The sequence below is a fragment of the Nostoc sp. CmiVER01 genome, assembly GCF_034531135.2.
Taxonomy (GTDB): Bacteria; Cyanobacteriota; Cyanobacteriia; order Cyanobacteriales; family Nostocaceae; genus Nostoc.
In genome coordinates, this window is the sequence record NZ_JAVRBU020000017.1 from 1 (window position 1) to 57,671 (window position 57,671).

The 57,671-nt window shown below is 40.8% G+C and carries 52 protein-coding genes, 1 other RNA gene and 3 pseudogenes (1 of these 56 running past the window's edge); 25 read left to right on the forward strand and 31 right to left on the reverse strand.

Annotated elements, in window-relative coordinates:
* Positions 1-711 precede the first annotated feature (711 nt).
* Positions 712-1,164, reverse strand: coding sequence for an Hsp20/alpha crystallin family protein (locus RMZ43_RS26740; protein ID WP_322654362.1), 453 nt, complete (start codon positions 1,162-1,164; stop codon positions 712-714).
* Positions 1,165-1,738: 574 nt separating this feature from the next.
* Here RMZ43_RS26740 and RMZ43_RS26745 point away from each other — a divergent pair.
* Together RMZ43_RS26745 and RMZ43_RS26750 are read left to right on the forward strand one after the other, a co-directional pair.
* Positions 1,739-2,134 carry a hypothetical protein gene (locus RMZ43_RS26745; RefSeq protein WP_322654361.1) on the forward strand — a complete coding sequence of 132 codons (396 nt, stop codon included), beginning with the start codon at positions 1,739-1,741 and terminating at the stop codon, positions 2,132-2,134.
* A 523-nt stretch (positions 2,135-2,657) separates the two neighbouring features.
* Positions 2,658-3,386, forward strand: a complete 729-nt coding sequence (locus tag RMZ43_RS26750) for a hypothetical protein (protein WP_322648802.1) — start codon at positions 2,658-2,660, stop codon at positions 3,384-3,386.
* A 58-nt stretch (positions 3,387-3,444) separates the two neighbouring features.
* Here the strand turns inward: RMZ43_RS26750 and RMZ43_RS26755 are convergent, their stop codons facing one another.
* The 4 genes from RMZ43_RS26755 to surE all read right to left on the reverse strand — a co-directional run bounded on the left by RMZ43_RS26755 (position 3,445) and on the right by surE (position 6,414).
* Positions 3,445-4,221: an MGMT family protein gene (locus RMZ43_RS26755; RefSeq protein ID WP_322654360.1), complete on the reverse strand. Its 777-nt coding sequence runs from the start codon at positions 4,219-4,221 to the stop codon at positions 3,445-3,447.
* Positions 4,222-4,251: 30 nt separating this feature from the next.
* Positions 4,252-4,893 (reverse strand): PAP/fibrillin family protein, encoded by a 642-nt coding sequence (locus tag RMZ43_RS26760; protein ID WP_322648800.1) that lies wholly within the window; start codon positions 4,891-4,893, stop codon positions 4,252-4,254.
* 88 nt (positions 4,894-4,981) lie between these two features.
* Entirely contained in the window at positions 4,982-5,605 is a 624-nt protein-coding gene (locus RMZ43_RS26765) for a hypothetical protein (protein ID WP_322648799.1), read from the reverse strand.
* A gap of 128 nt (positions 5,606-5,733) precedes the next feature.
* Positions 5,734-6,414: a 5'/3'-nucleotidase SurE gene (gene surE, locus RMZ43_RS26770; RefSeq protein WP_322648798.1), complete on the reverse strand. Its 681-nt coding sequence runs from the start codon at positions 6,412-6,414 to the stop codon at positions 5,734-5,736.
* Between the two features lie 377 nt (positions 6,415-6,791).
* On the opposite strand from surE, the gene psb32 reads away from it, so the two are divergent.
* A complete protein-coding gene (psb32, locus tag RMZ43_RS26775) occupies positions 6,792-7,529 on the forward strand; it encodes a photosystem II repair protein Psb32 (protein WP_322654359.1) in 738 nt (245 codons plus the stop codon).
* Between the two features lie 52 nt (positions 7,530-7,581).
* On the opposite strand, the gene RMZ43_RS26780 is transcribed toward psb32, so the two are convergent.
* The 3 genes from RMZ43_RS26780 to RMZ43_RS26790 form a co-directional block, all read right to left on the reverse strand.
* On the reverse strand, positions 7,582-7,965 hold the full coding sequence (locus RMZ43_RS26780; RefSeq protein ID WP_322654358.1) for a DUF4346 domain-containing protein: 384 nt from the start codon (positions 7,963-7,965) through the stop codon (positions 7,582-7,584).
* Positions 7,966-8,054: 89 nt separating this feature from the next.
* On the reverse strand, positions 8,055-9,236 hold the full coding sequence (locus RMZ43_RS26785; protein ID WP_322654357.1) for a GNAT family N-acetyltransferase: 1,182 nt from the start codon (positions 9,234-9,236) through the stop codon (positions 8,055-8,057).
* A 134-nt stretch (positions 9,237-9,370) separates the two neighbouring features.
* Complete coding sequence (locus tag RMZ43_RS26790) at positions 9,371-10,108, reverse strand: RibD family protein (RefSeq protein ID WP_322654356.1); 738 nt, start codon at positions 10,106-10,108, stop codon at positions 9,371-9,373.
* A gap of 294 nt (positions 10,109-10,402) precedes the next feature.
* Between RMZ43_RS26790 and RMZ43_RS26795 the strand changes: the two genes are divergently transcribed.
* Entirely contained in the window at positions 10,403-12,532 is a 2,130-nt protein-coding gene (locus RMZ43_RS26795) for an ATP-binding protein (RefSeq protein WP_322654355.1), read from the forward strand.
* A 24-nt stretch (positions 12,533-12,556) separates the two neighbouring features.
* On the opposite strand, the gene RMZ43_RS26800 is transcribed toward RMZ43_RS26795, so the two are convergent.
* The 7 genes from RMZ43_RS26800 to groL all read right to left on the reverse strand — a co-directional run bounded on the left by RMZ43_RS26800 (position 12,557) and on the right by groL (position 20,263).
* Complete coding sequence (locus RMZ43_RS26800) at positions 12,557-13,387, reverse strand: class I SAM-dependent methyltransferase (protein WP_322654354.1); 831 nt, start codon at positions 13,385-13,387, stop codon at positions 12,557-12,559.
* A 3-nt stretch (positions 13,388-13,390) separates the two neighbouring features.
* Entirely contained in the window at positions 13,391-14,452 is a 1,062-nt protein-coding gene (locus tag RMZ43_RS26805) for a Gfo/Idh/MocA family protein (protein WP_322654353.1), read from the reverse strand.
* A 103-nt stretch (positions 14,453-14,555) separates the two neighbouring features.
* Positions 14,556-15,275: a ribonuclease III gene (rnc, locus tag RMZ43_RS26810; protein ID WP_322654352.1), complete on the reverse strand. Its 720-nt coding sequence runs from the start codon at positions 15,273-15,275 to the stop codon at positions 14,556-14,558.
* Between the two features lie 101 nt (positions 15,276-15,376).
* Positions 15,377-15,831: RNase P RNA component class A (rnpB, locus tag RMZ43_RS26815), an RNA gene on the reverse strand.
* 44 nt (positions 15,832-15,875) lie between these two features.
* The gene (locus RMZ43_RS26820) at positions 15,876-16,571 is read right to left on the reverse strand and encodes a hypothetical protein (RefSeq protein WP_322648789.1); all 696 of its coding nucleotides are present in this window, start codon (positions 16,569-16,571) and stop codon (positions 15,876-15,878) included.
* Between the two features lie 64 nt (positions 16,572-16,635).
* A complete protein-coding gene (corA, locus tag RMZ43_RS26825) occupies positions 16,636-17,778 on the reverse strand; it encodes a magnesium/cobalt transporter CorA (RefSeq protein WP_322654351.1) in 1,143 nt (380 codons plus the stop codon).
* Between the two features lie 811 nt (positions 17,779-18,589).
* A complete protein-coding gene (groL, locus tag RMZ43_RS26830; protein ID WP_322654350.1) occupies positions 18,590-20,263 on the reverse strand; it encodes a chaperonin GroEL in 1,674 nt (557 codons plus the stop codon).
* A gap of 157 nt (positions 20,264-20,420) precedes the next feature.
* On the opposite strand from groL, the gene RMZ43_RS26835 reads away from it, so the two are divergent.
* A complete protein-coding gene (locus tag RMZ43_RS26835; RefSeq protein WP_322654349.1) occupies positions 20,421-21,503 on the forward strand; it encodes an MraY family glycosyltransferase in 1,083 nt (360 codons plus the stop codon).
* Positions 21,504-22,279: 776 nt separating this feature from the next.
* Positions 22,280-22,642 carry a hypothetical protein gene (locus RMZ43_RS26840; protein ID WP_322648785.1) on the forward strand — a complete coding sequence of 121 codons (363 nt, stop codon included), beginning with the start codon at positions 22,280-22,282 and terminating at the stop codon, positions 22,640-22,642.
* 257 nt (positions 22,643-22,899) lie between these two features.
* Here the strand turns inward: RMZ43_RS26840 and fabG are convergent, their stop codons facing one another.
* Positions 22,900-23,646 carry a 3-oxoacyl-[acyl-carrier-protein] reductase gene (fabG, locus tag RMZ43_RS26845; RefSeq protein WP_322654348.1) on the reverse strand — a complete coding sequence of 249 codons (747 nt, stop codon included), beginning with the start codon at positions 23,644-23,646 and terminating at the stop codon, positions 22,900-22,902.
* A 577-nt stretch (positions 23,647-24,223) separates the two neighbouring features.
* On the opposite strand from fabG, the gene trxA reads away from it, so the two are divergent.
* Both trxA and RMZ43_RS26855 read left to right on the forward strand, forming a co-directional pair.
* Positions 24,224-24,541: a thioredoxin gene (gene trxA, locus RMZ43_RS26850; RefSeq protein WP_322654347.1), complete on the forward strand. Its 318-nt coding sequence runs from the start codon at positions 24,224-24,226 to the stop codon at positions 24,539-24,541.
* Between the two features lie 214 nt (positions 24,542-24,755).
* Positions 24,756-24,920, forward strand: coding sequence for a hypothetical protein (locus tag RMZ43_RS26855; RefSeq protein ID WP_322648783.1), 165 nt, complete (start codon positions 24,756-24,758; stop codon positions 24,918-24,920).
* 1,154 nt (positions 24,921-26,074) lie between these two features.
* On the opposite strand, the gene infC is transcribed toward RMZ43_RS26855, so the two are convergent.
* Positions 26,075-26,563: a translation initiation factor IF-3 gene (gene infC / locus RMZ43_RS26860; protein WP_428850932.1), complete on the reverse strand. Its 489-nt coding sequence runs from the start codon at positions 26,561-26,563 to the stop codon at positions 26,075-26,077.
* A 237-nt stretch (positions 26,564-26,800) separates the two neighbouring features.
* On the opposite strand from infC, the gene RMZ43_RS26865 reads away from it, so the two are divergent.
* Positions 26,801-28,144 (forward strand): DEAD/DEAH box helicase, encoded by a 1,344-nt coding sequence (locus tag RMZ43_RS26865; protein ID WP_322654345.1) that lies wholly within the window; start codon positions 26,801-26,803, stop codon positions 28,142-28,144.
* Positions 28,145-28,181: 37 nt separating this feature from the next.
* Positions 28,182-28,787, forward strand: a complete 606-nt coding sequence (locus tag RMZ43_RS26870; RefSeq protein WP_322654344.1) for a YdcF family protein — start codon at positions 28,182-28,184, stop codon at positions 28,785-28,787.
* A gap of 125 nt (positions 28,788-28,912) precedes the next feature.
* Here the strand turns inward: RMZ43_RS26870 and dnaG are convergent, their stop codons facing one another.
* On the reverse strand, positions 28,913-30,889 hold the full coding sequence (gene dnaG, locus RMZ43_RS26875) for a DNA primase (RefSeq protein ID WP_322654371.1): 1,977 nt from the start codon (positions 30,887-30,889) through the stop codon (positions 28,913-28,915).
* 297 nt (positions 30,890-31,186) lie between these two features.
* Between dnaG and tftA the strand changes: the two genes are divergently transcribed.
* The 3 genes from tftA to RMZ43_RS26890 are packed head-to-tail and all read left to right on the forward strand — an operon-like array spanning position 31,187 to position 35,374.
* On the forward strand, positions 31,187-32,539 hold the full coding sequence (gene tftA, locus RMZ43_RS26880; RefSeq protein WP_322654343.1) for a hormogonium tapered terminus morphoprotein TftA: 1,353 nt from the start codon (positions 31,187-31,189) through the stop codon (positions 32,537-32,539).
* A 30-nt stretch (positions 32,540-32,569) separates the two neighbouring features.
* Positions 32,570-32,746 (forward strand): hypothetical protein, encoded by a 177-nt coding sequence (locus RMZ43_RS26885; protein WP_322648779.1) that lies wholly within the window; start codon positions 32,570-32,572, stop codon positions 32,744-32,746.
* Between the two features lie 27 nt (positions 32,747-32,773).
* Entirely contained in the window at positions 32,774-35,374 is a 2,601-nt protein-coding gene (locus RMZ43_RS26890) for a BsuBI/PstI family type II restriction endonuclease (RefSeq protein ID WP_322648778.1), read from the forward strand.
* A gap of 106 nt (positions 35,375-35,480) precedes the next feature.
* Here RMZ43_RS26890 and RMZ43_RS26895 read toward each other — a convergent pair whose 3' ends face one another.
* On the reverse strand, positions 35,481-37,325 hold the full coding sequence (locus RMZ43_RS26895) for a tetratricopeptide repeat protein (protein WP_322654342.1): 1,845 nt from the start codon (positions 37,323-37,325) through the stop codon (positions 35,481-35,483).
* Positions 37,326-37,493: 168 nt separating this feature from the next.
* Here RMZ43_RS26895 and RMZ43_RS26900 point away from each other — a divergent pair, with 168 nt between their 5' ends.
* From RMZ43_RS26900 to RMZ43_RS26910, 3 genes are all read left to right on the forward strand, one after another.
* Complete coding sequence (locus RMZ43_RS26900; protein ID WP_322654341.1) at positions 37,494-38,234, forward strand: RNA methyltransferase; 741 nt, start codon at positions 37,494-37,496, stop codon at positions 38,232-38,234.
* Between the two features lie 175 nt (positions 38,235-38,409).
* Positions 38,410-39,972 carry a serine hydrolase gene (locus RMZ43_RS26905; RefSeq protein WP_322654340.1) on the forward strand — a complete coding sequence of 521 codons (1,563 nt, stop codon included), beginning with the start codon at positions 38,410-38,412 and terminating at the stop codon, positions 39,970-39,972.
* Between the two features lie 5 nt (positions 39,973-39,977).
* Positions 39,978-40,112 (forward strand): hypothetical protein, encoded by a 135-nt coding sequence (locus tag RMZ43_RS26910; RefSeq protein ID WP_322654339.1) that lies wholly within the window; start codon positions 39,978-39,980, stop codon positions 40,110-40,112.
* A 109-nt stretch (positions 40,113-40,221) separates the two neighbouring features.
* Here the strand turns inward: RMZ43_RS26910 and dprA are convergent, their stop codons facing one another.
* Positions 40,222-41,337 carry a DNA-processing protein DprA gene (dprA, locus tag RMZ43_RS26915; RefSeq protein ID WP_322648774.1) on the reverse strand — a complete coding sequence of 372 codons (1,116 nt, stop codon included), beginning with the start codon at positions 41,335-41,337 and terminating at the stop codon, positions 40,222-40,224.
* A 226-nt stretch (positions 41,338-41,563) separates the two neighbouring features.
* Here dprA and RMZ43_RS26920 point away from each other — a divergent pair, with 226 nt between their 5' ends.
* On the forward strand, positions 41,564-42,643 hold the full coding sequence (locus tag RMZ43_RS26920) for an alpha/beta hydrolase (RefSeq protein ID WP_322654338.1): 1,080 nt from the start codon (positions 41,564-41,566) through the stop codon (positions 42,641-42,643).
* A 218-nt stretch (positions 42,644-42,861) separates the two neighbouring features.
* On the opposite strand, the gene RMZ43_RS26925 is transcribed toward RMZ43_RS26920, so the two are convergent.
* Both RMZ43_RS26925 and RMZ43_RS26930 read right to left on the reverse strand, forming a co-directional pair.
* Entirely contained in the window at positions 42,862-43,551 is a 690-nt protein-coding gene (locus tag RMZ43_RS26925; protein ID WP_322654337.1) for an ElyC/SanA/YdcF family protein, read from the reverse strand.
* Positions 43,551-44,207: a DUF2301 domain-containing membrane protein gene (locus RMZ43_RS26930; protein WP_322654336.1), complete on the reverse strand. Its 657-nt coding sequence runs from the start codon at positions 44,205-44,207 to the stop codon at positions 43,551-43,553. Before RMZ43_RS26930 ends, RMZ43_RS26925 begins: the two co-directional genes overlap by 1 nt.
* Positions 44,208-44,909: 702 nt before the next feature.
* On the opposite strand from RMZ43_RS26930, the gene RMZ43_RS26935 reads away from it, so the two are divergent.
* Both RMZ43_RS26935 and RMZ43_RS26940 read left to right on the forward strand, forming a co-directional pair.
* A complete protein-coding gene (locus RMZ43_RS26935) occupies positions 44,910-45,146 on the forward strand; it encodes a hypothetical protein (RefSeq protein WP_322654335.1) in 237 nt (78 codons plus the stop codon).
* Positions 45,147-45,296: 150 nt separating this feature from the next.
* The gene (locus tag RMZ43_RS26940; RefSeq protein WP_322654334.1) at positions 45,297-45,599 is read left to right on the forward strand and encodes a hypothetical protein; all 303 of its coding nucleotides are present in this window, start codon (positions 45,297-45,299) and stop codon (positions 45,597-45,599) included.
* A 5-nt stretch (positions 45,600-45,604) separates the two neighbouring features.
* On the opposite strand, the gene RMZ43_RS26945 is transcribed toward RMZ43_RS26940, so the two are convergent.
* From RMZ43_RS26945 to RMZ43_RS26965, 5 genes are all read right to left on the reverse strand, one after another.
* Positions 45,605-45,733: a hypothetical protein gene (locus RMZ43_RS26945; RefSeq protein WP_322648767.1), complete on the reverse strand. Its 129-nt coding sequence runs from the start codon at positions 45,731-45,733 to the stop codon at positions 45,605-45,607.
* A gap of 177 nt (positions 45,734-45,910) precedes the next feature.
* Positions 45,911-48,304 (reverse strand): tetratricopeptide repeat protein, encoded by a 2,394-nt coding sequence (locus RMZ43_RS26950; protein WP_322654333.1) that lies wholly within the window; start codon positions 48,302-48,304, stop codon positions 45,911-45,913.
* 120 nt (positions 48,305-48,424) lie between these two features.
* Positions 48,425-48,592 carry a hypothetical protein gene (locus tag RMZ43_RS26955; RefSeq protein WP_322654332.1) on the reverse strand — a complete coding sequence of 56 codons (168 nt, stop codon included), beginning with the start codon at positions 48,590-48,592 and terminating at the stop codon, positions 48,425-48,427.
* A gap of 3 nt (positions 48,593-48,595) precedes the next feature.
* Positions 48,596-48,850 carry a type II toxin-antitoxin system VapC family toxin gene (locus tag RMZ43_RS26960; RefSeq protein WP_322654331.1) on the reverse strand — a complete coding sequence of 85 codons (255 nt, stop codon included), beginning with the start codon at positions 48,848-48,850 and terminating at the stop codon, positions 48,596-48,598.
* The gene (locus RMZ43_RS26965; protein ID WP_322648765.1) at positions 48,837-49,100 is read right to left on the reverse strand and encodes a CopG family transcriptional regulator; all 264 of its coding nucleotides are present in this window, start codon (positions 49,098-49,100) and stop codon (positions 48,837-48,839) included. Before RMZ43_RS26965 ends, RMZ43_RS26960 begins: the two co-directional genes overlap by 14 nt.
* A 94-nt stretch (positions 49,101-49,194) precedes the next feature.
* Here RMZ43_RS26965 and RMZ43_RS26970 point away from each other — a divergent pair.
* Positions 49,195-49,919 (forward strand): annotated as a pseudogene (locus RMZ43_RS26970) (Uma2 family endonuclease).
* Positions 49,920-50,013: 94 nt separating this feature from the next.
* On the opposite strand, the gene RMZ43_RS26975 reads toward RMZ43_RS26970, so the two are convergent.
* The 3 genes from RMZ43_RS26975 to RMZ43_RS26985 form a co-directional block, all read right to left on the reverse strand.
* Positions 50,014-50,154: a hypothetical protein gene (locus RMZ43_RS26975; RefSeq protein ID WP_322654330.1), complete on the reverse strand. Its 141-nt coding sequence runs from the start codon at positions 50,152-50,154 to the stop codon at positions 50,014-50,016.
* Between the two features lie 359 nt (positions 50,155-50,513).
* Positions 50,514-50,927: a putative toxin-antitoxin system toxin component, PIN family gene (locus RMZ43_RS26980; RefSeq protein WP_322654329.1), complete on the reverse strand. Its 414-nt coding sequence runs from the start codon at positions 50,925-50,927 to the stop codon at positions 50,514-50,516.
* The gene (locus tag RMZ43_RS26985; RefSeq protein ID WP_322648763.1) at positions 50,924-51,163 is read right to left on the reverse strand and encodes a hypothetical protein; all 240 of its coding nucleotides are present in this window, start codon (positions 51,161-51,163) and stop codon (positions 50,924-50,926) included. The genes RMZ43_RS26980 and RMZ43_RS26985 overlap by 4 nt, the downstream gene beginning before the upstream one ends.
* A 251-nt stretch (positions 51,164-51,414) precedes the next feature.
* On the opposite strand from RMZ43_RS26985, the pseudogene RMZ43_RS26990 reads away from it, so the two are divergent.
* The 4 genes and pseudogenes from RMZ43_RS26990 (at position 51,415) to RMZ43_RS27005 (ending at position 56,418) form a co-directional block, all read left to right on the forward strand.
* Positions 51,415-52,374, forward strand: a pseudogene (locus tag RMZ43_RS26990) (ferritin-like domain-containing protein).
* 23 nt (positions 52,375-52,397) lie between these two features.
* Positions 52,398-53,177: pseudogene (locus RMZ43_RS26995) on the forward strand (isoprenyl transferase).
* A gap of 205 nt (positions 53,178-53,382) precedes the next feature.
* Positions 53,383-53,925 carry a hypothetical protein gene (locus RMZ43_RS27000; RefSeq protein WP_322648761.1) on the forward strand — a complete coding sequence of 181 codons (543 nt, stop codon included), beginning with the start codon at positions 53,383-53,385 and terminating at the stop codon, positions 53,923-53,925.
* A gap of 567 nt (positions 53,926-54,492) precedes the next feature.
* Positions 54,493-56,418: an iron uptake porin gene (locus tag RMZ43_RS27005; RefSeq protein ID WP_322654370.1), complete on the forward strand. Its 1,926-nt coding sequence runs from the start codon at positions 54,493-54,495 to the stop codon at positions 56,416-56,418.
* A 200-nt stretch (positions 56,419-56,618) separates the two neighbouring features.
* Here RMZ43_RS27005 and RMZ43_RS27010 read toward each other — a convergent pair whose 3' ends face one another.
* Positions 56,619-56,762: a helix-turn-helix domain-containing protein gene (locus RMZ43_RS27010; RefSeq protein WP_109007878.1), complete on the reverse strand. Its 144-nt coding sequence runs from the start codon at positions 56,760-56,762 to the stop codon at positions 56,619-56,621.
* A 748-nt stretch (positions 56,763-57,510) separates the two neighbouring features.
* Here RMZ43_RS27010 and RMZ43_RS27015 point away from each other — a divergent pair.
* Positions 57,511-57,671 carry the 5' end (the start) of a PAS domain-containing protein gene (locus RMZ43_RS27015; RefSeq protein WP_322654328.1) on the forward strand. Its footprint extends 463 nt past the window's final position, so 161 of the gene's 624 nt are visible here — the first part of the coding sequence; it begins with the start codon at positions 57,511-57,513; its stop codon lies beyond the right edge, outside the window.

Below are 57,671 nucleotides of genomic sequence, written 5' to 3' on the forward strand. Positions count from 1 at the left end.
ATGCTTTACATTTTTTAATCAAGTTTTATTACTTCAGTAAACCTGATATACGTTATTAGCTTTACTTATTTAAAGGTCAGAAGTTAGGTAGATGTAGCCCAGCACCCTTGAGTTCTGTTACCCATGCACACCATCTATATATAGAACTAATGTTTGATTTCTGAAAAAGATCAGTACAGATCAAAAAGCCTAATTCCTTATTCCCTACTCCCCACTCCCCAGCCACGTAGATAATTTCAAAAATCAAATACTAATCCTATATACCTATATATATAACCTGAGTTTGGGTTAAGCCAGAAGCTGAAAAGCTTATTCTGTCAGGATTGAATAAAGCTGGAAGTGATGAAAGCAAGAATAAAAGTGGAATCATTTTGTCAATAAGGTTCATAAATGAAACTAATCTCAACAATATGTATTATTGACAATAAATAAAAACAGAGCTTTAGACCGAACAACGATAAGTCAAGGCTTTTGAGGATTTCTTATCCCGAACTCAGGTTATATAAGAAAATTCCTTTACAAACTTTAAAAGCAAGGGCAATGTCTACGACGGGTTGCGCTATCCTTTCGAGTTCTCTCAGAGAATTCATGCACACAGGACTTACTCGCCTATTCCAAAAAATTGTTACAAAAAAGCCTGGTTACTTGCGTAACCAAGCTCTTAGCTATCTCAATCAATCAAGGGAGGTAAAGTTATCTGATCACAACCTATTAGTTAGCATGTTGTTCCAAATTAACTTTGACAACTTTATTCTTTTCTTGCTCACTTTTAGGTAGTGTCAGATTCAATATGCCGTCTTTATAATCTGCCGTAACGTTAGTATTTTGAATCCGAGCAGATAGAGGGATTACGCGTTGAAATTTTCCGTAATGAAACTCACTTCTAGTAACACCTTTTTCTTCAGTTTTAGTTTCAGACTTCCGCTCACCGCTAACGTAAACAGCGTTTTCTGTGACTTGCACATCCAGGTCTTTAGCTTCTATTCCTGGTAGTTCTAGCTTCAGATGAATAGCATTTTCAGTTTCTTGTATTTCAGCAGCAGGAACTTTGCTCAAGCCTCCGTCCAAGAAGGCAGATGGTACTCTGGTGTCTTCAAATATATTATTGAGTTGACGTTGTAGAGTGTCAATTTCTCTCCAAGGGTTCCAACTAACTAGTGTCATAGCTCTTCCTCGCATCAATTAGCTTTTGTTTAATCAGCTTCGCACTTCAATTGGTGCTTACATATTTATATTATGCAGAGTTAGACCTGCTGTAAATTCGGTTATTAACACCAATTAATTGATGATTACCGTCCTAAATTAGACATGAAATAAGTTACGGTTTACCCTAATTTTTATGTTCGGTAAATTTGAATATACAAATAGATTGAATCATAATTAACCGATAAAGCTGCTATTGAAGGATATAGTACAGAAATACAATGCCTGGGTTGGACTCCCCTGCTTCCCCTGCCTCCCATACTTCCCCTACTTTACTTGTTACCCCTACAACTGAGTAACGGCAATTGCATAAATTTTTAGATTGCCTCAGTTAAATATATATCTGTTCAAGTTTGTCTTGAACTTTACTCTCGATTTATTTTTTTAGTTCTTGCGCTCAATGAGTTCACCCGAATGGGTGAGGAATAAACCAACCGCTCAGGTGACCTGAGTGCAGGAAGTTGAGACTGATAAAAAATAAGACTCTATTACTCAATAACACTAATTGCACTTTACTCTAGCTAAGGATAACCCTATGAAATTCTCCACCTTGATTGATTCTATGCTCATTGTTGGTTCAATTGCTTTATTACCCGGAATCGGTGGCGCTCAAATAGGTAGTAACAATAGTGGGGAACCTATAGCTATCAATTCTAATAATTTACTTACTCATTTTACGAACGTCAGTTACCTCAAACCCTTTGATGCTGCATTTCTAGCTTATCAAGGTAACTTGAAAGCACAGGGTATTCCTAGTGGTAGTGCTTTGGTTTCTCAATACCAAACAGGAAACTTGACTGCACTAGATGTGGTTAAGGCTGCTGTCAACGCTAAAAAGTTACCAGTACAAGCTTTGAATGATACAGGTTATCTAAATGCCGTTGAGTGGAAGCTGACATCATTCAGTAATACTAGTAGTTTATCTTACTAAGTACAGCCTTGCAGAGGTTTGTAAGGAATTTATAAAATGCTGTACTATCATCTCGTTGCTTTGATAAAAAAATGCTTAACACACAAAGGAGGAAAACTTGCTGTCTTCCCCTAATCAGCATCTTATTACCAAAATTTACTTTAACCCCTTCAATCTTGGAGGGGTTTTTAGTTGGTGCTACGCTTGCTCTAGCGTCGCTTTCTTTGCCCAACGCACCTTTTCATGTTTGACGCGATCGCCTCTCGCCCCGCTTTGCACAGTGCGTTCAAGCCTAGCGGTTACTTCTGGAATGCTTGTATAGCAATAGTTTTATGACGAACCATTAGATTATCCTGTGCGTAGGCGTAGCCCGTTGAAAACATCGCTTGTACACTCGTACACCACATTACACAGATGAAAAAATGGTTGAGTAATAAATTATTTACTGTTCTATCGAATTAACGTTGTTAAGTTACTCAACAGGTGTAGTTCTCACCTCCAAGCTGTGTTAGATATTGTGACGCGAAACAGGAGTATAGATACGTTGCTAAAGCTTTCTCCAGAATCTCCTCTATTTATTGTATTAATTATTATTAGTTTCCTAGTAGTAACTTTGTCAACTTGGCTCTCGTCTAAACCATTCGTTTTAAAACCATTTGGGCTTAATGATATTATCCAGTTACTCACCTTACAATTATTTATTTCTTTATTGTTAGAGCGTTCTTTAGAAGTTTTTATAACTACTTGGCGCGGCCCATTTGTTGAACAATTAGATATTACTATTCAACAAAAAAAGGCTTTACTATCGGAAAAGATCAGACTTACGGAAGTGCAACAGAACCAATTCCCTTCTTTAGAATCCAATCAAATCAGTGGACTTCCACCTGAAGGAATGAGTTTAGAACAGCAAATCATCCAAAATTTTACACAAAATCAACAAGAACCGTTAAAAATATTTAAGCCACAAATTGATGATATAAATGAAAAAGAACAGCAAAAAACAGCATATAAATCCGATACACGAATAATTGCTCTATGGACATCCCTTTTATTTGGTCTTTTAATGAGTGCAATAGGTATTCGCTCAATCGAGCCACTTGTAGTTGTTGATTTAGATAATCCAATGCAAGTAGTTATTTTCCGTTGTTTAGATGCATTGCTAACAGGAGGTTTAATTGCAGGAGGTAGCGAGGGAATTCATAAGATCATAAAAGTTTTTATCGATTTTATGGAAGCTACATCTAAACAAATAAAAAATCAGGGATCATCTTGATTAAATAAAGCATTTTTTTAAAGATTTTAACTACTATTTATGAAAATAATAGAAATTTTTATACTAAATAAATAGTGTTATCTTCCCATAGATAATCTTTAATATTTACAGAAATTTTATTTAAATTACTTAATAAATTTGTTTCAGATACGACTTTAACTCCTTCAGCTTCCAACTTATCTTTTTGCTGGGCAACATAATCTATCAAATGACCTTTAGAGTTTAATATTCTATGTACTGGATAATCAGCAGGCGAGGTTTTTTTCAGGTATGTAGGAATAGCTCTTAAATAACTATTATCTACTCCTATACCTTTGATGATCTGTTTATATGTAACTACTTTCCCAGTTGGAATTTTGATGATAAAATTTAGGAATCGTTGATATGGATTTTCAGATAATGCTGGAAATTTATTAGCTTGCACCTGAAAATTACTACTAACCTGAATTTTACCTGATTTAATAACTACGCCTAAAATTCCTCTTTTTACTTGGATGCTTTTTAATGATTCTACCAAGTAGGCTATTCGCTTACAGGGTTCGCAGTGAAAAGTTAGACGAATCGCTGCACCACTTTCAAAGGTTAGCAGAGAGCCAGGGATAAAATTATCAAATTCTATACCTGTAACTACAATATTTTCTCGTAATTCTCCTGGTTTAATTGATAAATCTAAAATATCTTCATCCCTAACAATTAAAACTTGTCTAGGACTGATAGGATCGGCATTAATATCTCCTTCTATACCATGACCTACTTTTAAATTTAATGTTTTAAGCTCTACCATCGCAGAACCTGGTTTTGTTTTGGTGAAAAGATGCGTTATTGAGAGTGCCATATTAATTCGGTGGCGCGATCAATTTAAAATTTAGCTGAAGTTAGGTAAATCAGGAGACTTACTAAGAATGAATAAACTTCCATCTCCTCCACGTCCAATTCTTAAGGTTTCATCCAAATAAGTAATATCTAGTGTCGCAGTTCTGCTAGTAGGATTATTCGCTGGGATAACCTTAAATGGGTTGAGTTTAGGGGTATTAATGCCAACAATTTTCTCAATCGATAGGTAGCGTTTCTCAAAATAAACGTTAATACGTTTGTTCGCTAAAGGCGCTAAATCTTCTTTGGCTGGCTCAAAGCTAGCTGTCACTTTGACATATCCTGATACTAGCCCCAGAGAATGTTTAACTTTCGCTAGATTGAAAAACAATTTATTTGCAACATCAATCACTTGATAAACTTTACCAAGCTTTAATCCTAACGGGAGAGAAGCTAAAGAACGGATTTCTCTTGCAGTAGAGTATTGCAGTTGCCAAGTTCCATTCAGCAAATAAGTAGCATAGAGAAGAGGATTAGGATTGGGATTGACACTCTCTAGTTCTGTTGTCAATTGTTCAATTTCTTCGGCTAAGGTTTTGTCTAGCTGCAAATCAGTAATAGGAGCATCGCTATTGGGTTGAATGTTCTCAAGCGTGGCTTGTAATTTTTCCTTAATTAAAAGTTGATTGTTCAATGGTTGTAGATTTTTCTTTTACATATCTTATTAATTTAATTCAACTTTTATGCAGGAATTACATAAAAGTTGAATTATCTAGATGATATTAGTCAATGAGTTGTGGGGTAGGAATTTGCGTATCAATATCGGCTTGAGAGAAATTGGGAAGTAACCAGCTGCTCTCACCCGCCTTGAATACTTTGGCAGGTTCTACATTCAATTCAATTGCACCAGTGACTGGATTGGTTCTTGCAATAGACTGTGTGCCGTCCACAAACTTAACAGCGATTGGTTGGGCTAGTTGTTGTGGTTGAGCGTTCGGGCCTAGAACCACTTGAGAACCTGCGGGTAAGTAAATGCCATCGCAATCCCAATCGTCATCTGTGATTGTTCCTGCGCCCAGGAAGTAGAGTTGGGTTGGAGATTTTTTCGGTTTATTGGCATAGACAGCCAACGTTTTTCCTGTTTCATTGCGGCACTGCGCCCGCTTTCTAGCTGTTTCTATAACATTTTTCTGAAGCTGCAATTGTGCCAGTCGCTTCTGGAATTGCTCAGGTGTATAACCAGCTTGCTCAGGTGTATCTTTTACAGTTAGAAGTTGATTGAGCGCCTGAGTTACCTCAGCATAGTCTGCCCCCTTAGTAAAATCCTTGCCTGCCCAAGAGGGTTGAGCAATTACTAGGTTTACCATCAACACGAGAGCGACAAGAACAATTTTGAGAAACTGCATATTTTTCTGCTTTTTTTGAAATTAGTGTTCAGTGCTACTGAAACTTTACCAGATTTCAAAATTTTGAAATATGTCCTTAATTCAAGCGTTAGATGATTAATACCAATTTTGGATTCTGGATTCAATGATCAAACCCTTAACTGAGTTACCGCAATATTGCCGGAAAAACATACATCTACATCGCTACCAGGAGTGCGATCGCGTTTGCCATATTCGCCTGCATAATAAAAATTATCGCCTTCAATTCGATAGTTTACTGGCAAAGGTCTGTTGCAGGGTTGGCAAAACACTATCTCAGGATGCGGTTCTCCTGGTAGCAGATTCGGCAAGTTCACATTCCAAAAGCTTCCCGGTTCTAAGGGACGCTTGAGTAAGTCGGCTAAAACTTCAGCTGTCAATTTGGCAGCCAGATCCCAATCAAAATTTTGCTTGGCTTTGCGATAGTGGGAAATAGCAATTCCGGGAATACCGTGCATTGCGGCTTCCCGCACAGCAGCTACTGTGCCAGAAATGTAGACATCGACTCCTAAGTTACCTCCAGCGTTGATACCTGAAAGCACAAACTTGACATTTGCGTTAATTTGCGTTATGGCAATTCTTATACAATCGGCGGGAGTGCCTGCGATCGCATACTCAGTCTCAGAACGTCGCTGGAGGTTGATGGCACGAGTGGTAGTAACTTGATGTCCACAGCCAGACTGATGATCAGCAGGAGCAGCGATAATAGCATTTTTGCCGTTTACAGCTTTGAGCAGCGCTCGGATGCCGGGGGCATCAATACCGTCGTCGTTAGTTAAAATTATGGTCATGTATTGATATAAATTTTGGCTAAAATTTCCGAAAAATGCAGATATCAACCAATCAATGGGTAGAGTAGGAAAAGCTACTTGCAGATATGAAAAAATGTGCTTATTTCTACCAAAAATATTGATTGTACGATATTATTTCTAGATGGTTTGCAAATTCCGCCCTAAGTTTTTGGGTTAATCCCCAAAATGGGCGGTATTTCTTGTCAACTTAATGCTTGCAACCGCCCTCAGAACAAGTTTGTGCAATCAAAAAATCCTGTAAAATATACATCTGCTGGCAATAGCAGAAATTTAATACTTGAGAAAACTGGGAACGAGAAGATTTTGGCAGTAGTTCTGTAGTATTTTTGATGCAAGTCTGTCTTAGGGATCACACGATGAAACAGCTCCTCAAACAAGTATTTAGCAGTCAAAAACACCTCATCCGGCTAATTCTGCCTTTGGTGACAGTTATTTTAGCAGCCTCGCTGTTTGCCGTACCTGCTTTTGCCACAGGTGTGAATCAAATACCCAACCTCACAGCAGGGAATAACTCCTGGGTTGTAGATCAAGGTGAAGTCATCAGCCGTCTTAATGAAGGTAAGATTAACAGCGCTTTCGAGGATTTGGCAAAGCAAACAGGTAAGGAAGTTAGAATCGTTACTGTTCGTCGCCTCGATTACGGTGAAACACCAGAAAGCTTCACCAAAGAACTGTTTGAAAAATGGTTTCCGACAAAAGAAGCCCAAGCTAATGAAACCTTATTGGTTATTGACACAGTTACCAATGGTACTGCCATTATTACAGGAGATGAAGTCAAGCCATTGCTCACCGACTCTATTGCCGAGAGTATAGCTACGGAAACAGTAAGTGTACCGTTACGCGATGGTAACAAATACAATCAGGCATTTCTAGATGCAAGCGATCGCCTTGTGGCTGTCCTCTCCGGCAAACCCGATCCAGGCCCACCTCAAATCGCTGAAACTGTACAGGTAGAAGGAACGTTCAAGAAAGCAGGCGAAACTGACCAAGGTAACGCTACTGCTTGGGTAGTAGGATTGTTAATTGCCGCTACTGTTATTCCAATGGCGACTTACTATATTTATCAGATAAATCAGCCATCATCTAATGGGTAATGGGAGAGTTAGGAGTTATGAATTTTTAACTCTTAACTTGTCACTCCTAACTTTAATCCTGAACATACTCTTGCTCTTTGACTAAAGCTATCTCAGCCCGAACAAATTCTCGACCCAAATAAGCTGCATGATTTAATTGAGTTACAGGAGAGGGCTGAGTTTCCTCAAATATTTTCACGCACAGTTCTTTCGCCGTCCTCCCGCTAAAAAGCGTCGTGTGGGTTCGTTCTACCTTTCCTCTAGCTGGAATTACCTTTCCCGTTTCGGGATCGACAGCTAAACCGCGATCGTCAATCACATTTGTAAAATGCTTGGCATTAATTAACCCGGCATCTCGATCTAAGTAAATAATGAAATATCCACCGGGATCAAGATCAATATGACGCTGGGAAAGTTTATCATCAATTGCGGCTAAATTTTCAACTATCAAATCCATAAGCACTATAAAAAGAAATTTCTTTCTTGAGGGTTTTTTCACTCTATATCAAGTGTAATTCGTCGTTCACCCTCTGCCTTGGCAAACTTTTAAGAATCTCGGTTACTAAATGGCAACTCTGCATTAATCGCCTCAATCTGCTGTTGTTCGAGTTGATTCACTTCTTTAATGTAGGGACGTAAAATTTGTCCTAAACGATTATTGTAAAAGCGGTGCAAACTATGATTGGGCATAGCGGGGAAACCACGGCGTTTTTTGTGGCGTCCACCCGCGCCAGGATCAAAAATTTGGATATTGTTAGCGATCGCCCACTCAATCGGCGCATAATAGCAAGCATCAAAATGTAAGCAATCTATTTCTTGAAAACTTCCCCAATAGCGTCCATAGAGTTTGTCACCTTTAAACAAACAAAAAGACATTCCTAAAGGATGAGAGTTATCTTCCTCGCTATATGCAGCAATAAACAAGACTCGATGGCGATAATCGGCGTGTAGCTGCTCAAAAAACCTCCGTGTGAGATACTTGCTACCCCACCAGCCAAACTTATCACAGGTGTCAGCATAGAACTGGTACATCAAGGGAAACAAAGACTGAGGAATTTGATCCCCACTCAGAGGTTGTAATCGTAAACCGGCTTTTTCCACAGCTTTGCGTTCTCGCTTGATATTGCGGCGCTGATTGGCGTTGAAAACCTTCAAGTAGTCATCAAAAGTTTCAAACCCAGCATTTTCCCAAACGTAGCTGTGGTGCAGCCAAGTTGTAAAACCATGCCGTTCCAGCATCGGCCGCCATTGGGGATCAACATAGAGAAAATGACACCCAGAAATTCGATTTTTGGCGCAAAAAGTGTCAATTTCATGCACCATAATCGCGGTGATTTCGTCCTCATCTTCTCCTGGGGCAATTAAGAAGCGATAGCCTTCTGCTGGGGTAAATGGTGTCATTCCCAGCAATTTTGGGTAATATTGAACTCCGATGCGATCGGCTAACTCTGCCCATTGGTGATCGAAAACAAATTCGCCAGAACTATGTCCTTTAAGATAAAGTGGCGCAGCAGCAATCAGCGTTCTATCTCGCCACAATGTTAAGTGATTAGGCAACCAACCAGTTTTAGCCGTAGCACTATGGGAGGTTTCAATATTGTTTAGCCACTCCCATTCTAAAAACGGTGTTTTGAGTGGCATTGCCAAAGCATTCCAGGCACTTTGGGGTACTTCAGCAATTTTGTTCGTCCAAACGACAGAATAGCGAGGCTTAAGTTGTTCCACCATTGTCTGGGTTTTTTAAGGGAGTAGGGAGTGGGGGAAAGAGGCAGGGGGAGCAGGGGAAGAAGAACTATTGATTGATTCTTAAGCAATACCCAATGCCCAATGCCAAATGCCCCAATAACTTTACTTAGCGTAATCTAATCTGCTGGTAGTTGCAGGCGATAGTGCAAAAACACTTCTTGCTCAACTGTATGAACTTCTAGTAGTTGTAGTTTGGGAGCTAAATCGGGTAAAAATCCTTTCCCATCTACAGGAGTGGGTGCGGTATTACTACCTAAAATCAAGGGACAGACGGTTAGCCATAATTCATCAATTAAATCTAATTCCAGCAAGGAAGCGACTAATTCACCTCCACCCAAAACCGCCAAGCGTGTTATATGTAGAGTGGCTAGATGCTTTAAAGCTGCGGAAATGTCTATTTCTTGCGTTGGTGTTTCAAAAACTAGAATTTGCTCAAATTCTGGAGGGCATTCCTTTGATCTGGCTACCATTGAGGGAGGCGTCCTTAAACGTTCTTTCCATGAAACTGCCCCTGTTGTTGTCGTGAGTAGCCAGCGTCTAACTGGTTGCTTAAAAAATTTAATTTCCGGATTGAGGTTTGCAGAGTGTGAAGTCACTATATAAACTGGCTGCGGAGGCTTCCCATCTTGCGCCCGAAGTTGCACTAGAGTTGGATCTGATATAGTAAGTGTTGTTCCGTAGGCGCGGAGAGTGCCAGCACCGAATAAAACCGCATCACAGGCAGCGATTTGTTTTTCTAAGTGTGCTTTATCAACCCTTGAACCAAACCGAGCAGGCGATCGCCTAAAATCTCCTATTTTACCATCTGCACTCATTGCTAAAACAACTGTAGTGTGAGGACGATGTTGCAACATTAAATTGATTTTAGATTTTGAATATTTTCTTTGCTAGTGTGTAGATTTCCAAAAAAATCCATGCGTGCAAATTACTCTTTTAAAACTTCACCACTGTATTTATATGCAACCCAAACAGCTTCTCAATATAGCATATCTTAATTTTGGTATACCACGTTTCTTTTTGAATCATAGCAATTTGTTAATTTTAAACATTGAAAATAAAATTCTGATTATTTAATAAAATGTCTCATCTAGATCATCTAATTACATATCTTTGCTGTTGTGGTTTGCAGATGCAAAGTGAGACACTCGATGACTAATCACCGCCAATCATCTTTTCGTCGAATTTTAGTAACGAGAATACTGCTTCTGTTCGTTCCAGTTTTACTTATAGGGGAGATTGTTGCCTTGAATAAGGCACGTTCTAGCATATTGGGATCTGCCCGTCAAAATTTAACAGAAAGCGCCATCAGTAAAGGTGAGCGAATTGGCGATGCGATCGCTATCTTAAAAGCTACTTTGCTGAGTGTAAGTAAAACAACGGTGATTCCGTCGGATTCGCCTATACAAGAGCAAGAAATTCTCACGCAGATAAGGCAACAACTTCCAGCCAGTATTGAATGTATCCAATTAACAAATCTGTTAAGCCAGAAAATAGTTGCTAGTAGCTGTGGGGATCAAGCAATTGGAGAGTTAAGATTACCTTTGCCTAGTGATGGAATTGATGTCAAAGCAATCTTTCCGCCGAAGGCAGGAATAACTGGAAAAAGAAACACACAAAATCAATTGCAAGTAGTGTTATCTGCACCAGTCTCCGATAGCCGAAAAAATTTGGTTTACAGCTTAAGCATTCAGTCTGCATTGTCGCAACAAACCAAAAATCCGCCGGGATCGCTTACAGGCGCTATGGTAGTGATTGCTGAAGATGGCACAATTTTGGCACACCCATTCACAGACTGGGTGGGAACTAATATTAATCAGCACCCAAATGCTTCTCAACTCAAAAGCATAATTAAAAATGCGCTTGCAGGGCAAAACAATTCGATAAATTTGTCTTTTACACAAGGGAACGAATTAGTCGCTGGCTATACGGCTATTGCCAATCCACTTACCCAACAGCAGCAGCAAAAATGGATAGTCTTAGCTGTTACTAGTGTCGATAATGCACTTTTTGGTTTAGAGGAAATCAAACTAATTCTTATCGTTTTAACAGTTGGTTTGATTGGTGCAAGTTTGTTAGCATCTTTATATCTAGCACCTTACTTGGCACGTCCTGTAGAAGAATTGCGAGACTACGCTCTAAATATTCACTCTCACCATGCAGCACAACCAGTTCCGCACAATTTTCAAATCCGGGAATTTAATCAACTAGCCCAAGCATTAGACCAAATGGTAGAACGGCTCAAAGCTGGCTCAGAAGAACTGGAAATAGCTTGGAAAGAAGCAAAAAGTGCTAACCAGATTAAAAGCCAGTTTTTGGCAACGACTTCCCATGAATTGAGAAATCCATTACATACTATTATCAACTGCATTCGCCTGGTTGAAGAGGGCTTATGTGATAGCCGAGAAGAAGAAATGGAGTTTCTCAAACGCGCCGATGAAACAACGCTTCATTTGCTAAATATTATTAATGATTTACTCGACATTTCTAAAATCGAAGCAGGGAAGCTTTCTGTAGTTACCACACCTCTTGACCTCAGACAAATATTGCTAGAGGTGATTAATTTACAATCAGTTAATGTTCAACAAAAGGGCTTGCAATTAAAATGCGAGTTAGATCCCCAAGTAATACCAATTAAGGCAGACGCAGCAAAACTAAAGCAAGTGCTGATTAATGTTATCGGCAACGCCACTAAGTTTACTGACACAGGAAGCATTACCATTGCTACAGAAATTCAACATAGTAATGGTAAATCTCAAGTGGTAGTAATAGTTAAAGATACAGGTATAGGAATTGATCCCACTCAACAGCACAAACTATTTCGCCCTTTTGTGATGGTGAATGGCACAACTAGCCGCCAGTTTGAAGGGACTGGACTGGGACTAGCAATTTCACGGAACTTAATCGAACTCATGGGAGGCAGCATTACTATTGAAAGTACGGGACTTCATCAAGGTACGACACTGAAAATTACCTTACCCTTGATTGATATCTCACTCTTACCTATTGCCAAGAAAGAAGAAAATGTAGGGGATCTTGGATTTTCCTCTGTGAATGATGCGGCAAAAGCAAGTCACTATCCTAACCTACAAGAGTCTGAGAGAAGTCCTTCCTTGAGTCTTAACAAATCTGTAAAAGCAGATGTAGATAAAGAGAAGTCCTCGAAGTTCCAAGTGTTACTTGGGAACGAGACTTACGAGATTAGTCTTTCGCCGCAGCAAACTCTGTTGGTAAGTCTTCCAAAAGGGGGAGTTTGTGCGGATATTCTTTTAAAGAGGTAATTATTTAACAAGAGTTGTTCTAGCTCATGGTTTGTAACCTACAGCTAGCATCACAGAAGCGGGGATTTCCACACCACTGTACGTCGCATACTTTGATGCTCCGTCGATAATAGCATTCTCAATATTGCGCCGTTGGTCAGGGGTTTGCATTGCCAATATCGCGCCAAGACGCGCCGTACTTACAACAACCTTTGCCATCACATCTTCAGGTGTAGAGAAAGTCCACTTTATAGACAATTCAGTGACAGACACCTCAGTGAATCCCTCGGCGATCAAAACCCTTTCACATTCGCCTCTTTCGCCGAAGCGGAACAAAGGTGGCCCCAGAGGTAGATCCAGATCCATGTTGCCATAAGTCTGCACCGAACCCAGTATAAGAGCCATAAACGGATTGCACGTTGGCGGTGTCCAACAGGTGAAGGCATAGCGCCCTCCCGGTTTGAGTACGCGAAAGGATTCGGCGATCGCTCTTTCTGGGTTGGGGAAATGGAGGATGCCCAAGCTACAAACAACCGCCTCAAACTGCCCCGATTCAAAAGGAAGGTTTTCTGCATCCCCGTTATGGAATGATGCTTGAGGGCATCGCACTCTGGCAATAGCCACCATATTCTCTGCATAGTCCAATCCTGTTACTATAGCTTCCCGCTTTAGTGCTGCGGCACTGAGCCAGCCAGGCCCGCAAGCTATATCCAGCAATTTCAAACCAGACTTTGCTCCCACAGCATCCAATATGGCTTCATTCACCTGAGAAGTTACAGCAGCGATCGCTTCATCATATTTTTGGGCTACAAAAGAGAATTTGTCACGCTCGAACTGCTTGAATGCATCGTCAACAATGGTCGAGTCATCTGTCATTTGTTACTTTTGCTCCTTATTATTCAGAAAAACAGGTTGGCCGCCTTGGTTAAGAGATGCTGTTAAAGCAGCAAGAATTTCTACTAACTGTGTGCCTACCCAGCCAGACGAAACCTCAGAGGGAGTATTGTTAAGAACAGAGACAACAAAGCAGGAGCAAACTCGCCCCAATGGTTCCCCTGGCTCTAATTCCAGTACCACCTGCTTTTGATTTACTGGAATAAATTGATGCCCCTGCTGTTCAAACTCACCATGTATTAAGGTGAGAGGTGATAATTGCGACATTTCATCAAAAATCAAACTACCAAGGCTGCCCACAATTCCCAATCGTCGCTGCTTATCAGAATTCAGCCAGCACAAGTGAATATAAGCTTGAAAGTTATCTGGATATGTCAGTGTTAGCCATACTAGATCAGCTAGTCCTTGAGATGGAAAGCGGGTCATTTCCCTACTCCCCTCTTCCTGTAGCCACACTGTACCCGTTGCTTGTACTTTCACAGGGGTCTGGCCCAGCCAAGCGTTAAAGATAGCTATATCGTGAATAGCTAAGTCCCACAGCGCATCAACATCTTGCCGAACAGGCCCCAAATGGGTGCGCGTCGCGTAGCCATAGCGTAAATCTCCTAATTTACCCGCTTGTACTACACTTTTTCCTTGCTCAACTGCTGGGTGAAATAAATAAGTATGGTCAACCACTAGTATTAAATGATGCCGCTCTGCTAACTGGCAAAGTTCTCGACATTCTGCTGGGTTAAGAGTTAGGGGTTTTTCAGCTAAAACATGATATCCCTGTTGGAGAGCGTCTTTAATTAAAGCATAGTGGGTGGTGGCTGGAGTTGCGATCGCCACCCCTGTCAACCCTGGAACTTTCTTTAAATCTTCCCATTGAGTTGTTAAAACTACATTATCATCTAAATTAAACTGCTGTTTTATCGCCGCTAATCGTTCTGGATGGGGGTCTACTACAGCAACTACATCTACTTGAGGATGTGCTAAGAAATTCCGGAGCAAATGCACTCCCCAACGCCCAACTCCGATGACAGCAATTTTAATTTGGTTTGTCATTAGTCATTAGTCATTAGTCATTAGTCATTAGTATGCAAGGGACTAAGGATAAATGACCAGTAACAACCAACTGAGTTATCAGTTTCTTAGCACTATTTTTGGTTTAGGGTATTTCCGGTTGAGGAATTGCTAAAAAGGCTACTTTCGCTGCGGCTTGTTCAGCAGTTTTAATTGATCGCCCTTTACCTTCTCCAAGCTTGTTTCCGTGTAGCCAAACTTCAGCCACAAAACGTTCTTGATTGCGGTGCGGTTGAGTGACTTCTACAACCCGATACTCTGGTAAAACTTTAAATTGTGCCTGAGTCCATTCTTGGAGAGCAGCTTTGTAATTAAGTCTGGCAGGATCGAGGCGAATTTCTGTTGTTAATTGTTGGAAGTGGGGATCTAGCCAAGAGCGGATCAGTTCCAGATTTTGAGTACTTAAGTAAAGCGCACCCAGAACTGCTTCAAAGGCATCTGCCAGTCGTGACTCTTGACCAACTTTATCGGCGGTAGCACTACCAGCGACTAGTAAGTATAACTCTAAACCATAAACTCTGGCCAATTGGGCGAGGATGCGATCGCTCACCAACACCGAACGAATTGCCGCAAAATCGCCTACTGGACAATCAGGATAATTTTCCCATAACACAACAGCCGACACCAACCGCACCACTGCATCGCCAACAAACTCCAGTTGTTCATAATTTGCCGAATCAGAGACAGTAGGATGAGTTAGCGCTAAATCTAGCAATTCCCACTTTATAGGTGCTTCTAGGGACAAACCTAATTTTTGGACTAAACTTTCGAGTTGCCGTTGACGGCGTGGATAGGCAAGTGGCATTGGAGGCAGGGGAGGCAGGGGAAAAATACTAACTTCTAACTCTTGTACAGACGCGATTCATCGCGTCTCTTCTAACTCAGCACTCAGCAATAAAAAAGGGGGGAGAGAGCAGGACATAAGCCGGGTTCTGTTCTCTTGCGAGGGCAGTTATCTATCTGGGACGCTTGTTACCAAACGCCTCTAGCGGCTCTCATTGAGCGGAACTGGTAAAAGACCAACCGTAGTTCCTATCGCCTTGCTCCCAACCGGGGTTTACCGAGCCAGCACCTCTCGATACTGCTGGTGCGCTCTTACCGCACCTTTGCACCCTTACCAAAGATTGGGGAGTGGGTAGAGACGCGATTAATCGCGTCTGTACGGAGTGGGGAGTAGGGTTTTTCTTTGCCTATTCCCTATTCCCTATTCCCTGTTCCCTTATTATTGGCGGTATCTTTCTGTGGCACTATCCTCACGATCGCTCGCACTGGACGTTATCCAGCAAGTTTGGTCTTTCGGGAGTCCGGACTTTCCTCAAACCAGTAACTATGACTGATCTGCAACCGCCTGCGCCTACTCTCTCCTTAGATCCAGTTTACTGTTGACGTAGCCTGTTGACAGGTATTACTTTTTTTTATTCCAAGGTAGAGCGTAAGTCCAAGGTAGTTTCCTGACTGTGAAAGGACAATTGATAATGCTAATGGGAGGAAAATCACGACCTGGAGCGAGACCTAAACGCACCTCAGATATCCTTAGTACCAGTTGCAGGGAAAAGTCCAACTCCTTTTTTCTGTTAATAAAGTCGTTGTACAATTTTTTTTGCCCTTTTTGCAGCCCGTTGATATCAATTAGTGGTTTTTTTGCTGAATAGGTTCCAGCTACTTGATCGCGCTCAAATACATCTTCTGCTGTCACTGTTTCAGAAAGTGTTTTTTTGGGAGCAATCAAGCTAGGACTTTGGGGTACTGCTAAGTCGCGGGTTAAATCTGGTGATTTCCGAATTACGCGGCGTGATTGCTTGCTATGTTCAACTACTAAAGAACTGTTGTCCCAGTCAACGTATACAGCAACATTATCAGATTTATTTTCAATGCTAATTCCTAAATCTTTCAAATCGTCAATTGGATATGAGGATTTGAGTTTAAAGGAAATTCCAATTTTATCATCGAGATTGTGTTCTTTGAGTTGCTCGTCAACGATTCCTTTTTTAAACTCAAACTTAATTTGATCATCGATAGATTCAACCATCCGGTTAAAAATGTATGAAACACCGATAATATAAATCGTTAAAACTACTAAATTTTGGTCGCTACTCCTCATAAGTTAAAATATTAACTCCTGATGCTAATGAATGTATATTTGACTCATTATCCATCTACAATTTTTAATTACGTTTAATTGTTACAGAATTTTGCAGCCAGCCTCGTCGCCAAAAGAACAACAGCAATCCAAGTGCGATCGCTAACATCACTGCCCAGCAAAGTGGATAGCCCCAATACCAATTCAACTCAGGCATATTATATGGCGATTTTTCAGTATTGAAATTCATACCATATATTCCGGCAATAAAAGTCAGTGGAATAAAAATTGTTGAAACTATCGTTAGTACCTTCATGATTTCATTCATTTTATTACTCACTGCCGAAAGGTACACATCCATCAAACCAGATGCTAGTTCTCGATAAGTTTCTACCATATCCATCACTTGCACTGTATGGTCATAACAATCTCGCAGGTAAATTCGTACTTCTTCACTAATTAAATCGGGATCATCACGAATTAAAGAATTAATTGCATCTCGCTGGGGCCAGATAGCACGACGTAATTGCAGTAATTCTCGCCTAATTTGATAAATATTTTGTAGTGTTTGCGGAGTAGGTTTAATTATTACTTCTTCTTCTAACTCTTCAATTCGCTCCCCATAAAGCTCCAGCACTGGGAAAAAGCCATCAATAATTGCATCTAACACGGCATAAGCTAAATAATCGGCTCCCTGTTTGCGAATGATCCCTTTGTTTTTTTCAATTCGCGATCGCACCGCTTCAAAGCAATCATGTTCTGGTTCTTCTTGTACTGTCAGCAAATAGTTTTTTCCTAATATCAAACTTACTTGCTCGCTGTGAAAACCACATATTCTTTCCTTTGGTACTACCATGCGGGCAATGAATAGCAATTGGTCTTCATAATCCTCTGTTTTGGGGCGTTCCGGTACATTAACTATATCTTCTAAAACTAGAGGATGTAACTTAAAAACGTTACCTAATCGTTGTAATATGTCTTGACTACCTAAACCTTGTACGTCTACCCAAGAAATCGATTCTCTCTGCAAATATGGAATACATTCTTCTGGAGTTGCTATTTGTTCACGGATAAAATTGGTTTGGTTATAGTCAATCAAAAAAATTATCGGTGGTGGAGCATCTGCATCAATAAAAATGGTTCCGGGTATAGTCCCAGGTTGATGATGGAACTCATCTTCATATACCTTGGTGATTATTTTAGGAAGGCGACTCAGTTTTCGTGCCATGCAATATTACCTAATAGCTACTATTCATTTGTCATTAGTCATTAGTAAAAATAATTGACTAGTGGCTAATAATCGGTTTAATTTAATTTAACAAAAACTAATATAAATACGGCAATTTTTAGATTAAGTAATTATTTAGGTTGCTAACTTGGTCATCAGCATTTTATTGGTAGTTAGTTGTATTTAGAACTAACCACTGAAAAGTTTCATAATTACAGCTATTTTTAGTTGTAGGGGCATAGCATTGCTCATTGGTGTTAACTTAACGTAAAAATCATGTCCTGCAAGGAACTGAAGTTTCTTACTAATAGTAAAAGTAATCTTTTGATTACTAAATATCCCCAAGAATCTTTAGTCTACTTCAGTAGACTTTAGCTATTAGCCTTGAACTTTAGTTCCAGGCGGGTGAGGTAGCCAACAGTTAAGCTAATAAATAGCTTAAGTTGACACTAATGAGCATTGCTGTGTCCCTTCGATAGGTGTGGTTTTAATAGATGAAAACTGCTGTAAATTTATTTAGGTTCAGTGAGTTACCAGCAATACAGATAACATATTGCTTCTAAATCAGCAATGGTAAGTATAAAAAAACAGTTTGCGTAAGACAAACTGCTGAAAAAATATTTATCTGAGTCAAAACAGGCAAGGGAGCAGAGGGAAAAGCTGAGACGGAGCTTGTACTTTGCCCCAGTTCAAGCGAACGAAAAAGGACGGGGCTTCATACCGTGTTTCGCTGCACTCCACGCAGTTTTTAGAAGGGCTTGCTCCCCTTGCTCCGTGCTCCCTTCCCCCCTGCCTCTTAGGTGAGCAGAAGTTAGAACATGCCCATGCCGCCCATACCACCCATGCCACCCATGCCGCCCATACCGCCCATACCGCCCATATCAGGGGCCGGAGCAGCAGATTTCTTCTCAGGCTTTTCAACAACGATCGCTTCGGTAGTCAAGACCAAACCAGCAATAGAACCAGCGTTTTGCAAAGCTGAACGCACGACTTTGGCAGGGTCGATAATACCAGCAGCAATCAAGTCTTCAAATTCACCAGTAGCGGCGTTGTAGCCAGTGTTGATGTCGCTCTCCCGGACTTTCGAGACGATTACAGAACCTTCAGCACCAGCGTTGTCTGCTATTTGGCGCAAGGGGGCTTCTAGCGCTCGTTCGACAATATCAGCCCCAATTCTTTCTTCGTCATTTTCTAGAGTGTTTTTAATCGCTTCTACCGCCTTAGCTAAGTGAATTAGGGTTGTTCCACCACCAGGAACAATACCTTCTTCCACAGCAGCTTTAGTAGCGTTGAGCGCGTCTTCAATTCGCAGTTTACGGTCTTTAAGTTCGGTTTCGGTTGCCGCACCTACTTTAATCACTGCCACGCCGCCAGCGAGCTTGGCGATACGTTCTTGCAGTTTTTCTTGATCGTATTCAGAATCAGTTTCTTCCAACTGTCTGCGAATTTGACCAATCCGCTTTTGTACTTCTGGCTTGGTGACGCTACCAGCAACAATTGTGGTGCTTTCTTTGTCAATGGTGATTTTGCGGGCAGTTCCCAACGCTTCTAGAGCAGCAGTATCCAAACTTAAGCCGATTTCTTCCGAAATCAACTGTCCATCGGTGAGAATAGCAATATCTTCTAACAAAGCTTTGCGGCGATCGCCAAACCCAGGTGCTTTGATTGCAGCTACAGTAAGCACACCCCGCGCTTTGTTCACTACTAAAGTTGCCAAAGCATCACCTTCGACATCTTCAGCAATAATCAGCAAAGGCTGACCAGAACGGGCGACTTTTTCCAAAATCGGCACTAAATCTTGGATACTGCTGATTTTTTTATCAGTAACCAAGATCCGGGCGTTTTCAAATTCCACGATTTGGCGCTCGTTGTTGGTGACAAAGTAGGGTGAAATGTAACCCCTGTCAATCTGCATCCCCTCAACTACTTCTAGTTCAGTTGTGAGAGATTTAGATTCTTCAACGGTAATTACACCATCTTTGGTGACTTTTTCCATTGCTTGGGCTAACATTTGGCCAACTTCTTCATCGTTACCAGCAGAGACAGTGGCAACTTGAGCGATCGCACTTCCTTCTACTGGCTTGGCTATCTTGGCAATTTCTTCTACAAGTGCCTCAATGGTTTTGTCGATCCCCCGTCTCAAGCTAACAGGGTTACTACCCGCCGCGACGTTCTTCAAACCTTCCCGAATCAAGGCTTGTGCTAAAACTGTTGCGGTGGTTGTACCATCCCCAGCGACATCTTTAGTTTTTGAGGCCACTTCCTGGATGAGTCTTGCACCAGTATTTTCCAAAGGATCTTCTAATTCAATTTCCTTGGCAACAGTGATACCATCGTTGACAATTTGAGGTGCGCCAAATTTTTTCTCTAAAAGGACATTGCGACCTTTGGGCCCCAAGGTGATTTTTACGGCATCGGCAAGGGCGTTAACACCCCTTTCTAGAGATCGCCGCGATTCCTCGTCAAATGCAATAATTTTCGCCATGTTTTATTTTTCTAGCGCTTCCATTAGACAATTTAGCACTCACAGCGCCAGAGTGCTAATCTTCCAAGCGGCTCAAGTTACAAATGGAAATAAAAAAATTGATTAATATACAGGTGATGCTCATATTACATACAGGCAGTAATGCTTGAATTGGGAGATGAATCTAGACAACTCCCTTAAGTCCCTCGGTATTGCCGACCCTAGCGGCACCGGCTGGTTGGCGGTAGTATTTACGTTTCTTTTGGCTTGCCTTGTAACGTGGCGTTTAATTCCGACAGTACGCAAATTCGCCTTGCGGGTAGGTTGGGCTGACCAACCCAACGCCCGGCGGCTCAACCGAGAACCTTTGCCCAATGCAGGAGGGCTGGCTATCTACGCGGGTGTGATTGCCGCACTGATATTAGCTAGCCTTTTACGACCTATCGAACTCCAAAATGTATTGGCTCAGGTACTGACTATTCTGTTGGGGGGTTCGATATTAGTCCTTGTAGGCTTTATCGACGATCAATTCGGCTTACCGCCCTCTGTTCGTTTGTGGGCGCAAATCCTTACGGCGCTATTACTGGTAGCAAATGGTATCAGTATTCATGTTATGTTTGGTACTCCCATAGACTCGCTCCTGTCTATGTCGTTAACAGTACTTTGGGTAGTAGGAATTACCAATGCCATCAACTTGATGGATGGTATGGATGGTTTAGCGGGAGGAATCAGCTTTATTACCGCCATGAGTTTGTTGGGTGTTGCAGCCCAGTTTAACAATCGTGCAGCAGCAATCTTGGTGTTAGCAGCCTTGGCAGGTGCTGCACTGGGCTTTTTACGTCACAATTTTCACCCTTCGCGGATCATTATGGGTGATGCCGGAGCATACTTTTTCGGCTATGTATTAGCAGCAACCAGTATTTTAGGTAGGTTACAACAAAACACAGTTTATGCGCTAATTCCCACGGTTTTATTTTTGTTATTGCCAGTACTAGACACCACTCAAGTATTTGTGCGACGGCTATTAGCAGGAAATAACCCTCTAAGTACTCCTGGCAAAGACCACTTGCACCACCGCTTACTTGCTTGGGGACTCTCTCAGCGCCATGCTGCGTTCACACTTTGGTCAATTACCTTAGTTTTTAACTTGCTGGCTATGAGAATACAAGGCATGAGTTTGGCTGTGATGCTGACTACCGCCAGTAGCATTCTCATTCTTTTGGGCTTTACTATCTGGCAAAGGATACGTCAACAGCCTTAATTCTTTGTAGGGTAAGCATTGTAATGCTAGCCCTACTATAGGAATCGTATTTGATTTTTGAAATTATCTCCGTGGGCGGGGAGTAGGGAATAGGGAATTAGGCTTTTAATTTGTACCGAGCTTTTTCAGAAATCAAACATTAGTCCTATATGGTTTATTCAGTCCACCAAAAATTCAAACTTAAGTTAATAACAATTTGCAATGGGCTTTGCCCCGCTACGCTAACGCAATGACGCTCGTTCCTCTCTAAGAGACGCTACGCGAACGGGAACGCTGCGCTAACGCAATTTGTAATGACGCTCCTACGGACGCTCGTTCCGACGTTCGTTCCTCACTAACACTGCGCTAACGTAATTAAGAAACTTAGATACAGCAAGATTTTATATCTATTTATTAGTTTGCCTTAAAAGGATTTTTTAAACTCATTTAACAGATTTTACTTGCCAAAAAATAACATGCTCTAAACAATTAAAAAATAGTAATAAATGATAATATTGGCGCGATATAGGTATCGGCGCTCATATTTTTATTTTGCAATTTTTATAAATAAATCCTTAAAAATCCAAATGAATTCTTCTTCAAGAACGCTGTTGTGTCTATTTGCTATATAACAGATGTACATTATCTGGTTGCCGTTATAGTTAAGTATCTTTGTATTTCATATTAAGTACTTGTGTTACTTTTGCTCCCCTTAAGTTTGTGAATTATGAGCTATATAGTTGTTCAACTTAAGTATTAAATAAAATCATTACCAATAGTCTAGGAAAAGCAAAAACGTGAACCGTTTCCAAAAGCTATCCTCAATTGTATTACTGCTATTAGCCTTCATTTATCCACCTGCTTTGGCTGAAGCCAAGGATAATACTCTAAACAATGTTCTTAATGAACAGAGTATTGACGCACAGACAAAATTAGTTGGAGGGCAAAGTGAAGAGCTTTTGTTAGCTCATCGACGGACTCGACGACGTTATCATAGACGGCAACGGACTGGAAGATATTATTATCAACACCAGAGGAATCGACGACACTATAGACGACGCTATCGCTCTGTAAGTTATCACGGACAACCATATCGTCATGGAGAATGGGAACTTGTGCGCGATCGTCATGGACGATTAATGTATGATTGGCAGCGTTAATAATATTTACATCCAATTTTCCTAAAGAATCTTTATGCGTAAATCCTAATGTAAGCAGACTTATTCAAGTTATCTGATATTCTTGCTTAAAGTAGCGATTGGCAAGCGCCCCCACAAGTGCTTCTTTGCCTGAAAAAATTAATGCAACTACCCTACTAGAATAGCTGCACGGATAGCGTCAAGCTTGATTAATAAGTTCATAGTTGGCGCTTTAGCGCTAAAGCACCAACTATGAACAATCGCTACCCCTCAACTATTTAGGCCATTACCATACCGCCATCGACATTAAAAACTTGTCCGGTAATGTAGTTGGCGGCGGGGTCGGCGGCTAGGAAGCGTACCATCCCAGCGATTTCTTCAGGTTGACCGAAACGGCCGAGTGGGATGTATTTGAGAATATCTTCGGGGTTGTTGAGGTTGCTGGTCATATCGGTGGTGATAAATCCAGGGGCGACGGCGTTAACGGTGATCCCACGAGTAGCTAGTTCTTTAGCTACGCTTTTGGTAAAGCCGATTACACCTGCTTTGGCGGCGCTGTAGTTTGACTGACCTGGATTGCCCATTTGCCCAGCAACGGAGGTAATGTTGATAATCCGCCCCGATCGCTGCTTGAGCATGATTTTACTGACGGCGCGTGTACATAGGAAAACACCAGTTAGATTAAGGTCTATCACAGCTTGCCAATCTTCTGGCTTCAAACGCAAAAGCAGTGTGTCGCGGGTAATACCTGCGTTATTGACTAAAATATCCGCACGGCTGAACTTTTCCATCACGGTGTTAACTAGTGCGTCTACTTGATCGCCTTTAGAAACGTCTGCTTGGATAGCGATCGCTTGACCTCCCGCATCTGTAATTTCTGTAACAACTGCTTCAGCCGCCGCACTGGAACTGGCATAATTGACAACTGCGATCGCTCCTTGTGAGGCTAATTCAATTGCGATCGCTCGTCCAATCCCTCGTGATGCACCTGTGACAATTGCAACTTTATCTTGTAATATTGTCATTTAATGTTCCTCAATCTTAGAAATACCGCGCTAATTATCTTATGGCGATTTAGGGAACATCTGAATATTGTCTGGATAATTAAATATCTATAGTTATTTCTCTCTTAATTGATGAATAACTTGAAGCAACATATTGTTGATTTAATTTATAGTTATGATGCCTAATAGATCATTGTAGACATCGCCCGATTACATACACTAGAAAGTGTTGCAGCTACAAGCATCGTAGGTATCACTTTTAGGAATGGCAGTTATAGCTTTTCCTAATCAAATGAGTTACATCAGAGCAAGCTTCTTACTTGCTCTTAGGAGGTTGAAGGTGGGGTTATGTACCTACTCAACAGAGAACTCCTATAGTGATGTGCTTGGTCAAGATAGGTTTAAATACATATTTAACCTATATACACAAACAAGAATAGTATACGAATTTTATTATAATTATTTAAGATTTTTTGCTGGCAAATCACCCTATATTGAGTAATTTAATCCTTTTCCAACAAAAACCCATAAACCTATACCGCTTTTATTTTCTAAGAATTACTATTGAAACAAACAATTGAAAATCGGTGTGTATCACATGGCAACTAAAAAGCAATTTAGCAGCTTTGAAGAAATGCTGTCTGCTTCTGATGTACCTGTATTAGTAGATTTTTATGCTGACTGGTGTGGCCCATGCCAAATGATGGTGCCAATTTTAGAGCAAGTCAATGCCCAACTTAAGGATCGCCTGCGAATTGTCAAAATCGACACAGAGAAATACACAGATTTAGCTACTCAGTATAAAATTGCCGCTCTACCAACCTTAATACTATTTAAGCAGGGTCAGCCTGTGGATAGAATTGAGGGAGTGATGCAAGCACCGCAGTTAGTGCAATATCTACAAACAAAGGTTTAAGCTAATATTTAAAATTTGGATTTTAGCTGCCAAAGGCGCGGAATATCGCGTCTTTTTTAGTGGTGTACCATAGCTTGTAGCTCTACAAATCACCGTGTAAAACCTTAAGTAAATATTAAGCATATCTACTTATACGTCTAGAGAAAGTAGTTTATAAATATAAATGACTATATTGTGTAGATATAACAAAATATCTTGACAAGTAAAACCATATATGAACTACAAGCAAAAAAGACCTGACAAAGCCTATATTTGGGTGAATATTGATTTTGATAAGGTTAAATATAGAATAGATGCGGTGACTTGCCAAATTGAGCGGGTTATACAAAAGTACCAAATTTCAAATCAAACTGGTCAATCAGGCAAAAGAAATAATTAAGTTATCTGTAGGGCGATGTCTAGGATGAGCTACACTGCACAAGTTATTTTGAGTGTAGCGTAGGCGTGTCCAAGGTAGGCAAGGCAACAGTTTTGCACAACAGATTTTAGGCAAAGCAACTATATATTTTTGTCAAACACTAAATAATATTGTTTGATAATCGTCCACCAAATTTATACTTATTTGTTAGTCATTATTTTATCCTCGACACTCCTGAAAAGGAGTGTTATTTTTCGGAGGATATTTGCTTGCTAATTATGCTGTAAAAGAGTGTGGATAGATGATGTGATGGTTATTTGGAGGTCTTATTAAACAATTTGAAGGTGCAGCTAATACCATTTCTTTGTGAGGCTGCGCCAAACCTTCTTAAATTCTTTCTTTCTTTGTGTCCTACCTTGCGGGAAGCCACTTCGTGTCTATGCGTCCTTTGCGGTTCGTTTTTCTTCATTGTTCTTAAATATGGTTTAGCGCATCTTCATACAGAATTGGTATAAGGAAGTTGTGAGAGAGAGTAACAAATAAATAACTACCTAGTTTGATAACAAACTTTACCTTTTAGCTGGCAAGCTTAATTATATAGCTCAAGAAAGGATTAATCATGCAATAGAAATAAGTGAATACTTAGAAAGTAAAGTTCAAATTGATACTGAATATCTGTTGAATACCGCAGATGAAAAACTTAAAAATAACCTTGAGAAAATAGATAAAATTCGTGAAAAATCCCTCACGGAGACTGTTAATAAAAGTAACAGTATTTTTTCTTGTTCTGCCGTACTTGATAACGTGTTACCCAAACACCTTCGGGTGCAAGCTCACCCTGCTTTACGTAAAGCGCATTAGATAAATCCAAAAGCCGCACTTTCAAATCTCAGTGCGGCTTGCAAAAATAAATATTTGTACAAAGGATCTGAGATGTTTCTATGTCCCAGTACTTGGGGTTATGGCATCCCTTACTGGTTTAAGATTCCATCCTCATTTCCAGTGTAGCTCTCTCTCTGTGCAAGTACGAGTGGATGCCCAGCGAAAAAATCCCCTTGCTATCTTTAGTGGGGATAATTTCAATGTTTTTTCCATAGAAGCTACAGTGTTGCCTCCAGTTTTTTTCGTTCCTTACCAGCTGGTACAAAGATATCCTCTAGCGATCGCAAGATTAACTAGGCAGGAATCACTTGAACAACTAGTGCGCGTTTATCCAACGACTGGATTTTACCTACTTGACTAAGATCATTTGCAATTCGGTCTAGCATTTCTCCTGCTTTGTCACGATATTGATGTTCTCGGCCTCGTAAACGGATGGCAAACTTGACTGAATCGCCTTTACTCAACCACTGGCCTGCTTGTTCGATGCGTAAATTGTAATCAGCCACACCCACGTTTAGACCAAATCGAACTTCCTTTACCGTGGGTCTAGCACTCTGGCTCTGACGTTTTTTCTTTTGATACTGAAGCTTGCCATAGTTGAGAATCTTGGCGATTGGAGCCTCTTTACCTTGCGAGACTACAACTAAGTCAAGCTCTAAGCTTTCGGCTAGCTGTAGCGCCTCATTGGTGTCGATCAGACCACGATTGTTATTCTCATGGTCAATCAAGAAGACACTAGGTGACTTGATTTGTGAATTAATCAGTTGCTTTTGGATTGCGATAACGAATTTCTCCTAATTGTTCAACACTTTACATTCCAAGTAATGCTAATTTAACACAACACTGAATTAGAGCAACTTTAAACCACACAATCGACTACAATCTGTTAAGATGTGGAATTGCGGCACTCGCTCTTCAGTCTTTGCGCTATTGCCCATCAGCCTTTCAACGCTTTTTTATCCGTCCGCCTAAGACTGACGCCGCCATTGGCGACAGGCCGATGTTATTTTTGGAGTTTTATGTCTTTTTCTAATCTCGGCTTGTCCAATGAAATTATCCGTGCGGTTATCGAACGTGGGTACACTGAACCCACGCCAATTCAAATACAGGCGATTCCTGCTGTATTGTCGGGTAGCGATTTACTAGCTGGGGCACAAACTGGTACTGGAAAGACTGCTAGTTTTACTCTACCGCTTCTGCATCGGTTGTCGTCTGACAAGAGCATCAAAGGTACATATAAGGGATACCCGCCAATCCGGGCGCTGATTCTTACCCCAACTCGTGAACTCGCTGCACAGGTAGAAGAAAGCGTGCGCGAGTACGGCAAGTACTTGCAGTTAAACTCGATGGTGATGTTCGGCGGAGTCGGTATTAATCTGCAAAAACAGCGTTTGAAGAACCGAGTAGATATTCTAGTTGCTACTCCAGGGCGACTGTTAGACCATGTACAGCAAGGGACGCTGAACCTCTCGCATATTGAGGTTTTGGTGCTAGATGAAGCAGATCGGATGCTGGACATGGGCTTCATTCATGATATCCGCCGCATCCTCTCACTATTACCTAAAAAGCGGCAAAATTTGCTATTCTTCGCTACTTTCTCGGACAAAATTAAGACACTCGCCGCCGGACTGCTGAATAACCCGACGATGATTGAGGTAGCACGCCGCAACGTTACCGCCGAGACGATCGCACAAAAAATTTACCAGGTAGACCGTGACAAGAAACGCCAATTACTTGCTCACCTGATTCGCCGAGATAATTGGTATCAAGTGCTAGTGTTCACCCGCACTAAATATGGTGCTGACCGTTTGGTTAAGCAATTGGGCGAAGACCGCATTCAAGCACTGGCCATCCACGGGAATAAGAGTCAGCCGGTGCGTACTAATGCTCTAGCAAAGTTCAAAAATGGCAGCTTACAGGTATTGGTGGCGACAGACATTGCTGCTAGGGGTCTTGATATCAGCGAACTGCCTCATGTAGTTAACTTCGATCTACCCAATGTACCGGAGGATTATGTTCATCGCATTGGGCGTACTGGCCGCGCTGGCGCGTCAGGTGAAGCGATATCACTGGTATCCGTTGATGAATATCCTCTATTGAAAGATATTGAAAAACTGATCGAGCAGCGCTTGCCAAGGGAAGTAGTGGCTGGTTTTACTCCTAACCCCGATACCAATGCCGAACCAATCCCAAATGGACGGCAACACAGAGCCAAAACCGAACGTGATAAGCGTCCGGCTCGTACTGCTAACCCGTTACCACAGACATCAACTAGACGTAAGGCAGCACCACCCGCCACAAATGGCGATAAGCCTGGTGCGCGTTCGTCGGCATCACGCCGTTCTGCTAAACGCGATCGCTAATCTTTGTTCTTAAGGATTACTCTTTCAACAGCGCCCCATGCTCAATTACAAAATTCCCAAAAAATGGTTAATTTGGGTTACATTGGCTTTGATATCTGCCTTGTTGCTGGCGATCGCTTTTTCTGCCTCAAGTATTTACTTATATGGCAGCAGTACTAATAATATCAAGGCAGATGCAGCAATTGTTTTAGGAGCAGCAGTTTGGGGAAAAGAACCATCTCCTGTTTTCAGGGAGCGAATTAACCACGCCATTAACTTATATAAAAATGGATCTGTTAATACAATCATTTTTACTGGCGGAGTTGGCGAGAGTAATGAATTAGCTGAAGCTATAGTTGGAAAAAATTATGCACTCGCACAACAGGTAAAAGCTGCTGATATTCTCACTGAAACTCAATCTCGTACAACTCACCAGAACCTCAAAAATGCTTTGAAAGTAGCGAATGCTCAACAATTAACCAAGTTTCTTATTGTTAGCGATCCATTGCATATGAAGAGAGCCGTATTGATGGCACGGGGCTTAGGAATGGATGCACATTCGTCTCCCACACCGACTACGCGCTATCGCAGTTTTCACAGCCAGATGGAGTTTTTAAGCCGAGAAACTTATTTTTACTTTGTCTACTTAGTGTTTAAAATCTAGCTGTATATTCTTACTCTGTAGCTCTTTTTTGAAACTGGGCAATAACCCAGAACTAAAGTTTTTATTCATATTTCTTTCCTTCTGCCCTTTACCCTTTCTCCTCTGCCTTTCTTGGTAAACCGAAACTACAATAACTCTGTAATGGAAAATAACCGTTGTCGGTCTATTTGTTGCAGCTTGATTTTTTCAGCGTAGAAAGCCTGATAATAAGATTCATAACGCTCTGGTTCAGCTTCTGGATCGGTTTGTTGCCATAATTTCAAAAAGTGGCGATAGCGTTTTTCAAGCATCACTAAATCCATGCAAGCGATAGCAGCTTGAACCACTTGCGGAGTCCGAAGTATTTCTTTTTGGGTTTTTTCATCCACATGGAATAAATGGGAAATTAACCCCATCTCGCTACCAAATTCTAAAAACTGGTCTTGCAGGCTGGAAATTAAATCTGGTGGAGACGCAAAATTTCTCGTCTCTCCATCAACGGATGAAATTTCTAAAATCTGTTGCCATAAAAATCGGTGGTGGGAAAGGCTAAATTGCAAATCTCGCTCCTCTAGTTCGTCAATAATCACTTGACGCTGTTCAGGACAATGCAAGTAAATTCGCAGTAATAACGCCTCTGCATGTTCTAAAAGGCTCCGTTCTGTGGGGAGTGGGGAGTGGGTAGAGACGCGATTAATTGCGTCTGTACGGAGTGGGGATTTGCTACTTCCCCATGCAATTCTTGCTGACACAGGTTTAGAGTATGTAGCCGGAGGGGGAGCAATTTGAGTTAACAGATTTTCGACTCGTAGGGGTATAAGTCTGGTATCTCCTAAGCTGAGTATTTCTGCACAGTAGGAAACGTAATAGTTGCGTGTATCACTATTAGCTATATTTTTAAGTAATTTGACTATTTGCTGAGTTACTTGCCCAAAATCAGTAGCCTGTTTTAAATCACGGTTTTGAATAATTTGCTGAATCTGCCAGTCTAACCAAAGTGGCGCATTTTTTAGCAGTTCTCCATAATCTTCTGGGGTGTGGCTATGCAAATATTCATCAGCATCTTTACCATCGGGTAAATTGAGAATCTTTAGCTGAACTTCGCCTTTGTATGCTAAATCGGCAATTTCACCGATCGCTCGTTCGGCGGCATTGGTTCCGGCTTTATCAGCATCAAAGTTGAGTACTAATTGTTTCGACTCGGTGTAGCGTAATATTAACCGCACTTGTTCTAGGCTTAAAGCTGTACCGAGTGAGGCTACGGCATTATTAATACCAGCAGCGTGGAGAGCGATCGCATCAAAATATCCCTCTACCACTACTGCTTGATCGAGTTGAGAAATTCCACCTTTGGCTTGATCGAGGGCAAATAATGTTTTACCTTTACTAAAAAGCTCCGTTTCTGGTGAATTCAGATATTTGGGCTGTTCATCAGTCAAGGTTCTACCACCAAAGGCAATGACACGCCCTTGAACATCGCGGATGGGAATCATTAAGCGATCGCGGAATACATCATAATAACCGCCTCCTTCCCGCCGTGGCTTAATCAATCCCGCTTTTTCTAGTATTTGTACTGGGTAGTGTTTATCTTCCACTAAATAACGGTATAGAGTTTCCCAACCTGCGGGGGCATAACCTAAACCAAATTGCTGTATTGTTTCTTCTTTGAATTGGCGGTTAGATTGCAAATATTGAAGTGCTTTTTGCCCTTGTGATTGTCTGAGGGCGTGTTGATAAAATTGTGCGGACGTTGCCAGAACTTCATATAACTGCTCACGCAAAGATAGCTGACGCTGTAATTCTTGGCGTTGTTCGGGTAAGAGAGTTTGTACAGGTACTTGGTAACGCCGTGCTAAATCCAACACCACATCAGCAAAAGAACGCTTCCCCAACTCCATGACAAATTTAATGGCATTTCCTCCGGCTTGACAACCGAAGCAATAGTACATTTGTTTAGTCTGGCTGACTGTGAAACTGGGAGATTTCTCATCGTGGAAGGGGCACAAACCGACAAAATCTTTCCCGCGTTTGCGTAAAACTACGTATTCCGAGACGACATCTACAATATCAGCCCGTAATTTAACTTCCTCAATTGTGTCTGGGTGCAAGCGGGGGATTTGCATATACTTAGTCATTAGTCATTGGTCATTTGTCATTTGTCATTGGTCATTGGTCATTTGTCATTTGTCATTTGTCATTTGTCATTGAGCATTGGGCATTAATCAATAGTTCTTCTTCCCCTGCCTCCCCTGCTTCCCCTGCTCCCTCATCCCCACTCTCCACTCCCTGGACATTAACTTTAGAGAAATAACAAAGGATAAATGACTTTAGACTTCTGATGGCTATTATATTCTTGTTGTTAGACCAAGAATGATTTATATAATTGCTTACATTTAATTTTATCAGAGGAATTACTTAAAATGGGGCGTATTTTTATTTCGGCGGCTCATGGAGGCAAAGAAGCTAGAGGAGTCGATCCAGGTGCGATCGCAGGTGGTACAACTGAAGCTAAAGAAATGATTCTGCTGCGAGATTTGATTGTCACGGAATTGAGAGCGCGGAATGTCGAAATTTTGGCAGTCCCTGATGACTTGAGTGCCGCCCAAACTATCACCTGGATTAATTCTCGTGGTCGGCGGGGTGATGTCGCCCTAGAAATTGAATCTAATGCGGCTAACAGCCCTTCTGTGCGTGGGGCTGGCGTTTTCTATATAACTAATAATAGCGATCGCAAGAGTAATGCTGAACAATTGCTAGTGGGGTTGTTGCGGCGCGTACCTCAATTGCCGAATCGGGGAGTCAAGCCAGATACAGATAGTGGGTTGGGTAGTTTAGCATTTTGTCGCCAGACAACGCTTCCAGCTTTGATGATGCAAGTGGCGTTTCTCAGCAATCCAGAGGATCGGGCTTTGCTACAAAGTCGTCGCCGCGATTTTGCTTTGGGAATTGCCGATGGATTAGTAACTTGGAGTCGGATAATTGATCCTACTCCTGGAACTCCAGCCGAAGCAAATTATCCGCCAATTAATATTAATATTAATGGTCAAAGTTACACAGAGCAAGGTGTTTTAGTTAATGGTAATGCTTACATCCCCATTGATTTAGTAGACCTTCTGCGAATTGACCTTTCAAAAGCAGCTAATACTAATCGGATTACCTATCACAAAATAGTTTATGTTAAAGCTATCGAACTGCGAGATTTTAACGTTGCAGTCACTTGGGATGCTGCTACGCGTACTGTTACCTTACGCTCGAATTTGGCGGTTTGCCCTGGTCAATTTTCGCGGGTGATGTCGAACGGTAATACTTCCGAAGTCCAGTTACAATTATTTTTGAGAAACAATAATGAAAATGCTTTAGTAAGCTTTCCTGACATCCCAAAACTTTATCGAGAAGAATCAGGTATAGAGGGCGTGAACTATGACATTGCCTTTTGCCAAATGTGTGTAGAAACTGGATTTTTACGGTTTGGTGGCGATATTAAACCTGAGCAAAATAACTTTGCAGGCTTAGGTGCGATCGGTGGTGGTTCAGAAGCTGCATCTTTTCCAAGTGCCAGAATTGGAGTTAGGGCACACATCCAACATTTGAAAGCTTATGCTAGTTTAGAACCTTTGGTACAAGAAGTAGTAGATCCCAGATTTCGCTTTGTCACGCGGGGAATTGCACCATTAATTGATCAGCTATCAGGACGATGGTCAGCAGATTTGGATTATGGTACGAAGATTTCAGCTATGCTTAAACGATTATATGAATCAGCAGGACTTCTTTAAGTATTAAGTAAATAAACTTGTACTAATTACTTGAATCCTTTCTTTCTTCTTTACGAGACGTTGCACGTTGGCGGCGTGGCGTGGGCGGTTCGTTTGCATCCTTATAGCAAACCTGTACTAAGGTTTTGCACAGCGCGATCGCCTACGGTGGGCGGAACGCGATCGCAAACGTGGTCTGCTTCAGCTAAAAATGTCGTAAAGTTGTAAACTTGATAGCAATTAAGAAGACAGACTGTGATCCTCCCATCAAGTAGTAGAGCGTTAGTAACAAGTCATAACAGTAGTTTAGAGTTTACCAGCCTCGCCAAACTATTAAGTGGAAACTTGCTTGCAGAAGTGGATCTGTATCGAGCTGTAGTAAGTTTAAAGCTAAGGCAAGACAAAAAAGCTTCAATGGGTCAGTTTCTGACTCCCGCTTCAGTAGCCCAATTGATGACTGGGATGTTTAATAGCCTGGATTTGCCTGAAATATCCTTGCTTGATGCTGGAGCAGGAATTGGTTCATTAATAGCCGCTTTTGTAGCAAAAGTATGCAAGCAGCGAAAACCCACGTCAAGTTTGCGCGTTGTAGCTTATGAAATTGACCCTTTTCTAATTAAATATTTGCATCAGACTCTAGAATTATGTAAAAAAGAATGCGACTATGCAAGTATTTCCTTAAACTACGAAATTCGTGAGACTGATTTTATCGAAGACGCAGTTAGGCTGCAAAAGCTTGGTTTATTAAATAGTGCGATGCCTACGGCGGTAAACTACGCAACAGAATTTACCCATGCTATTCTCAACCCGCCTTATTTGAAAATCAATGCTCATTCCAAAATGCGCGAATTGCTACGTTCCATTGGTTTGGAAACCAGCAATCTTTATACTGGTTTTATGGCTGCTACAGCACAACTTCTAAAACCAAATGGGGAGTTTGTAGCGATTACTCCGCGCAGTTTTTGTAATGGGCCATATTTCCGTGACTTCCGCAAAATGTTTTTAGAGATGATGGCTTTAGAGCAAGTACATCTTTTTGAGTCGCGTCAAGAAGCATTTAGTGACGATGATGTTTTGCAGGAAACTATCATTATCCAAGCTACGAAACAAAAGCAAAAGTCTAGCAGCGTCAGCATAAATAGCAGTTGTAGTGCTAATGATGACTTGATCGTGTCACACTCTGTACCATATACAGCCTTAGTTAACCCCGATGATCTAGAGCAGTTTATTCATATTATTCCAGATAATCTTAGCCAACAAATCGTTCAGCGAATGGCAGTTTTTACCTGCACTTTAAAAGATTTAGGGCTAACAGTTTCAACCGGACGGATAGTAGATTTCCGAGTAAAAGATTATCTAAGGATAAATCAAGAAAATAATACTGTTCCATTAATTTATCCGGTGAATTTAGCGAATGGATATGTAGAACACCCAAAAATAACTAAAAAGTCTCAAGCAATAGTGTATATAGAAGAAACAGCAAATCTTCTAATACCAAATGAGCATTATGTCTTATGCAAAAGATTTTCATCGAAAGAAGAGAAAAGGCGTGTTGTTGCGGTGGTTTATGATGCCAACCAATTTAATTATAGCTGTGTCGGCTTTGAAAATCACTTGAATTACTTTCACAAAGATGGGCGTGGACTTAGCCTTACCTTAGCTCGTGGGCTTGCTATTTATCTCAATTCAACCCTAGTCGATGCTTTTTTTCGGTTGTTCAATGGGCATACTCAGGTCAATGCAACAGATTTGCGAAAATTAAAGTACCCTAACTTGGAGCAGCTATTGTCATTAGGGACGGAGTTTAAAGATCAGTTTCCTTCTTTGCAGGAAATTGATGAACTTATCGAAAATAAGCTATTGAGTATGTCAAATTTGTCAGAGAATAATCCAGTTGCAACTAAGTCTCGAATTGATGAAGCGCTGCAAATTTTGACACAATTGAGCCTTCCACGGGCACAGCTTAACGAACGGTCTGCTTTAACTCTCCTGGCGTTGCTTGACTTAAAACCGACCGACTCTTGGCAATTAGCAACTTCTCCTTTGATAGGAATTACGCCGATGATGAACTTTATGGCTCAACATTATGGCAAAACATATAAGCCTAATACACGGGAAACAGTTCGCCGACAGACAGTACATCAATTTTTGGATGCTGCTTTAATAATTGCTAATCCAGATGATTTAAGTCGTCCTATCAATAGTCCTAAAACTGTATATCAAATCGAGGGAAGTGCGCTCGAACTATTACGAACCTACGGTACTGACGAATGGGATAAGAGCATTTGCACCTACCTGGCTTCAGTTGAAAGTCTAAAAAAGCAATATGCTCAAGAACGTGCAATATCTCGTATTCCCATAGTAATTAATGGAAAAATTAAAACTTTATCGCCAGGTGGTCAGAATATTCTGATTGAAAAAATTATTAATGATTTTGCTCCTCGTTTTACTCCTGGTGGAAAGCTCATCTATGTTGGGGATACAGATGAAAAATTTGCCTACTTTGATGAAACAGTATTAGCAGATTTGGGCATTAATATTGATTCCCACGGCAAAATCCCAGATGTGATTATTCACTTCACCAAAAATAACTGGTTAGTGTTGATTGAAGCTGTAACCTCACATGGTCCAATTAATCCTAAACGCAAGAAGGAACTTGAAGTCTTATTCAGAGATGTCCAAATACCTTTGGTGATGGTAACAACATTTCTCAGCCGTAAGGCAATGGTGGGATATCTGGCAGAGATTGCTTGGGAAACAGATGTTTGGGTTGCTGATGATTCAACTCACCTAATTCATTTCAATGGTGAATATCTATTGCAGGCTTACCAAACAGATAAGAAGCAAACTTCTTAAACATACGAAAATAAGCTCGGTGTTCGTGATATTTTGCTTCGGAAGATCCCCCTAAACCACCTTAAAAAGGGGGCTTAATTCCCTGCTTTTTTTACAAATTACTTTTTTACATATCTTGTTTATATTCTTCTAACAATTGCGGAATGTGATCATACCCATCTACACCAATAACCGCAATCATTTTCGGGCGATGTTGCTGTAAGAACTTTTGGAAAGCTTCTGCCCCAATTTGCCCTTGTAAAATTGTCAGTAACCCTGCTGGTTGTCGCCATTCACGAGAGGCAATTTGCTCCAAAAGATACATTCCCAAGCAGCCTGTGTAAACAGTTTTTTCTGAATTTTGTAGATGATAATAAGCTTCTGCTAAATAAGCTAAGTTACGCCCTTGGAGATACAAATCACCGGAAACTTGTGCTGTTTTAAAGCCATCTTCGAGATATTTAATTGCAGTTTGGTGTTCTCCAATTACTAGATAGGCAATTCCTAAACTGCTGACACATAAGGCTTTACTTTGAAGATCGCCTAATTTTTCTGATAATTTTAAACCTTGTTCCAAATAGTTAATTGCAGCTTCATAAGTTTCTGGTTCTAAGTTTTCCAGTTCTTGAGCTTGCATGACTTCGCTGTAACCTAAATTTACCAGCGCGTTTGCTTCTCCTGTACGATCGCCTGCTTGCCGACTCAGTATCAATGCTCGTTGACTGTTGTTAATTGCCTCAGCATAATTTTGCTGTTGTACGTAGGTGCGGCTGAGGTGGTTGAGATTGGCAATTTCACAGGTGCGATCGCCTGCATTTCTAGCTATCTCTAATGCCTGCTGATGAAAATCAATAGAACGCTGATATTGTCCCAAAGCACGCTGAGAATAGCCTAAAAGTGTCAAAATCCTCGCCTTTTCTTGGGTTCCCTCGCCTTGACGCAATGGTTCATCCAAATAATCTAGGGCATCTCGCAAATAAGTGCCTGTAAAAGAGGCAAAAATCCCGCCGTAAAAGGGAAAATACGGACGCTGGGCAAAGGTTCGCAAAATCTGGAGCATAATTTGAGAACAGGCATCGCTGTATACTTTCCCAATGCTCCCAAAACCGCTTGCTAGCTGACTCCAAATCACCGCAAAGGTCAAAAATGTGGAAATGGATAACTTTGGCCCGGCCTTGATATCGTAAGCTTGTTGGTCAAACCAGCTAATTAGTCCCCGTTGCAAGTACTGTAAAATCAATGCCATTTCCACCCAATCTCTAAGGGTGATCCCCCGTTGTCGCTCGGCAAACTCTATTGCAGATTCTTCCATAGCTAAGGTGCGAAACAGTGCTTGAGGTAACTCACTGTTGAGTTGTTTCGCCCAACTTGCCCAAGGGCCACGTTCTCCCGGTACACCTCCAAATCCCAAAGATTCTTTTTGCTCGTACATCCAACTGAGCAAGTTGTCTTGTAATCGCTGCCAAGAAGCTAAACCACGGGTAATCCCTTCGGAAAATTGTTGTAAATCAGCATCTGCCTCAGCAAATTGCTGTAATCCTTTTGATAATTGCTGTAGCTGTTGCAAATTTAGCGGATACTTCTGATTAGGATCAGTAACCCGTAAAAATACCGCTAGACGCTCATCAGCAGGAGCTGTGGTAATTTCTGTAACTGCGGAGGCGATCGCTTCTGTGGTTTTGTTTTGCTCTTGCCAGCGTTGCCATTGACTTTGAATGGTCTTAATGGCTCTCAAACTCCGAGTAGCCTTAGCTTTTTTGAGTTCGTCTTTTTCACTATCGACTTGATTTTGAAGAGTATTCAAGCGATCGCTCAAAGCTAGTTCAAAGACTTCCCCTGTACCGGAGGTAATTCCTTTAAGCAGCATTTGGTACACCATCTCAACAGAGCTAATTTTGCCCTTGAGGGTGGTTTCGACAATTTCATCGATTAAGGCAAGATAGCGATCGCGCAATGGCAAAGAGTCTGGCATAGCTACTAGAGAACATCACGTCCATTCTAATTCTAGTTTGAGTGGATTAGACGCGTAGGCATTTACCTGCAAAGTTTAGAATGATGTCAAGGAAACTTTTTAGCAGAATATAACAATGCTGAGAATTAGCCTAAAAATATCTTATGGTGCGATCGCAGGAGGCAAAAAATGGGCTTGGCTGGATTAAGAATTGTGTTGGTAGAGCCAGCTGGGCCGATAAATATCGGAGCGATCGCTAGGGTAATGAAAAATTTCGGGCTAGATAATTTAGTATTAGTGAACCCCCAATGCGATCCGTTATCGACGGAAGCTTTGATGATGGCTGTTCATGCTCAGGAAATTATCGAATCTGCGGTATTAGTGCCGACTTTACCAGAAGCATTGCATGGATGTGTACGGGCGATCGCTACCACTGGTCGCGTTCGCAGTTGGGAAACACCCTTAGAAAACCCCCGCACTGCGCTACCCTGGTTATTAGAGGAACTAGAAAAACCCGTAGCACTGATTTTTGGCAGGGAAGATCGGGGATTAAGCAATGAAGAATTAAATTATGCACAAAGGTTTGTTCGCATTCCCACTAGTCCAGATTATGTAGCCCTAAATTTGGCTACCGCCGTAGCAATCTGCTGTTATGAATTGTCACAATGTACTCAGCAACCTGACACTAAAACCTTAACCCAAACTGAACTCGCCCCTTTAGATGTTGTGGAAGGATACTATCAGCAATTAGAATCATTATTATTAAAAATTGGTTATGTATATCCCCATACGGCAGCTAGTCGGATGGAAAAATTTCGCCAAATATATAATCGCGCTCACCTGAAAACTGGGGAAGTATACATGCTGCGGGGAATTTTGCAGCAAGTAGAATGGGCCCTTAAAAATCAGAGGGATGGTGAAAACTTGTAATTATTTGTTTAATATATACGCAATTATCCCCCCAAAATATTTAATATGGCTTAGACTAAACACAAAAATGCTACTTAGTGGCAAAGTGAAATTTGAGTATTAATATTTGCTTAAAGATTAAGTTTGGGGTTAGGAGTCTGCAAGAAAACAGCCAAGTGGGTCACAAGGAGTAACTGTGTCAGAGTCAAGTGACGAACTAACAGCTTTCTCGCGGCGTCAACCCTTAAATCGCCGCCAGCCGCCACAAAAAGTTCAAAAAGTGGTAAAGAAGAAAGTTAAAGCTAACAGCCAGCAACAAGCTGCCAATGGACGAGAAGCGGCATTAACACACCCAAAAAAACTGAGCAGTCCTCCCTCAACCCCTAGTGCTACACGTAGGGTAAAATCGGGATTAGTCATGCCAACGGCAGTAAAACCAATACCTAGTGTGAAGGGTAAAATTCCTCCCTTTCGACCAGGTGCTGTGATGGTGAAAACAGTGCGGATGGAAAAGCCAAAAATCGGCAGGCGTTCATCGCCCAAAACGCGGTTAAAGCCAATGGCCAAAACCTTGTTATATATTGTGCGGTTGTTGATTGTGGGTGTTGGCATGGGTGCAATTGTTGGCACAGCATTGTCAGTCTTAGACCCGGCTAATCGCATCAGCACAACTTCTGCGCCGCAATCTAATAGTAATGTGGCGCGATCGCAGCCACAACCTACCCAAACTCCCCAAGCTGCACCTTCGAGCTTATACCTATCTCAGGAAATGGTTTCCTTAAAAAATTCCGTGCAAAATTTGGCGGCGACCAACCCAAATCTTACACCTGGAGTATTTTTAGTAGATTTAGATACTGGTAATTTTGTAGATATCAATGGCTCTACCAGTTTTCCGGCGGCTAGCACAATTAAAGTGCCGATTCTAATTGCTTTTTTCCAGGATGTAGACGCGGGTAAAATTCGCCTGGATGAAATGCTAACTATGCAACAGGAGATGATAGCTGGCGGTTCGGGAACTCTGCAATATAAACCCGCCGGAACCCAGTATACTGCTCTGGAAGTCGTCACTAAAATGATTACAATCAGCGACAACACTGCGACAAATATGCTGATTGCGCGACTAGGAGGAATGGAGGCGTTAAACCAGCGTTTCCGGGACTGGGGATTGACAACTACAACAATTCGTAATAAGCTTCCGGATTTGCAAGGGACAAACACCACTACTCCGAGGGAATTAGGGAATTTGATGGCGATTGTGAGTCAGGGAAATTTAGTGAGTATGCCATCACGGGATCTCATGCTCGATATCTTGCGTCGCACCCAGAGAGACACTTTGTTACCATCCGGTTTGGGAGCAGGCGCGAGAGTATACCACAAAACGGGCGATATTGGTACTATGCTGGCAGATGCAGGTTTAATTATTGTTCCAACTGGCAAACGCTACATAGCCTCTGTCATGGTACAACGCCCCAATAATGACCCTCGCGCCGAAAAATTGATTAGTTCAATTTCTAGTGTTAGCTACCAAGAATTCAGCCAAAATGCGGTTACACCCAACAGTACCAACACTATACCCGCAAATGGTTATCAGCCTCCTGTTGTAAGTCCTGGTTTTCCTAACAATACAACGGGCACTGTACCCATGAGCATTTATCAGCCTCCTGTTGTGAATCCTGTACCCAACAGTATGGGAGGTACTGTACCCCCAAATGGTTATCAATCTCCAATTATGAATCCGCAATATTATCCGGCAAGATAAATTAGATGCAGCAAGACTTTCCTGATTTACATCTGTTGCTTCATTTTGGAGAACTGGTATTATTGGTGGTACAACCCAAACTCTCTGTATACTTGCCATCATCGGCATTTCAGTTATCAAACCTTGGGGTGGAAGAGTAGTACAATCTCCAGAGTCGTCTACCTCATCAAGTAGCTAGAAACATCGAAAATGCGATCGCCACTAGCTTTTTGTTTCTAAAAGCTAAACTGTATTGTTATCTTTTAATTTTTAACTTTTTTGATACCGCATTCCTGGTAATTGCGAAACGAAACCCATAAGTTCCAACTGTAATAACGCACCAGAAACTGAACCAGCAGCCATGCCAGTTTGCTGGACAATAAAATCGAAGGGTAAAGCTTCACTTGCGATCGCATCCATTACCGTTTGCAATTCTGGCGATAAAGTTGGCATTAACTGTTCTGGTGCTGTGGAAGCCTCCACTCTATCAATTTGTGGTATTGCTCCTAGCATTGTTAACAGTTCATCTAATTCTTTGAGGATGAAAGAAGCTCCTTGACTCAGTAACTTTAAGCACCCTTGGGATGGATGATCGTCCAGTCTTCCAGGCAGTGCATAAACATCTCTACCAAATTCATTAGCGTAGGTAGCTGTAATTAAAGCACCAGATTTTATCGGTGCTTCCATTACGAGGATGGCGCGGCTCAAGCCTGCAATAATTCGGTTGCGGCGGGGGAAGTGGGTGCGATCAGGTGGGGTTTTTGTGGGGTACTCACTCACGACTAACCCAGCCGTCAAAATCTGCTTGTACAAATCCCGATTTTTATGCGGATAAATTACATCTACACCAGTTCCCAAAACTGCGATTGTGCGTCCACCTGCTTTCATGGCGGCGCTGTGGCTTTCTGTGTCAATTCCCTCCGCCATCCCAGAAACAACTGTAAAGCCATTTTTAGCCAAAGCTGTACTAATCTGGCGAGTCCAACGGATACCGTATTCTGAAGGTTGGCGGGTTCCGACAATTCCAACCATTGGTTTTTGTCCGAGATTTTCTTGGAGTTCGACTTCACCGCGATAGTACAAAATCGGTGGTGGACTCGGAGTTTCCAATAATAAGCGGGGATAATCTGCATCTGCTGGTGTCCAGAAATGAGAATTTTCTTGCTGGTGTTTGGTAAATAGTTGTTCTGGATGCAAACGCGATCGCTGTTGTACTACTTTTTCTAGTGTTTGAAAACCAAAACCTTCTACTTCTCCCAACTGTACCCTAGTAGCGTTCCAAGCTGTTGCTAACGTGCCAAAATGCTGTTCCAGCCGTCGCAGTAATACCGGGCCAATTCCCGAAATTTGCGCCCAAGCTAGCCAATATGCGCCTTCTTCTACCACAGTTTCATCCTCACGCCTACTGGATTAAGTATTCCCAAATTGGGGTTGGATGTTGAGGGAGCAGGGGAGGCAGTGGAAGAATTAATGACTAATGACTAATAACGAACCCCTTGACTTTTGACACTTGACTCTTGACTATTAACTATTGACTATCTTCTTATTTTGTGTGATGAAATATTTCTATCGTCTTTTAATAAGCCTATCTGGGTGCTTAATATTTTTACTGTTGCACAGTGGCCTTGGTTTATTGCCTAGTTTAGCTGCTGAGAAAGTTACTGTCAGATACGGATTGTTTGAGCGATCAATCCCTGTGGCAGATATACGCAACTATGGCGAGAATCAAAAGGTTTCTGCCGATTTGCAATCTTTTCTAGATTACCTCAGCCCTAAGGAGAAACAGAAGTTCCAAGATGCCCTTCAAGTAAAAATGTCTCTTGATATTGTGGCTTTAGATAAGCTGATAAATACAGGAATGGGCAAGCAAATTTTATCTTTTGCATCCCAAGCGATCGCCCGTCGCGATCAAGCCAGTATACAAGCCCTACGATCAGCCATTATCATCGGAGCAAAATCACCAGAAGGTCTAGGATTAGTCAGCTTTCTAGCAGCCTATCCCAGTAATCAACTAATTGTTGATGCGTCAAAAATTTCTAAGCTAGTCGGCATGGCAAATTCCTCTTCTGGTTCTGCTGATGCACCTCCAAAGGACAATGTAAGTTCTTCACCCTTCGGGAAAATTGCACTGCAATATCAAATACTTGCCGCCCAAAATAAACAGTTTTCAGGTTGTTTATTTGGTGATTCTGTTTCGGCTGAACTTGGTAATACTCTTGGGAATGGTACTTTTAATTTTGGGTTAAATGGTTTGAGTACAATCTCATTACTAGAACAACTGAAAAGTTTAATTCCTACCAAGGTTACATGCGAAAAAGCTATTATTGCTGTAGGTGGAAATGATGCTTGGTATGGAATGAGTGATGAGTTATTTAGCAAAAATCTGCAAGAGGCGATCGCACTTATCCGCACAATGGGAAATAAAGAAATTTTTCTCATTCCAGCTTTTTATTCAACAGTTGCAGCAAGCTCAGATCCAACTATATCAGCCCCCAATTCTAGAGTTGAACAAATTAATGCTTTGATTAATAAAGTTGGTGAAATAGAAAAAGTACCAGTTGCAGCAACAGGAGTAGCACCATTGTATGAAAAGAATGTTCTTAAAGAGAATTTATCGAGCGATGGTGAGCATCTGAACGCAGAGGGTCTAAAAATTTACCGACAAGCATTATTACAAATTCTGGAAAAGTAATATGATATTTGTCTAACTGCCTATAGTAAAAGCACCCCACCAAAGCTACGTTTTATATAGCTATTTTTGGTTCTCAGTTGAGTAGGTACTGAACCTCACCCCCAATCCCTTAACAACAAGCTCCTTTTTTGCCCTGACATAGCTCATTTAATTAGGAAAAGCTACATAACATAATTCGTAGTTCGTAACTTAAAATTACGAATTACAAATTATTACTTTTAGGATTTCCAATTCAAAAACCGCGCATAAATATAAGCTATGCCTTCATCAATAATTGTCCGTACACCTTGGCTATAATCCCACCATTTGTTTGGATCATAATCTTGTGTTTTGGCAGCGATCGCACCAACTTTGATGTTAGGGCTAAGTAGTTTTTTGAAGAGCAACCAACTCCTACGGGTGTGAACATCCAAAGAAAAAACATTTATTGATTGTAGCTTTAAATTTGAATCGGATAGCCAACGATGAAATTCGGCAGCAGATGCATAACTACGATCCTTGATTACCATAGGTGTCGGCACAGCTACTACCTTCTCTGATTCTAAACCAAGTTTTTTGAAGGTGGCGGCTGACACTTCTGCAAAGTTCTTGTATTCGCTAAGATAAATCCCTTTTTCTATTGAGCCTCCGGTAGTAATTACTAGACTATAAGAACCGTTTTTAAATTCAGTCAAAGCTTGTTGTATGGCATAATCTGGTAGCCATCCTTCAACAACCAATACGTCTGCTGATTTAATCGGGGAAGTCACGGCGAGAAATGAGTGTACATGAGTAATAGTGAAGAATATTAAATAAGCAATCGAAGCGATTGCAATCGCCCACCCCTGAGCCGTAAGTGTCCACATTTCTTGGCGTTTTATTAGTTTAATTTTTGGAAATTTTCGACACCGACGATTTTTTCTCTGCATTAAGCCTTAGCTAAACGTTGTTCTTTCAAATAAGTAAACACAGACTTATCTCCGATATCAGGAGGAATTGGTTGCACTGTCTTTCGCAGAGCAAACACCAAAAATAACGTTGCCCAAATTCCTAATAAAACACTTTCCCCCTGAGTTGGTAAAACTCTTACTAAATGTCCTAACAATAGTAGCGGTACTATTAGAGTTAATACTTTGGTTTCCAGGCGATTGAAGCAAAAAGCCTCTTTAAAATAAATACCTGTCAAAGCAACGAAAATAAAACCAACTCCAAATAATGTAAGAGGGTGATTGTAAACAGTAAGAGCTAAAGGCTCACTACTAGAGATTGCCAGAATCACTGATGCTATACTACCGATCGCCCAAAAAATTTGCAATATTCGGTGCAGTGATGCCATATAAATATGAATGGTAAATAAACTTACACCAAGAGCGACACTAAAACAAGTATATAGAGGTGTAAGTGCGGTAACAATAGCCGGGTTATTAGGGAGCAAAACCAAAGCACTGCCTATGGCAAAGCTCAGTGCTGCTACCATTAGCCCAGCACGGTAGATAATTACGCCTGTGCGATCGCTCTGAGTAATTGTAAATTCTCCAAACTGACCTTGATAAACTTCTGGTGGAGGTAGTGTTTGCGTAGTCATAGTTAAAAATATAGTTATGAATTTACTAATAGAGTACAACAGTAAATTGCTGAAGGGTAACTTTTATATGATGGGCAATGAGACTAACTAAAGTGTCACAATCCCTAAAGTATTAAGCCATTTTCGTAGTATTAGTTGACTTGACAGACGCACTAGAGTCGTGAATTATCTCTATCATTTGACCGGATTTCCTTCGAGAGCGAAAGACATAGCAACAGTAAAGCATGGCGTAAATCCAAGTACCATCTCCATTAACCAGACTAACAAGAGGATTTTGCCCCTTGTTAAAGGTAGGCAAACTTCCGCCATATTATACTAGTAATTAGCAATGGTTTGTATAGTATCTAGTTTAGCTGAAGACTTGATTTTAACATTAGACTTTAGCTATAAATAGTAAATATTGACAAATTTAAAATTTAGTGCATATAAAAGTTTGGCAATCAGATAACCCGATAATTAGTTGATATAGGAAGATGAGGTGAGCGATGGCGCTGTTTCTCCCACGGTAGGCGATCGCATTTGTTTAAAGAATTGCAAAACTGTAGACTCTTCTTGGGTTTGTCATGAGATATTGCTCTTTGCCCTGGATGTGCGCTCGCTTAAAATACTTACAGCATAAGAATTTCACCAAAAACCTTAATGTTAGACATTTTTTTTAGAAAATAAACGTTCAAATTCTCGCTCCATCTAAAGTTCAGAAATTTGCTATTATTTTTATTTTTGCAGAGGAATTTAAGAGCGATTATTTGGTTGTTAAGGGTTTACCAATTCCAGCTTACTATTAAGTTTAGCGATCGCCTGAGATTCGAGGTTGGTCATTACCCAATTCCAGAAAAAAGTAACGCCTATCTACGTCCTAGACATAGAGAACATAGTTTCTACTTCAGCCCAATACCTGTGAATGAAATTGATTTAAATTTGGAAACCCAAGTATTGTAAAGTTTGATTTTAGAAAAATTCAACCTTAAATTTACTAGTTATATATATAAATATCGAAATATAAAAAGCTGCAAAGATACCAAATAAAAACATATTTGGTGTCTTTGGAGCTTGGTATTTTCTTGTCTTTGTTTTTATGGAGATTAAGGTATGCGATCGTTCAAACGGTTCAGGAAACAGCTAGCTTTTATGCTCTTAATAAGTTCTGCTGTGTTTTCCGCATCCTCATCTAATGCACAAGATGTATCGAGAACAGTCTTTGTCAATACTGATGTGATTATTGATCCTGCTGTCTTAATAAATCTATTCCCTACAGCTACTCAACTTGCTGTTGTCCAAATTGGTGGGGTTGTTAGAATTGATGACTCTGGTGTAGGTGTTGATATTGACAGCACGGGCGTCTACGATCCATTTGCAACCAACTACTTACAAAACTTGAACAGATCCCGGTAATTTATTCAAAATATTGCGATCGCAAGTTGATACTCTTCGACAATGCAATCGCGTTTTGTTATTTTAATTTGTTGAGCGCGATCGCCACCGCAAAAATCGGCCAAAGCTGAATTTTTCTCATTAGGGACTTCCAAAAATTAAATTACTCAATTCCTGTATCCAATACGACTATCCGATTTCTTCTTCCCCTGCTCAATAACTGCTTACCAAAACGATTGATTATTTTTCTATTTGGAAGTCTCTTATGTCTTAGTTTAGTTAAAAATGATAGACAACAAGCTGCACAAAGCAGGGATATCCGCTCAATAATGTCAGGAATGGTTGACACAGCCTTGAGCAGCGCAGTTGGAAATTTTTTTAACTTGCTTCGGAGCTTTTATTTCAGTGAATAGTTGAATCGCTCGATTAAAATTCATTTGGCTATCATCAGGCTTTGCCATCTTTTGATAAGTTAAACCTAATTGGAAGTAAGCTTCAGCCAGGTCACACTTAGCACTTATTTTATCTAAAAGTTCGATTGCTTCTGTATGATGAGTAAGGGCTAATGTAAATGCTTGTTGTCGATGGATTTCTGCTAAACCATTCAGTATTTTTGCTTTTACCTGCATATAGTGGCTTTCTTCAGCAAAAGTCAAAGCTTGCTGAAGTATTTGATTTGCCTTAGAAAAATCTCCTAAATTTACATAGGTTTGACCCAAAATTTGCATGAAATAGACAAATCTTCCAGTCTGTTCCACCAATTTTTCGTTTGTAATATTTTGATAAGCTACATCTGCTAATGCAGATGAGGCATCATGCAAACCTAAATAAGAATAGACCAAAGCTAAACACACTGAAGCTTTCTCTGCCCAGCGATGATGCTCGGTATTTTTAGCCAAATAAATTACTTGCTGAAATAAGTTTACGGCTGCTTCTAGTTCCCACAAATCTATTTTGTAAAGACCAATACTTAATAAAGAATCTACCTCTAGCATCCTGAGATAATAAACTGTATGTTTATTTCGTGGCTGAGGTACAAGTGATTTGAGTGCTTGGGTTGCCAGAGTAATAGTCCTTTGTTGACAAGCGATCGCTTGACTAATTTTACCTGTTATCCAATATAAATCACCCAATATATTGTAAAGCTCACTGAGATTTTGGTCATTTTCCAGATTATTAACAACTTGATTAATCGCCGCAAGTATCGGCTGAATTAAACCCATCCGATACAACGTACTACCAAGAGGTAAAAACTGCTGCCATTGATTATTTCGGCTTTTTAAAATGACCTTACCCGCCAATTCAAATTCATTAATATCTATATAGTGATAATAAGCTTCTAAAGCTTGCAAAGCATCTTTAAAGGTTTCAATTTGTTTAACATTAGTTGTCCAAAATTCTGCGGCTTTGTGGTTGGTAATTTGCCATTCATTGCAAAGGCATAAACGTGCGATCGCTTCTTTTTGAATCACGGGATGCAGCCAGTATTCCCCTTTCTCGCACTCCACCAAAGACCGATTTCTCAAGGAGGCGATAATTTGGCGATGTTGCTCGGATGGGACATCCCAAAGTAAACAAAACAATCCTTGAGATGAAATGGTGGGTATATCTTGGTAACGATAACATCCCAAACGGCAAAGCAAGCGATATGCTTGGGGGTCGAGGGCTTGTAGACGATTGATTTGACTAACTGCTAAATTTTTTAAGTCGGTTGCGGCTAACGGATCGGCATGATTTTCTTGCCAATAAAGAGCCATATCACCGTCAAAATCCTCCTGAATCGAACCACAGAGAATTCCCATTGCTTTAGCATTACCGCCATAAGTGCGATGCATGATTTGCAAGGTTGGCGAATTGATGACTAATCCCTGGTTGCTAAAAAACTGTTGCCATGCGCTTTCATCTAAACCAGGAAGCCGATAGTGATTCACATTCAACCCAGGTTCACAAAGGCGATCGCGACTGGTAATCAAAGTAACAGATTGCACCCTAGCATCAGCCAAAACCCGCAATAGTTCTACATAGTTGCGGTGAGAAGCAATCAACCCACCTTGTTGATCCAATGCAGGTTCGAGATTGTCAATTAACACCCCAATTCGCCGATTGTGGAGTTGGCGCTTGAGTCGTCCTAATGTAACTCCAAATTCTACCCCAGGTTCTTGATCGAAATCTTGTTTGAGCCATTCTTCTACAACTCGTTCGGCGGGGGTGATGTTTTGAGTTTCCTTCGCCATCAGCAGTTCTAAAACCAACTCAAACCCCTGAGTTTGCAAATATTGCTGCGCTAGAGTGGTTTTGCCTAAACCGCCTTCACCTTGGATAACTATGACTTTCGATCCTTGATTTGCCAAAGTATTCAGGTGAGCGATCGCTTCTGTTCGTCCAATAAAATTGGTATCCTCTAATTTTGGGGTGGGTTGGGGCGATCGCGAGTAATCAATCAGACTGGATGATATTGCAGTAGTTTTTCTCAGAACTCGCTCCAAAGTAGCGCGGTAATTACTTTTGGTTATCTTTTCTCGCAATACTTTAGAAAGCAACTTCCATAACTGAGAACCAGCATCCTTAGCATGTCCTTCCGTACAACCGTAAGAATGAGCGATATCTAAGTATTTTCTACCCAACCAAACTTGCACAAGAATCACTTTTTGCAAATCGCTCAATCGTTCCCCAGTCTGAGGAGGAATTATGGCGTCTAACCATGCTAATGCTGCTTCAGCGTCCATTGTGTAACAACAAGGGTAGTTCAGATTTTAGGGACAACTATAAATCAATCTACAGTTATGTTGCTGAAGTTTTCGGATAAGATTCTGTAAACCCGACTTTTTTCCCGACTTTTGCAAACTTTATTCAAAATTCAGCAGCAAGTTCTTGAAAGGATTGCTGTTATTCCAACGGTAAGTATTAAAGTCTCGTTGATCAAGCGTTAAAATTCGTCCATGTCCCAGATGTTCTGCTAGAACAACCAGAGAAGCATCTGCCATATCCATTGGCAAATCTGCATATTTTTCCATGAGTTAAACCATGCGTGCAACATGGTGACTTTGTAAGTTAAACACTTCAAATGCTTCTTGTGCAACCTCTCTCAAAAAACTACATTGAGCATTATTACCACCTCCTCTAGCAAGAAGAAGGTAACAAGTTTCGGTAATAACAGGGTAAGTAGTCACTAGTGGTTCATTGAGAGCATTTAAAACTTGTAGTGCTAATTGATGGTATTGATCGTTTTGGTTCCCAAGTGCAACGAAAAAGCCAGTATCAGCGACGATCATACTTTTCTTGCATTAGCGATCTTACAATGGTTTCGGAATTAGCAGCTAAGTCAGTTTCTCCTTTGAAACAGCCGATAAATTTACTTTGCTTAAGTTTAGCTAAGGGATCTGTTTTTTGTTGCTGAAGTTGTTGATAGCGCAGTTCAATCAAAGATTTAATTGCCTCTAGTGTATCTTGATCAGCCTCCTGTTGGATGTAGGCAAGCTTTTGAGCATATTCTTCATCTAGCTGAATATCAAAATTCTTCATTGCCACTAACTTGGAACGTTTACCTAAAGTATATCGTCCGCCTCGAATCGTCTAGAATAAAAATCATTAGGTAACATCAGCACCATCATTACTTATGGTGAAATCAGATCCCCGTCAATTGCCTAGCAGTGCTGAACTTCCTTGTTCAGACGATACCCCTGTGGATAACGAAGACCAGAATTTTATTCCGAACCTGCTTCTATTCTTGCTGCAATATATCTGGGCAAACCGTAATGACTGGTTTTTCAGTGTCGATATGGGCGTTTACCATACCACAGGGGTTAGTCCACTTGTGCCGATTGTGCCAGACGGATTTTTGAGCTTAGGTGTAGAACGCCGCAAGGCAGATAAATCTCGTAAAAGCTATGTTGTCTGGGAAGAAAATAACATAGTGTCTGGGAAGAAAATAACATAGTGCCTATCCTGGCTTTAGAAATTGTCTCCTTAACTCCGGGTGGAGAATATGACAAAAAATTAGACACCTATGCCAAGCTAGGGGTACTGTACTACATTATTTATAATCCAGAGTATTGGCAACGCGATCGCCACCAACCTTTTGAAGTTTATCGCTTAGTAGATAATAGCTATCAATTACAAATTGGTGAACCCTTTTGGATGCCAGAAATTAGTTTGGGAATCGGTAGAGGGCAATACATATCTGGTAATATCCAGCGTCAAGTTTTGTATTGGTATGACCAACAGGGAAAGCGCTATCAAACTCCAGAAGAAGCTGAACAGCAAACTCGCCAGCAGCTTGAATTACTACAACAACAACTTGAGCGTTATCGTCAGCAATTTGGTGAACTGCCAGAAGCGTAATGGGACGATTGCTGATATTTGTTATTAACAATAGATTAGCCCTCACCTAGAAATTTAGGATGAGGGCTGACATAGCTGACATAAAGATGACTAGTTAAATCTTAGGCATTCCTTTAAAGTAAGGGTTGACAAAAGTTCCATCTTTCTTAACGTACCCTTTAACAACTTTTACTTTGGGCATTTTAAGTGCTTTGGGTGGTTTTGGTGGCTTTGGTAGCTTTGGTGTTTTAGACATTTTCTTGTTTCCCTTTAAATAAATAGCTTCTAAGACTCTTTATCTATAGTGAACTCAGGAAACGGAAAACCACCTCAGCAAAAATTCTAATTTTTCTAAATAACTCATAAAGATAAAATGAATATGTGTTATGAGCTTAAAAAACTATTGTCCTTTTTTATACTAAAAATATTTGTTTTGATCTGATTAGCTAATCTTCAATATCAAATCAGCACAATTCAAATCCGGCTTTTTCCTTGACGCTTCCAACCGCATCACATAAAACTGCCGACTTCAGCCGACTGACAAAAGCAAGTGCGATCGCTTAGTTTTATACGGTGTGTTATGCCGCTATCTTACGCACCCTACCAGATTGAAGCTTATTCCCTCACATCATAAACTAACTTTTTAAATAAAGACAGAGAAATAATAGTTGTGTTTAACAAAGTTTGCGCTTCATTAAAATCAGCATCACCCGTAATAAAAAAATCTGCTCCTGCGGCAATAGCACAAGCTAAAAACTTTGCATCTTTCCTATCTCTGGGGAAATCAACCTCCACATCCACATCAATGAGTGTTGTCACTGAATCAATTAAATAAACCCATCTTTGGTATTGTGCCTCAGTTAATTTTAAACGAGGACGCTTTAAAACTTCCTTATACTCTGCAATAATCTCTGCCGATACAACCCACTCAAAAGCAGAATTAGCAATCACAAATAAAATTACTGTCTCTGGATTTTTATCAGCTATAGCAGCAGAGACTACAATATTAGTATCAATAATAACTTTCATTCTCCCTGTCTATAAGCTTCAATTTCTGCTGCTATTTCTTCATCAGTCAAGGGATTATCTGCGTGTATCGCTTGTATTTCTTTGAATAACTTTTTTAATTCTTCTGCTAAAGTAACCCTTTGATTATCGTCTGTCAAAATAATCACCTCAACTCTCTGTCCTGCTTTAAATGGTAAATCAGATAATACTAACTGCTTTGGATCTTCAATAGTGATATATCTTTTATAAGCGTTCATGATTTATCCTGTTACTCAACTTTTATCTACCCTTGTTCTAACAATTTCGCTACATTCTCTGCAATTCTCTTTTCTAACTTTGTAAAGTCGTCTTAGAAGGGCGAGGTTGGAAACCCAAATTTTCTATAACCAACTTTTTCCCCGACTTTTGCAACACTATCACATAAAACTGCCGACTTCAGCCGACTGACAAAAGGAAGTGCGATCGCTTAGGCTATTGGGCATAGAGATAAAAATTTAAGTATAAAAATATGCTTAATATCCTCAGCCCAATTACAGCAGACTTAGCAGGTCAAAGCTATCCTAACCCTCATTACTTGCAAACACAGCACCGCATTCGTTCACTTATAGACAAATATATTGCAGTCGAAAAACTACATGAGCGTCTACAAGATTTACCGATACAGTTTGCCAATCCTCAACCGCGTCCCTGGAAACACATCGACTGGCAAACAATTAATCGCAATCAAATTATCGGCTTAGATGCAGAGGTATTTTTATCTATATTGATAGGTGCGATGGATACAGAAGCTCCCATTCGCGGTTATACCCAAACCAGTCGGCAGTATTTGGAAAAATTGCATCCTCAGATGGCTCGGTTTGTTGGTGGAACTGTCGGTAAAGATGGCGAACTGCTAGAACTTGGTTTGTGGGAAAAGGAAGAACGTCAACACACACCTGCATTAATTAAAATCTACACCCAATTAACAGGCGAGAAAATTACCCCAAAACTTCGTACTGTTAGAGGCTATCTCCCTACAGATAACGCTCACGAAGATTTATATCGCCACGGCTTACACCGCATTGCTACAGAATACGGTGCTACCTGTCTTTATATTTGGTTGATGGCTCATACCACTGGCGCACTCCAAGATGTTCTAGAGGAACTAGCACAGGATGAAATCAACCATACGACCAAATTCTGGGGGTTTGGAGTCTGGACTTTCCCTGATACTGGGTTGATGCGAATTGGACACACGCTGATTAAAACGCGATACCTTCGGTGAGCTTCGCTAACGCAAAACTATCAGCGTAACAACCTCATACGTACCCTCCGCCGCATGATGGCTACTCTTAACTGGAATGCTTGGTCATTAAGCAACAAAACAACTCTCCTTTTCACCTTCGCCTACACCATGCATCGTTTATGGAGTTGGAACAACACCCTTACACCAGACTATCTGCAAGATTTATTTGAAATTAGATATTAGTAAAAACAAAGGACAAAGGACAAATGACAAATGACAAATCGAAATTACCCACCGATTTAAACCCTCAAAAAATCCCCCAACATATTGCCGTCATCATGGATGGTAACGGCCGATGGGCAACGAGTCGAGGATTACCACGCATTGCTGGACATCGCCAAGGAGCAAAGACGCTCAAAAAACTATTGCGTTGCTGCAAAGATTGGGGAATCAAAGCGTTGACAGCCTACGCTTTCTCAACAGAAAATTGGCAGCGTCCCGTTGAAGAAGTGGATTTTCTGATGCATTTGTTTGAACGATTACTACACCGCGAGTTAGCTCAGATGCATCAAGAAGGAGTACGAATCTCATTTATTGGAGATTTATCGGCTTTACCCAAGTCCCTACAGACGGAAATGGAAGGTTCAATGACAGAGACGTTGAACAATCAAGCAATCCACTTTACTGTTGCAGTCAACTACGGGAGCCGCAACGAAATTACCAGAGTTTGCCGTCAAGTAGCTCAACTCGTGCAACAGGGCGAACTTAGTCCCCAAGAAGTGAATGAAAGTCTCGTAGAACAATATCTTTATACAGCAGATACTCCAGAACCCGATTTGCTGATTCGTACTAGTGGTGAGATGCGATTGAGTAATTTTCTCCTGTGGCAGATGGCGTATACAGAAATGTATTTCACCGATATTCTTTGACCAGATTTTAATAGAGAAGCGTTTCATCAGGCTTTGTTGAGCTACCAAAGACGCGTAGGCGTAGCCCGTCGTAGACATCGCCGTTTCGGTCAAGTTAAAGCTTCAGTGTCAGCTTAGTCTACCAAACACTAGACATCGCCTAAAAATTAAACCGGATTCTCGCAATGAGCGATAAAGTAAAAGCACCCACATTACCATGATGGTATATGAGCGCTAATAAATGAAACATTATTGAGGATAATCTATCTGCTATGACAGACCGAAGTAACTATAAGAATAGCAGGCACTGGGTAAATAAACTGCAAGGGTAGTTACAAATGTTTTGTTAAAAATATTACTTACCGTCAATGTGATGCTTGATTTAGGCAAAATCCAATCGATTGCGAAATCCTATTCTCCTCAAGAACTCTTTGCTGCCTTGGTTTGGCAGCGTCGGTTTAATGAGTTTGATGGCGAAGAAGTGATTACTGACCTTTCCAACCACAGAAATTTATGGGCAAGCTTTCTGTTCACAAAACCAATCTTTGCACCAGATGAAAACGGTTTAAGCTTTAGTGGTATGGTTGATACCCTCCTGGCAATGGCGAACTATCGCCCCATGCCTGAAACCAGCATCATCCATTTCATTGCTTATCCTGCCGATACGTTGTACATCCTTACAGAGAACCAAGACACAAAAGTGTCTGAGCTTTTAGACTTGGGCAAAAAATGGCGAGCTGATTCGGTAGAGATAAGTGATGGGACGAATGAAGACTACGGTTTGCGGCTTAAGCGCCGACTGAGAACTAGATTGGAAGGGGGACTATGGGGTGAAGATGTTCACCAGGATTGTGATGCGGTTATTCTTACCTATTGGTGGGATTAAATTCTTGAAGTATCTCAATCAGAGAAATTGTGGACTAAAATATGCACTTATTTCCACCGTTTTCCTCCCGATATTACTTACACCTAAATGGAGCAGCCTGCGATCGCAGGCTCTTAGTTTTTTTGACTAAATTATTCTTTGGTACGTATTGAGCCAAAATCCTTAGCTCAATACCTATATTCGCTTTTATCACAAAATCAGACTTATTTAATTATTATTTTGTCAATATAGTAATCCGATTTTAACTTTGAACAGAGAAAAATTGGAAGCATTATGAATCAGGCATCCTACTGAACATACTGTTCACGAACCATTTATAATTTTCTATGGTAACTATAAGAACTATCAATATAACTTGTTGTTAATTCTTTCCAAAAATAGTATTTACTATAATTTAATACTTGCGATATGAGCTGATGTTTTGGTAAGTTAATTCAGAAAAAATCCTGATACCAAAAATTTAAAGTTAACAAGACTCTCTTGCTAGATTTACTTTAAATTTACTTATCAATGCATTTTAAAATCGCAATTAATTTTTCCATTATTTTATTGGTGTTGGGAGTTATGATGACAAAATATCTACTAGCTTCTGCTAGTGGGATGGGATTTTTATGTTTAATTGCTGGGTTATTACCTGTGCAAGCCCTTCCTAGTCCAGAAATTGCAGATAAAAACGTAGCTGTTAATCAAGATGATGGCAGCTATCAAAAAAATGATTCTCATCAAAGCAATTTAGCAAATAATACCTCCAGTCAATTGCTGATAGCTAATGAAAGTCAAAAAAACTTACCCTCAGTCAATCAACAGCAAAAAAATCAAGATTTAGGAGTAGATTCTGCTGTTAACTTTTGGCAGCCAATCATACAACAATCAGCAAGTTTATCTCCATCCTCATATAAACTTGCACAAGTAACATCGGTATCCCAATTATCTGATGTACAGCCGACCGATTGGGCCTTCCAGGCACTACAATCTTTAGTCGAACGTTATGGTTGTATTGCAGGTTACCCCAATCAAACCTATCGCGGCAATCGGGCGATGACTCGCTATGAATTTGCTGCTGGTTTAAATGCTTGTTTAGAACGAATCAACGAACTGATTGCCACTGCAACTGCTGATTTGGTTAAGAAAGAAGATTTAGCCACATTGCAGAAACTACAAGAACAATTTGCGGCGGAATTGGCAACATTGCGGGGTCGAGTAGATGCTGTAGAAGCTCGCACAGCAGAACTAGAAGCAAATCAGTTTTCTACGACTACTAAACTTAATGGAGAGGTAATTATTGCTGGTGTTGGTGCTAGCGGCGGCGCTCCTAATAACAGCGACTCGAACATCATCTTAGTTAATAGAGTGCGGTTAAATCTCACCACTAGCTTTACTGGTAAAGATTCATTAATTACTGGATTGCAAGCTTATAACTTTTTGGGTGGAGCCACTGGAGAGGGTAGCTTACAACAAAGTTTAGGATTAGCTTCGCCGATTTTAAGTTCAAGTAGCGCTCGTACCAGTTTTGAGCCGCAATTTCCGGGGTTAAATGTCAATACTTTGTCGAGTGTTGGCTCAAACAGTGTTCAGCTTTATAAATTACTGTATATCTTTCCCGTCGCTAATAAATTAACCTTGTTTGCGGGAACTGCGGCGGAGACATCAGATGCTTTCCCAGCAATTACGCCTTTTTATGGTGAAGGACAAGAGTCAATTTCTCGTTTTGGCAACTTGAATCCTGTGGTACGGGTTTCTGGTGGAACTTCAGGTACTGGTTTAGCATCGGCGGCGGGATTTATTTTTAACATTTCGCCAAATTTGGATTTAAGAGCTTTATACGGCAATCCAAATGCCAATTTAACCCAAAAATCTGCTACTGACGTTGCGGGATTACCAGGAGTTTCTACTACACCTTTGGGAGCAGGTTTATTTAGTGGTAGTAGTGTAATTGCCACACAGTTAACCTTCAAGCCAAGTTCCGCTTTTGATATTGGTTTAAACTATGCCCACAGTTATCACGAAATCAATATTTTGGGTACAGGATTAGTTAGTAGTGATATCAATGCTTTAGCAGGGGTTGGGCCTGAAACACCGGTCACACTCAACTCTGTTGGGGGTACGTTAACATGGCGATTGTCTCCCAAAATAGCCTTATCTGGCTACGGTGCAGCACTATTTGTTGATGCTGCTTCAAATACCGTGAATGCTTCCACCACCTTTACAAGTTGGATGGCGGGAGTTCACTTCAGAGATTTATTCAAATCAGGAAACACTGCCGGGATTCTTTTTGGTCAACCGCTTTTCCGTACTGATACTGGTGGTTCTGCTCAACTTACCCCTACAGGCGAGAATCGGGCGACTCCTTACCATTTAGAAGCCTATTATCGCCTTCAACTTAACGATAATATCAGCATTACCCCAGGTGCATTTATTCTCTTTAACCCAGAAGGTAACAGCAACAATGACACTACGACTGTAGGTGTACTTCGGACTACTTTTACGTTTTAAGAGATTGGGAGTATGGTCAAAGTCCCCCAATTTATTGGGGGATTTTGAGATTGGATAACAAGTCACGGTAATAACAATATTGCCCTGTCTCACTAGTATCGTGACAGAAAAATATTAAGTCGGCGCTGAAGCGCACTAATATTTCTAAAATCCAAACCTACTAACCGAGATAGGGATTGAAAATTTTCTTCATTTTATCGCTAATTAGAAAACCGTTCCACAATATCCTTTACTGTCTTATAACTTAGATGAAACTGCTGGGCGATCTGGCGACTAGAATACCCCTCTCTGCTCATCGTTAAGACTTGAAAGGCATACTTATCTAATTGTTTTAAATCATCCATCTAATTTTTAGACCTTTTGTATAGGGTTGGTAAAAATCCGTATTATTTAGATGCAAGAATTATTGCAAAAGAAGTTTTTACAGTCATTTTTCGTAATTCCTATAAACTAGAAAACTGACCGTGGTTAATCTTATGTAAAAAAATTACTCTTTTTGCAAAATTTATTCTTCTATCTAGTGAATTTGTGAAGACAGATAAAGTATAGTTTAATGTTAAGTTCGCTAGCAATAAGAGATACAAAGCAAAATTATCAGAATTTCGGCATAGTTATTAAAATAACCTCAATGCCTTTCTCCAACTAGATAAGTACTTTATCTATGGTTAGGGGTGCTTTTAAGAAAATTGAGTCAGAAAGAGAAATCCTATACTTTCCAAAAATGTCTATTTGTAAGGGTTATAGGGAGAAGCAACCTTTCAACCTCGTTACTTGGTTGTAGTTTATCAAAGCCAGAGGGTAAGAACTCGTGGCGACTCTTACAGCGATACCGGGGTCTAAGTATCAAGAACAAACTTTCATAATATTGTACGAAATCGTACTGACTGAGAGCGACTAGGTGTTTTAGTCTTTAAATAATACTTCAATGTAGGCAATCCCGAAGTTATGAGAAGTTAGGATCAAATTCATAGATGGTAATATCCCTTAACTTATCGTTACTGGCTAGAATCCCGTAACAAATCATTGGCGGGATAAAATCCATTAGAAATTGGTTAACAGTCTTTTTGTTTTTATTCAGGGATTGAAATTTAGATGCCACCTGAATTGATAATGAACTTAGATATGTTTGCCCAGCAGTTAAAATCAGTGCAAGGGCGTTTAGCTAACCTTTACCAAGATGCAAACACCCCTGTACAGCCAGAAACCGATTTGCTGCTAGCATTCTTGAAGGAACTTGATACTGTTTCAAAAAG

Excerpts from the sequence above, each read along its gene's own strand:
- RMZ43_RS26740 (WP_322654362.1), bottom strand. The coding sequence starts at position 1,164 with ATGACACTAGTTAGTTGGAACCCTTGGAGAGAAATTGACACTCTACAA.
- RMZ43_RS26745 (WP_322654361.1), top strand. The coding sequence starts at position 1,739 with ATGAAATTCTCCACCTTGATTGATTCTATGCTCATTGTTGGTTCAATT.
- RMZ43_RS26755 (WP_322654360.1), bottom strand. The coding sequence starts at position 4,221 with ATGGCACTCTCAATAACGCATCTTTTCACCAAAACAAAACCAGGTTCT.
- RMZ43_RS26765 (WP_322648799.1), bottom strand. The coding sequence starts at position 5,605 with ATGCAGTTTCTCAAAATTGTTCTTGTCGCTCTCGTGTTGATGGTAAAC.
- surE (WP_322648798.1), bottom strand. The coding sequence starts at position 6,414 with ATGACCATAATTTTAACTAACGACGACGGTATTGATGCCCCCGGCATC.
- psb32 (WP_322654359.1), top strand. The coding sequence starts at position 6,792 with ATGAAACAGCTCCTCAAACAAGTATTTAGCAGTCAAAAACACCTCATC.
- RMZ43_RS26780 (WP_322654358.1), bottom strand. The coding sequence starts at position 7,965 with ATGGATTTGATAGTTGAAAATTTAGCCGCAATTGATGATAAACTTTCC.
- RMZ43_RS26785 (WP_322654357.1), bottom strand. The coding sequence starts at position 9,236 with ATGGTGGAACAACTTAAGCCTCGCTATTCTGTCGTTTGGACGAACAAA.
- RMZ43_RS26790 (WP_322654356.1), bottom strand. The coding sequence starts at position 10,108 with ATGTTGCAACATCGTCCTCACACTACAGTTGTTTTAGCAATGAGTGCA.
- RMZ43_RS26795 (WP_322654355.1), top strand. The coding sequence starts at position 10,403 with ATGACTAATCACCGCCAATCATCTTTTCGTCGAATTTTAGTAACGAGA.
- RMZ43_RS26800 (WP_322654354.1), bottom strand. The coding sequence starts at position 13,387 with ATGACAGATGACTCGACCATTGTTGACGATGCATTCAAGCAGTTCGAG.
- RMZ43_RS26805 (WP_322654353.1), bottom strand. The coding sequence starts at position 14,452 with ATGACAAACCAAATTAAAATTGCTGTCATCGGAGTTGGGCGTTGGGGA.
- rnc (WP_322654352.1), bottom strand. The coding sequence starts at position 15,275 with ATGCCACTTGCCTATCCACGCCGTCAACGGCAACTCGAAAGTTTAGTC.
- RMZ43_RS26820 (WP_322648789.1), bottom strand. The coding sequence starts at position 16,571 with ATGAGGAGTAGCGACCAAAATTTAGTAGTTTTAACGATTTATATTATC.
- corA (WP_322654351.1), bottom strand. The coding sequence starts at position 17,778 with ATGGCACGAAAACTGAGTCGCCTTCCTAAAATAATCACCAAGGTATAT.
- groL (WP_322654350.1), bottom strand. The coding sequence starts at position 20,263 with ATGGCGAAAATTATTGCATTTGACGAGGAATCGCGGCGATCTCTAGAA.
- RMZ43_RS26835 (WP_322654349.1), top strand. The coding sequence starts at position 20,421 with ATGAATCTAGACAACTCCCTTAAGTCCCTCGGTATTGCCGACCCTAGC.
- fabG (WP_322654348.1), bottom strand. The coding sequence starts at position 23,646 with ATGACAATATTACAAGATAAAGTTGCAATTGTCACAGGTGCATCACGA.
- trxA (WP_322654347.1), top strand. The coding sequence starts at position 24,224 with ATGGCAACTAAAAAGCAATTTAGCAGCTTTGAAGAAATGCTGTCTGCT.
- RMZ43_RS26855 (WP_322648783.1), top strand. The coding sequence starts at position 24,756 with ATGAACTACAAGCAAAAAAGACCTGACAAAGCCTATATTTGGGTGAAT.
- RMZ43_RS26865 (WP_322654345.1), top strand. The coding sequence starts at position 26,801 with ATGTCTTTTTCTAATCTCGGCTTGTCCAATGAAATTATCCGTGCGGTT.
- RMZ43_RS26870 (WP_322654344.1), top strand. The coding sequence starts at position 28,182 with ATGCTCAATTACAAAATTCCCAAAAAATGGTTAATTTGGGTTACATTG.
- dnaG (WP_322654371.1), bottom strand. The coding sequence starts at position 30,889 with ATGCAAATCCCCCGCTTGCACCCAGACACAATTGAGGAAGTTAAATTA.
- tftA (WP_322654343.1), top strand. The coding sequence starts at position 31,187 with ATGGGGCGTATTTTTATTTCGGCGGCTCATGGAGGCAAAGAAGCTAGA.
- RMZ43_RS26895 (WP_322654342.1), bottom strand. The coding sequence starts at position 37,325 with ATGCCAGACTCTTTGCCATTGCGCGATCGCTATCTTGCCTTAATCGAT.
- RMZ43_RS26900 (WP_322654341.1), top strand. The coding sequence starts at position 37,494 with ATGGGCTTGGCTGGATTAAGAATTGTGTTGGTAGAGCCAGCTGGGCCG.
- RMZ43_RS26910 (WP_322654339.1), top strand. The coding sequence starts at position 39,978 with ATGCAGCAAGACTTTCCTGATTTACATCTGTTGCTTCATTTTGGAGAA.
- RMZ43_RS26925 (WP_322654337.1), bottom strand. The coding sequence starts at position 43,551 with ATGCAGAGAAAAAATCGTCGGTGTCGAAAATTTCCAAAAATTAAACTA.
- RMZ43_RS26930 (WP_322654336.1), bottom strand. The coding sequence starts at position 44,207 with ATGACTACGCAAACACTACCTCCACCAGAAGTTTATCAAGGTCAGTTT.
- RMZ43_RS26940 (WP_322654334.1), top strand. The coding sequence starts at position 45,297 with ATGCGATCGTTCAAACGGTTCAGGAAACAGCTAGCTTTTATGCTCTTA.
- RMZ43_RS26950 (WP_322654333.1), bottom strand. The coding sequence starts at position 48,304 with ATGGACGCTGAAGCAGCATTAGCATGGTTAGACGCCATAATTCCTCCT.
- RMZ43_RS26955 (WP_322654332.1), bottom strand. The coding sequence starts at position 48,592 with ATGGAAAAATATGCAGATTTGCCAATGGATATGGCAGATGCTTCTCTG.
- RMZ43_RS26960 (WP_322654331.1), bottom strand. The coding sequence starts at position 48,850 with ATGATCGTCGCTGATACTGGCTTTTTCGTTGCACTTGGGAACCAAAAC.
- RMZ43_RS26965 (WP_322648765.1), bottom strand. The coding sequence starts at position 49,100 with ATGAAGAATTTTGATATTCAGCTAGATGAAGAATATGCTCAAAAGCTT.
- RMZ43_RS26975 (WP_322654330.1), bottom strand. The coding sequence starts at position 50,154 with ATGTCTAAAACACCAAAGCTACCAAAGCCACCAAAACCACCCAAAGCA.
- RMZ43_RS26980 (WP_322654329.1), bottom strand. The coding sequence starts at position 50,927 with ATGAAAGTTATTATTGATACTAATATTGTAGTCTCTGCTGCTATAGCT.
- RMZ43_RS26985 (WP_322648763.1), bottom strand. The coding sequence starts at position 51,163 with ATGAACGCTTATAAAAGATATATCACTATTGAAGATCCAAAGCAGTTA.
- RMZ43_RS27005 (WP_322654370.1), top strand. The coding sequence starts at position 54,493 with ATGACAAAATATCTACTAGCTTCTGCTAGTGGGATGGGATTTTTATGT.
- RMZ43_RS27010 (WP_109007878.1), bottom strand. The coding sequence starts at position 56,762 with ATGGATGATTTAAAACAATTAGATAAGTATGCCTTTCAAGTCTTAACG.